We start from the raw sequence: 55,496 nt of genomic DNA, 5'->3' as shown, positions 1-55,496 counted from the left end.
GCTAATTGAAATGAAATAATTTCAGAGTAGTTTAAACTTAATCCTAAATCTATAATAAGCCCAATTATCCATTGCAGAAAGAAGGCACCTATAAATATCAATAGATTATAAGAAGTTAGAGCTTTACCTGCATTAGAAACAGAAAAAGCCATTCCAACAGCTGGTTGGATTAAGGACAAAAATACAGCTGAAACTATAAATAATGCCCAATGAATTGACTCTGTATTTGGACCTAGATAAATAATTACACCCAATACCAATAAACTTAATGGTGAACCATATTTCAATAATCTGATTGCATCATTAACGTTCTTTGAAAATTTTGGAACAAAATATCCCCATATTAAAAATGATAGCAGCATAAAAAAATAAATTAAAAATAACCCTTTTGCACTTTCCTCTGGTGTATACCCAGATACTTTTGTCATCCAAGGACCAGCCCATAGAGTTTGGATAGCAAATAACCCTCCAGTGCTAAAAAAGCCCATTGGAATAACACTTCTGAAGAATTGATTTTGCCAAACAATACTCAATTTTGCATCATCCTTTTTCTGATTACCTTTTGAAGTCCACTGAGGGATAAAAATAATTATCAAAATTATACAAACCAAAGTTATGAAAGCTAAAAGAAAAAATATATTTCTCCAACCAATTATAGGTAAGAAAAATTGAACTGGTAAACTTGATGACAACATACCAATTGCACCGACCATTAACATCCATGAGTTTGCACGTTGTTGGGTTTCATCTTGATACCAAATCCGATAAGCTGTCAAAGGCCCCATTAAACAAGCTCCAACACCAACTCCTATAATTATTCTAGATACTAAAAGAGTTAAAAAATTCTGAGCGAGAGCAAATATTAATAAACCAACAATGGTTAATGATAAAAAGTATGAAACAATTTTTCTTGGACCTCTCATGTCTAGCATATAGCCTAAAGGAATTTGTACACTTGCAAATCCTAGAAAATATCCGCCACCTAATAATCCAAGCTCTCCTGCAGAAAGATTAAATTCATTTACTAATTCAGGTGAAATTGTTGCAGTTATTGCTCTTAAGAGAGTAGAAATAAAATATCCTAAAGCAAAAACTAAAAAAATTATAATAGCTTTTGATTTAGCTAGAACAGGTTTATTCATTAAAATTTAGTTAACTTTATTAACGCAATTACCAGTTCTAAAAAATTCTTCTATATTGTCTATCGCTAAATTTCCCATTGCAATTCTAGTATCTTTTGTAGCGCTTCCTAAATGAGGCAAAACAAAAACACTCGGGATTTTTAAATAACCAGGATTTAAATTTGGTTCATTTTTATATACATCTAATCCTGCTGCATAAATTTTTCTTCTATTCAATGCATCAATCAAAGCTTCATCATCAACTATATCACCTCGAGCAACATTTGTTATCACAGCACCTTTAGGGAAATACTCTACTGTCTCTTTATTTATTAAATTTTCTGTTTCTTTTGTAGCTGGACAACAGATAGATAAAACATCTGACACTGAAAAAAGACTTTTTATGCTGTCATGATAAATTGCACCCTGCTCTTTATCTTCACTTAATTTTGAACGATTATGATAATGAATAACCATGCCTAAAGATTTAGCGATATTTGCAATTTTTTGACCGATACGACCCATGCCTAAAATTCCTAATCTTGTTCCTGTTAACTGTTTTCCAATTAAATAATCTGCAGACCATTTCCATCCACCCTCACGAGCAGATTCAATTCCTTCTGACGCTCTTCGACAAGCTCCTAATATAAGTAATATTCCTATCTCAGCTGTAGCATCTGATAAAACTTCTGGAGTATTAGTTACAGCAATACCTCTTTTTTTAGCAGCATCTAAATCAATATTTCCAAAACCAACTGCAAAATTTGAAATTATTTTAATACTATCTGGAAGTTTATTTATTGTATCAGCATCTAATTTTTCAGTTAAAGATGATAAAATTCCATCACATCCTTCGCTCATTTCAATAATTTTTGATTGTGAATAAAGTTCATCGTTTGAATTAAATTTAGCTTCAAATAATTTTGATGCTTTATCTTCACTCTCTCGGATTAGTCTTCTAGTAATTAAAATTTTTTTCATAAAACCCCTATTTTAAAATTTCAGGTTTGGGACCGCCTGTGTACCAATCTAAAACTTCAATTGTATGTAAAATTGGGACTTTAGTACCATGAGAAATTTGGGTAATACAACCAATATTTCCTGTTGAAATAAAATCAGGATTTAAACTTTCTATGTTATTTACCTTATTTTCTAATAGTTGTTTTGCAATTTTTGATTGTAAAATATTGTAAGTTCCTGCTGATCCACAACAAATGTGCCCTTGTGGAATTTCCATTATTTCATTATCAGTTTTTTCAAGTAATGAAATTGGTTGTGAATGAACTTTTTGACCATGCTGCATTGAACATGCAGAGTGATAAGCAACTTTATATTTCTTTCCTTTAGATTTTATATTTAGTTTTAAACTTTCAAAAATATACTCAGAAATATCTCTTGTAAGATCTGATATGACTTTTGCTTTTTTACTTAACTCTTTGTCATCTCTAAAAATAAAACCATAATCCTTCATGGTAGTACCACAACCTGATGTATTAGATAAAATTGCGTCTAAATTTCCCTTTTGATGCTCCTCATACCAAGTATTTATATTATTTTTAAAATCTTGGTGAGCATCCTCTTCTTTTCCTAGATGGTGATTTAAAGATCCACAGCAACGAATTTTTTTTGGAACTACAACTTCAACCCCATGTCTATTTAATAATCTGATTGTTGCTTCATTTATTTGAGGTGAAATTTCTTTTTGTACACATCCAGTTAATAAAGCAACTCTTGCTATTCTTTTCTTGTCTGAAACTTTGTAAATCTCTTTAATAGGTAAAGTTTTTTTTGGAAAAGTTGTTGGCATTAATTCAATCATGTCTTTAATCTTTGTAGGCATTAAGAATTTGAATGGCATTGCCAATTTAACAAAAAAACTTGAAAGTCTAAATACTTTAACATTTGGTAAAGTGATTGATAAAAAATATCTAATTAGTTTATCAAAAAAAGATCTTTCATAATTTTTTTCAATATATTTTTTTCCATGATCTATGATGTGCATGTAATTTACACCTGCAGGACAAGTAGTCATACAGCTATAACATGAAAGACAACGATCAATGTGCTTAACAACTTTTTCAGTTGGTTTTCTGTTATTTTCCAACATGTCTTTAATAAGATAAATTCTACCTCTTGGTCCATCCAATTCATCACCTAACAGCTGATGTGTGGGACAAGTAGCATTACACATTCCACAGTGAACACACTTTTTAAATACTTTTTCTGTAGCAAAATTATCAGAATCTTTAAGTTGCTGTTCAGTAAATTTTGTCTGCATTAAATTCCTCTATACATTTTTCCAGGGTTTAAAATTCTTTTTGGATCAAAACTTTTCTTAATTTTTTCTGAAATCATCAAACGTATATCATCGACTGTAAAAATTGATTCTCCATAATCATAATCTGCTGAAGTTTTTATTACAGTTAAATAACCACCTGACTCCAGAGCTATTTTTTTTAGCTCTTTTATTTTTTCTTCTTTTTGTTCATCAACTTCTATCCAAAATAATGATCCACACCAATCTACAAAATATTTATATTTATTGTCTAAAAATTTTAATAAATTTGATCCTTTTGCTGGAGGAATAACCATTCTGATTAAATTATTTTTGGTATTCTCAAAAATTTCTAAATTATTAATTTTTTTCCAAAATGGTTCTGATTGATAAACATCTAAAGTAGAAGTTTCAAATTTATTAAGTTCAAGCTCTTTACTTAAATTTTTAATTTTTTCCTTAATTGAAATTTTATCTCCCTCTACTCTAAAAGCTAGAAAAGAAGTATTTGATTTTAAATCATTAAATTTAAATACAGAATTTTTTTTCTTTAAAAAATCATCATCCTTTGATTTATTGGGAACATACACGGCTCCTGATATTTCACTGCTTGAACTTGATAATTTAATAAATAAATCAAAAATCTCTTCAAATTTATCAATATAAATTGCGATTGTATTTGAAGAATCTTTTTTTGGTAAAACCTTTAAAGTGATTTCTGTTAAAGCTACTAATGTACCAAAAGATCCAGCTATAAGTTTTGACAAATCATAACCTGTAACATTTTTAACTACTGTACCACCTGATTTAATAATATCCCCTTTGCCATTTACTCCTTTAAAACCCAACACATGATCTCTAACACTTCCAACTTTAAACCTTCTTGAGCCTGCATAATTACAAGATAAATAACCTGCAACTGTTCCTTTGTTAGATACACCATTTTTTATATAACCAAAATCAATAGGCTCAAAAGCTAATTCCTGATTATTTTCATCAAGTATTTTTTCAACTTCTTCAATTGGTGTGCAAGCCTTTACTTTAATATACAGTTCTTCAGGTCTGTAATCTATTATGCCTGTAAGCTTCGAAAGTGACATTGTATTTGCTGATTGAGCTTTATTTCCTATGAAGCTTTTAGAATTATTTCCTATTATTTCTGTAGGAGAGTCTTTTTTGTAAAGTTCTCTAATTAATTCTGAAACTTCGCTCTCATTTTTTGGATAATAGATATTATTAGAATCTTGGAAGATCTGGGAATTTATCTTTGCTTTTATGGACATGAACCCTTCCTTCCTCCGCGCACTTTCTGAGAATAGGATATACTTTTCCAGGATTTAACAAGTTTTTTTCGTCTAATGATTTTTTAATATCTAACTGTTGTTGAATATCATTATCATTAAACATCTCACACATAAGTTCTCTTTTTTCAATACCAACTCCATGCTCTCCTGTGATTACTCCTCCAAGTCTTACGCAAGTTTTTAATATTTCTGATCCAAACTCTTCAGTTTTTATTAACTGCTCTTTATCATTTCCATCAAACATAATTAGTGGATGTAAATTTCCATCACCCGCATGAAAGCAATTTGCCACTGGTAAATTATATTTTTCTGAAAGTTTTTTTATTTCAAGTAAAGCTTCTGCAAGTTTACCTCTAGGTATTGAGCCATCCATACAGTAATAATCTGGGGCCATCGCACCACATGCTGGAAAAGCAGCTTTTCTTCCAGCCCAAAAAGATAGTCTTTCTTTTTCATTTTTGCTTAATTTTAAACTTGAACAATTATTTTTTTTACAAATTGTCTCAACTTTTTTAATCAACTCATTTACTTCTGACTCTGTTCCATCAAGTTCAACAATTAATAATAATTCGGCATCTCTTGGATAACCAGCTTTGCTAAAATTATCTGTTGCTTCAATAAGAGCTTTGTCCATAATTTCCATTCCAGCAGGAACTATTCCGCTTGAAATTATTTCAGACGCTGCATCTCCTCCTTCTTTAATTGATGGAAAACCAATTAAAGCTGCTTTAACAACTTCTGGTTTTTTCAGAATCTTAACAGTTACTTCAGTAACAACGCCTAATAATCCTTCTGAACCACAAATTAATCCCATGAGGTCATATCCTTCTTGATCAAAAGATTTTCCTCCAATTTTACAAATGGTTCCATCCATCATTACCATTTCTACACCTAAAATATTGTTTGTAGTGGTTCCATATTTTAAAGAATGAACACCTCCTGAATTTTCAGCCACATTACCACCTATTGAGCATGCTAATTGACTAGATGGATCTGGAGCATAATAAAAACCCTTATGTTCTACAGCATGAGTAATTCCTAAATTAGTAACACCAGGTTGAGTGATCACACATTTATTCTCATAATCAATTTCTAAAATTTTATTAAATTTTCCTAAACCTAAAAGGATGGCATCTTGCAAAGGTAATGCTCCACCAGATAAACCTGTACCAGCTCCCCTTGGAACTACTTTGATATTTTCTTCATTGCAATATTTAAGAATTTCGCTAACTTCTTTAGTGTTTTCAGGCAAGACCACAGCTAAAGGCGTTTGGGTATAAACTGAAAGAGCATCAGTTTCATAAGGTCTCAATTCATCAGCTTCGCTTAAAACATTTTCTGGGTTAGTTAAACTTGATAGTTTTTTTACTATTTGAGATTTATTAGATACAATAGACCTATCAATTTTTGGCAAAGCTATTTCAGACATAGCTTAACCTAGCATTTTTTTGATATTTTCCAATGCGTTAGAAATGTTATCCTGAGATGCAGCAAAGCTAAATCTTACGTAATCTTTGCATGTTTTTCCAAATGCTGTGCCTGGGACAATAGCAACACCCGCTTCATGCATAGCTCTTTTACAAAACTCTGAACCATCCATTCCAGTCCCTATGACTTTTGGAAATGCATAAAATGCTCCTCCTGGCAAACTACATTCTACTCCGGGTAGACTATTCAGTCCTTCATGAATTAATTTTCTTCTTTGAGTAAATTTTTCCATCATCAAATCAATTGAATCGTCTGGTCCATCAAGTGCTGCTATTCCTGCAAATTGAGCCGCAGCATTAACACAGGAAACACTATTGATTAGTAATTTATTAATATGTTCTATTAAATTTTCAGGCCAAAAACTCCAACCTAATCTCCAACCTGTCATTGAGTAAGCTTTACTCCAACCTTCTAAAACAATTAGTCTTTCTCTTAACTCTGGATAATTAAAGAATGTTGGCATTTCTTTATTATCAAATATTTGTCTACTGTAAATTTCATCACTCAAAATAGTTACATGAGGATGTTTTTTTAAACCCTCTGCTAATTTATCAATTTCAGATTTCTCAACAAAACTTCCAGTTGGATTATTAGGATTAATTAAAATTAACAATCTAGTTTTTTCAGTTATTAAAGATAGAATTTTATCCGCACTAAATTTTAAATCTTTATCTTCTGTTAAATCATAAGGTACAGCAGTAGAACCTGTATAATTAATCATAGACTCATAAATAGGAAAAGCTGGTGTAGGATGAATAATTTCTGCTCCTGGCTCCCCAAAACACTGTATAGCATAATGCATTGTAGGTTTACCACCTGGCATTATGATAATTCTCTCTGGATCTACTTCAGCGTTATATCTTTTCTTGATCCATCTAGTAACCGCTTGTCTGCACTCTAAAATTCCGTTTGAAAGAACATAGCCATGGTGACCATCATCTAGAGCTTTCTTTGCAGCTTCAACTACATGTTTAGGTGTTTTAAAATCTGGCTGACCCAACCCAAGATGTATCATTGGGTTTCCTTGTGCTTCTAATTTTTTAGCTTCTGCTAAAACTGAAAAAGCACTTTCTGTTCCAAGTCTATCAAGTGACGCTGCTAGTTTCATAATAAAGTTGGAAAATATACATAAATTAAGTTAATTGTCTATTAAGATAAAATTTGAATTTCCTTAATTTATCTTAATTTCTGTAGATTATTTTTGATTCATCAAGATCTTTTACAGATTTACAGCCCATCAAAATCATATTTCTTCTAATTTCTTTTTGCATGTTCTCTAGTAATCTTTCAACACCTTGTTGTCCTCCAGCGCCCAAACTAAAAAGAAATGCTTTTCCAAAACTGCAAGCTGTTGCACCGGCTGCAAGAGCTTTTAAAACATGTGTTCCTCTTCTTACTCCACCATCAAGAATAATTTCTAATTTATCTCCTACTGCATCTGAAATTGCTTTAACTTGATCAAAAGGTGATCTCGATCCATCTAATTGTCTTCCACCATGATTAGATATCATTATCGCGGTACAACCTATATCAATTGCTCTCTTTGCATCTTCAACGGACATTACTCCTTTTAGTGCCATTGGTTTATTCCATTTTTTAATACAGTATTCTGCATCTTTCCAATTCATCGCTGGATCATATTGCTCATTAATATAATCCATTACTGATTTGGCAATGTTTGTTCCTTTATCAGTTTTGTTTTTGATATTTGCTAATTCAAATTTTTTATTAGTAAAATATTTAAAAACCCAACCAGGTCTCATAGCAAAACTTAGTAAACTATCTAAAGTAAATTTAGGTGGGGTAGTAAATCCTGTTCTATGATCTCTTTCTCTGTTACCAGCAACTAAAGTATCAACAGTAATACACATACCGTCAAAATTTGCTCTGCTGCATCTATCAATTAAATCATCGGTAATTGATTTATCCTTATGGATATAAAGTTGAAATAGTTTTGGACCACTAGAAACATTCGCAACTTCTTCTATAGAAAATGATGCCATTGTAGACATGCTATAAATCGTATTAAATTTTTCTGCTGCTCTAGCGGAAGCTTTATCGCCTTCTGGATCATACAAGCTTTGCATTGCTGTAGGAGATAAAAATAAAGGCATATCAATTTTTCTCCCAAAAACTGTTGTGGATAAATCTGGCTCTCCAACGCTGTTTAAAATATTAGGAACTAAATCACAGTCATTAAACGAATCTGTATTTCTATTTAAAGTTATCTCATCATCAGCACCTCCATCAATATAATGAAATATGGGTGCTGGAAGTTTCTTCTTGGCTAATTTTCTAAAATCATCAAAATTATAGCAATCATTCAAATTCATATAAGATGTATTAGAAACTTTTAAAGAAATTAAACATATAACTATTTGCCCCAGGATTTTTACTTCCTAAACTTGCATTGGATAAGTGGTTATATGAAAAACCAAATTGACTACTTTCAGACATATCTAGAGATATTTGAAGTTCTGTTTTAAATTCTAAGACATGACCAAGATCTTTTCCATCTCCCTCATGATACAACCCAGGAGCAAAACTTGGATTGAAATTTAAAGACCCTATTTTATATTGTGCTTCAACTCCTGTATAAACATAAGCTGCACTGTCAGCTGTGATAAGAGCGCCGGTTACAGGTGACAAATTTCCTAAAAAGGTGTCTCTATTTAGATTTTCATTTTGATGCTGAAAACCTATTAATTCTGATTTTTTTCCATCATCACTAAAATCAAACATTCCTGTGTAAACATTAAACTCAGTATTTAAATCTCTCTGTTTGATTTCTTCTGCATTTAGTGAAATTGTTAATGCTAGAAATGTAATTAAAATCAGAATTTTTTTAAAATGCATTTTGGATTAATTTTTAAATTTTAATTTTTTTAGGATTATTGCACCTCCAAGTAAAAATATCAATATTGGCAATAACCAAAGAATATAAGTATTTTTATTTAAACCAGGATCATACAAAATCCATTCTCCATATTTATCTTTAAAAAAATCATAAATTTGATTTTCAGATAATCCTTCCTCAAGTTTTTTATCAACTAAAATTTTCATACTATTTGCAAAATCAGAATCTGAATCGTACACAGATTGACCCTGGCAAATTAGACATCTTAAATTTTTCGTAATCTTATTTCTTTCGAGCTGGTCATCAGCAAATGATAAATTTGGAATTAATAATAAAATAACTAAAATAATTTTTAAAATTCTCATTTTATAATCGAGTTAATTTCATTAATTAATTGTTCATTTAATGGCCCAATATATTTTGCAACTATTTTATTTTTATGAATTAAAAAAGTTTCTGGCACACCATATGCCCCCCACTCTATTGAAATTGTACCATCTTCATCCAATAATATTGTTTCGTATGGATTTCCCAATTTTGTTAGAAAATTTTGAGCATTATTAAAATTATCTTTATAATTTAATCCAACTAAAGTTATTTTATGGTTTTCACTTAATTTCATTAAATGAGAATGTTCTTGTCTACAGGGTACACACCAAGAGGCCCATATATTTAATAAATAAAATTTATTTGAATTAAATATTTCTGATGAGTTAACATTTTCTTTGCTATTAAACTTAACACCAGAAAAAATTGGAATATCTTTTTTTATTTCTGACTTAGGGGTATAGATATTTGTTTCCTGTAAACCTTTGTAAAATATAAAAAAAATAATTATAAAACTTATTATTATTATTGAAGGTATTAATTTATCTTTCATATTCTCTTTCTAAACAAACTTAATATTCCACCCATACTTAATAATAACACTGACAACCATATCCAAAGCATAAAAGGTTTGTCTTGATATCTAACATTAAAATATTCCTGATTTTGCACTAAGTTTATGACAATAAATTTATCTTTCATTAAAGAAGTTTTAATATCAGCTTCACTGGTTACTATATTTGGCTGATTATAAATTCTTAACTCTGGAGACATTTTATTAGTTTTTCCATCTGAGGAAATTATTTTAAAATTTGCTACTACTGAGTTGTAATTTTTTTCACTTCTCTGGTTTACATTTTCAAGTAAAATTTTAAATTTTGAATTTTCATAACTCTGACCAATTTTAAGATTGGTAATTACTTCGCTAGAAAGTAAATTATTAAATAAAATACTTAAAATTAATAAACTAAATCCAAAGTGAGCAATAGTTTGAGAAATGTTTTTATATTTTTTTGTAAAAAAATCCCTCACAGTAATAAAAAACAAATAAAATGCACTTGAGATTAAAATAGTGTTTACAAGTAAATTTTTATCAAAATTCTTAACAATCAAATAAGATATTAAAATCGATACAAATAATAAAAATATAAGAATTTTTTTACTATCTAAGTTAGATTTAATCCATTTCAATTGAGGTCCAATCGCCATAGCGATTAAAAATGGAATTAAAAAAGGGATAATTAGTTTATGATAAAACGGTGGACCGACCGATATTTTTTCAGAAGAAATTACATCTAAAAAAATTGGATACACTGTACCTATTAAAACCACAGATAAAAAATACATCATGAACCAATTATTCAATATAATTGCACTTTCTTTACTTAACCAAAAAAGATTTATTGAATTCTTTTGATCCTCTTTATGAAAAAAGAAAAAAATAAACAAAGAAATAAAAATTAGAACAAACAAAAATATTAATATAAATAAACCTCTTTCAGGATCGTTGGCGAAAGTATGAACTGAATTAAGGATACCTGATCTAACTAAGAAAGTTCCACACATACTGAGTGTAAATGTAGCTATAGATAAAATTATAACCCAAGAAGTTAAAATCGATTTTTTCTCCAAAACTAATATACAATGTAATAATGTGGTTAGTGCTAACCAAGGCATAAGAGATACATTTTCCACTGGATCCCAAAACCAAAATCCTCCCCATCCAAGTTCATAATAAGCCCAAATAGAACCTAGTAAAATTCCCAATGTCAAAAATATCCAAGAAACTAAAGTCCATTTTTTTATATGAGTTGCCCAGCTTCCTGAAACGATTTTTAAAGTTGTGGCTGCTAGTGCGGAGGAAAATATTATTGATGAACCAACATAGCCTAAATATAAAATAGGTGGATGAATTGCTAATGCTGGATCTTGCAATATTGGATTTAAACCTAAACCTTCTTCAGGAATTGGGAATAAGTAATTAAATGGATTAGAAGTTTTTAGTAAAAAAACAAAAAAACCAATAATTATAATCTGCTGAAATATTGTTGTTAGAGTTTTGTATTTTATTGATTGATTATTTGTTCTTAATAAAAAAATAAAAATAAATAACGTTAAAACCAACAACCACAATAACAAACTACCTTCATGATTTCCCCATGTTCCCGTAATTTTGTAAAATAAAGGTTTAGTAGTATGAGAATTATTAAATACAGTTTCATTACTAAAATCTGAAACTACAAAAGATAAAACTAAACCAAAAAAACTAATAACAACAAAAAATAATTGTAAAAATGATAATGATAATATTTTAGTATCCAAAATTTCTGAATTTCTAAAATTTTGAACTGAAAAATAAATCAAAATTGAACCACTAATTAATCCTAAAATTAGTGCGTAATATCCAACAACGCTATAAATCAATTAATTTTCCTCCAATGCAGCTTTAACCTCTGGTGGCATATAATTTTCATCATGCTTCGCTAAAATCTTTGTTGCTGAAAAGAAATTTCTGTCTTTCAAAACACCTTCGGCTACAACTCCCTTTCCTTCTTCAAATAAATTTGGGACAGCGCCTGAATAAGTAACATTAATCTCATTTTTAAAATCTGTAATAATAAAATTCACTTCATTAGAATTCATACTAATAGAATTTTTTTTAACCATTCCACCTACTCTGATTTTATTATTTGTCAGCTCAGTTAATGACTTAATCTCTGAAGGAGATTGAAAATAAACTACGTTTTCTTCTAAAGATTTTAGAACTAAAAAAACAGTTAATATTAAAATTAATAAAATAGTCGAAACAAATAGAAATCTTAACTTAACTTTTCGACCATACATCGATCAAAAATTAGTTGTTTGTTGCGTCAGCTAAAATTTCTTTATTTATTCTTTGTGATTTTGCAGAATTAGCTTGTTCAGTGTTAAGTGATCCAAATTTAGCAACAAATTTATTTTGTTCTTTAATAAATTGAACTTTTGTTACTAAATATAAACTTAGGAAACTTAATAAAGTAAAACCAAATGCAGATAACACATATACTGCATATCCATTCATAAATAATAAGTCGTTAATCATAGTCTATCTAAACCTTTATTTTTAATTTTTATCAGTTCTGTATTATATTTCATTAAGAAAATTAACAACGAAAATAGAGCAAATGCCGCAGTCATTATCAATAATGGATAAAGCATTGATGAATGAATTGAGCTTTTAGACAAGATATTTATTGAGGCAGGTTGATGAAGTGTATTCCACCAATCAACCGAGTACTTAATTATTGGCACATTAATAATTCCAAGAATAGTGATAAAAGTTGAAATTTTAAAAACTTTTTCTTCATTTTCATAAATTCTCCACGAGATTAAGTATAGAGCATAAAATAGAGCTAAAATTAACATCGAAGTAATTCTCGCATCCCAGGCCCACCATGTACCCCAAGTAGGTTTCCCCCAAATAGAACCTGTTACCAAAGCAATTATGTTAAAAACAAAACCTGAAGGTGCTAAACTTTTGGATATTAAAAAAAAATTTTTGTTTTTAAAAATAAATCCTGAAATTGACAAAACAGTTATCGAAGAAAAAATTCCAAGAGAAATCCATGCAGCAGGAACATGAACATACATAATTCTAACAGCATCACTCTGCTTGTAATCTTCTGGAGACAATATGAGTGCCTCAACTAATCCAACAGATAGAACAACAACAAATAAAAATAAAACATATTTTGGCGCCTTCGAAGTAATTTGAAAAATTTTATTTGGCTCTAAAAGTTTAAACATAACTCTAATTTAGGGATTTATTTTGAAAATACTATTGTGAAAAATTATCTGATCAAGAATGAAGAGGGGGAGATAATAAAGAAAGATTAACTTTTAACACTCTTGATCAGAATATAACTATTTTATAAAAAATTAGTGTGGCCTAGATTGGAAATAAATGTGTTTGAATAATGATAGCTAATTAGAAAGCTTGAAATAACTTGAGCCTTTTTTACCTGAAAAAATTTCTTCAATTAACGGATGTTTTATAGGCTCGTCTGAGTCGTCCATCAAAAGATTTTGCTCTGAAACATAAGCTTCGTAAGTGATTTCATCATTTTCGGCAAGTAGATGATAAAAAGGCTGATCTTTTCTTGGTCTAACGTTTTTTGGAATAGACTGATACCATTCCTCTGAATTGTTAAACTCGAAATCTACATCATAAATAACACCCCTAAATTCGAAGTGCTTATGTTTAACAATATCTCCAATTGAGAATTTAGCTTTTTGGATTGCCATGATAGTTAGTATGGGTATTTAAAAATAAAAATCAATGTAAAAAATATTAATGTTTTGTGATGTGGCAAATATGTTAATATCTTTTAAGTGAATAAATCTTTTTTAAAATTTGTTACTGATTTTGGACCACTAGCAATATTTTTTTTCTATTATTACAACAGTGGAAAAAATTTATCAGTAGCAATTCCTCCCTTAATAGTTGCAACTATCATTGCATTAGCTGTTGTTTGGTTTTTTGAAAAAAAAATACCACCAATGCCTTTGTTAAGTGGAATTTTAATAACTTTTTTTGGAGGTCTCACTATCTACTTTAATGATCCAATATTTATTTATGTAAAACCAACAATTATAAATATTATGTTTGCTTTAGCTTTATATTTTGGAAAATACTTTACGAAAGAACCAGTGCTTAAAAAAGTTATGGGTAAATCAATACCTTTGTCAGATATCGGATGGGAAATTTTAAATCGGAGATGGATGTTTTTTTTCTTCGGTCTTGCATTATTAAATGAATTTGTTTGGAGAACACAAACTGAAGAATTTTGGGTTAATTTTAAAGTATGGGGAATGCTTCCAATAACAATAGTGTTTACAGGATTCCAGGTACCTTTAATAAATAAACATAAAATAGATGCATAATAACTTAAGATTAGTAGTAAACAATCCACATAATAAAATAGAGGAAAAGCAATTTTTTGAAAAAGATGAGCTTAAAATTATTTTAGATCTTTATGCAAAGATGGTTTCAGAAGGCTCTTGGAAAGATTATGGTCTCAACATATCAAGCAAACAAGTTAGTTTTAGTGTATTTAGGAATGCAGCAGAAAATGCACTCTATAAAATTTGTAAAAATTTTAAGCCGAAAAATAAAAATTTAAAATACTTAATCACAGATACAAGCGGTAAGATTTTAAAAAATTCTTACGAACTTAAGTCTTTACTTAAAAATACTAATTGGAAGAAACTTCAAAAATAAATTATCGTCTTTGACCAAAAAGTCTTAACAACATTATAAATAGATTAATAAAGTCTAGGTATAATGTTAAAGCACCCATTACTGCTTTTTTTCCAACGATTTCACCAGAGTCACTTGCAACATACATGTTTTTAATTTTTTGAGTATCATAAGCTGTTAAACCTACGAAAATTAAAACACCTAATATTGAAATTACAAAGTACATCATTGAAGACTTCAAGAAAATATTAACGATTGATGCAATAATTATACCAATCAATCCCATCATTAAAAATGATCCAAACTTAGTTAAATCTCTTTTTGTTGTATAACCATAAATACTCATCGCTCCAAAAGTTGCTGATGTTATGAAAAACACTCTAGTAACACTCAAGCCAGTATAAACTAATAAGATTGAAGATAAAGATAGTCCCATTAAAGCTGCAAACACCCAAAATGTTGTTTGAGCTTTTGAAGCGCTCATCTTATTAATTCCAAAACTCATGTAAAAAACGATACCTAAAGGAGCCAACATTACTAACCATTTAAGTCCTGACAAATAAATTGCATTCCCCATTTGTGTTAATCCAACAATTGCTCCTGATTGATCAGTCACGACTGACATCTTAAATGTCATTAATGCAATGATCCCTGTTAACAACACACCTGTTGCCATATAGTTGTAAACTTTTAACATGTAGGCTCTTAAGCCTTCATCCATTACAGCTGCAGTTTGTTGCGCTGCTTTTGCTCTGTTTAATATTCCGTTTTTATCAAATTCCATAATATGCTACATATAATGGTCTTTTAATAATTATTCAAGACACCTTAAAAGATTAATAAAAAGTTAACATAAAACATTAATGAATTACAAAAAATTGGGAAATACCGATCTTGATGTAAGTACAATTTGTCTCGGTACAATGACTTGGGGAGAACAAAATACTCAAGATGAAGCATTTGAACAAATGGACTTTGCTTTAGGCAATGGAGTAAATTTTTGGGACACAGCTGAATTGTATGCAGTTCCTCCTCGTAAAGAAACTTATGGGGACACTGAAGAAATAATTGGTAATTGGTTTGAAAAAACAAAAAAAAGAAATGAAGTTATTTTAGCTACGAAAGTTGCAGGTCCAGCAAGAGATTATTTAAGGAATGGAGAAAATAGTTTTACAGGTCCAAACTTAGAGTCGGCTTTGAACAATAGTCTCAAAAGACTTAAAACAGATTATATTGATTTATATCAACTGCATTGGCCAGAAAGAAATGTAAATAATTTTGGAAGACTTGGTTATGTTCATAAAGAAAATGAATGGAATAAATTTGAAGATGTTCTTGGGGAATTAGATAAATATATTAAAGCTGGAAAAATAAGATACGTTGGTCTTTCAAACGAAACTCCTTGGGGAGTGTTAAATTATTTGCAGCTATCAAAAGATAAAAATTTACCAAGAATGATGTCTATTCAAAATCCATACAGCTTACTAAATAGATCTTATGAAGTAGGATTAGCCGAAGTTTCTATTAGAGAAAAAATTGGATGCCTTGCATATTCACCTCTAGCAAGTGGATATTTAACTGGAAAATATAGAAATAAAAATTTTCCAAAAGGATCAAGAATGGAAAGAGACTTTGATTTTTGGACAAGATATAGGAAACCTAACACAGAGGCTGCTGTAGAACTTTACTTTAAAATCTGTGAGAAACACAATTTAAATATGACTCAAATGTCTATTAAATTCTGCGAAATTCAAGAATTTATGACAAGTGTAATTATAGGTGCAACTACAATGGAGCAGTTGAAATCAGATATAGAAAGTGTAAATGTAAATTTATCTAATGACGTCATTGAAGAAATCAATCAAGTTCAAACAATTTATCCAAACCCATGTCCTTAATTAAAAAAATAATAATTTTATCAGCTCTATTTATCTTAGGTTCAAATCATCTATTTGCTCAGGAAGTAAAGAAAATTGGTAAATATAAAGATTGGGAGGCAATGGTAGCATATGAACCTGATGGCAAAGTATGTTTTGCACAATCAGTGCCTGTACTTCAAGCACCAAAATCAAACAAAAGAGATGCAAAATTATTTGTAACTTTTAGACCAGAAGAAAGTATTTCAAATGAAGTAAGTGTTACTCCTGGATATGAATTTAATAACAAGAATTCTGTTATTGCGGTATCTGGAAAGAACAAATTTAAGTTTGATATAATGCAACAAGGGTTTGCATGGATTGCTGATAACAAAATTGAAGTAAAAATGATTAGTAGAATGAAGAAGGGATCAAGGATAATGATTACTGGATACAATCAAAATGGATCTCAAACAATTGATCATTATTCTTTGCTTGGATTTACCAAAGCTTACAACGTATCAAAAAAAGCTTGTACATAATTAAATGAAATCAAAAAATAAAATTGTACTTGCCTACTCAGGCGGTTTAGATACATCCATAATTTTAAAATGGCTTCAAGAAAATTATAACGCTGAAGTAATTTGTTATACTGCTGATGTTGGTCAAGAAATTGATAGAAAAAAAATTTTTAAGAATGCAAAAAAATTTGGTGTAAGAAATATTATTATCCAAGATTTAAAAGATACTTTTGTAAAAGATTACGTTTATCCAATGATTAGAGGACATGCAATTTATGAAGGCGTGTATCTTTTGGGGACTTCTATTGCTAGGCCACTGATTGCAAAAGACCAAATAAGAGTTGCTAAAAAATTTAAGGCTAACGCAGTTTCACATGGTGCTACAGGAAAAGGAAACGACCAAGTAAGATTTGAATTAGGCTATCATTACTTTGGACCAAAAATAAAAATTATTGCTCCATGGAGAATTTGGAAATTAAGATCAAGAACTGATTTAATTAACTATGCAAAAAAACATGGGATACCAATACCAAAAGATAAAAAAGGTGCTCCACCTTTTTCAGTAGATGACAATTTATTTCATACATCAACTGAAGGGAAAGTATTAGAAAATCCAAAAAATTCTGCGCCAGAATTTATTTTCCAAAGAACAGTTTCTCCAGAGAGAGCTCCAAACAAGCCTTCATTTATTACCATCAATTTTAAAAATGGTGATCCGTTTGCAATTAATGGAAAAAAAATGTCTCCTTCTAAGCTATTAGAAAAGCTGAACAATGTCGCTGGAAAAAATGGAATAGGAAGAGTCGATTTAGTTGAAAATAGATTTATTGGAATAAAGTCTCGAGGTGTATACGAAACACCAGGTGGAACTTTATTAATTCATGCACATAGAGCAATCGAATCCGTAACATTAGATAAAGAAACAATGCATAAAAAAGATCAGATTATGCCAAGATATGCTGAACTTATTTATAATGGTTATTGGTATTCAAAAGAGAGATTCAAACTTCAAAAAATTGTAGATCTTAAAAGAAACAAAGTTAATGGCTCAGTAAAACTTAAACTTTATAAAGGAAATGTAATAATAGAGTCTCGAATTACAAATAGTTCAGCCTACTCTATGAAAAAAGTTTCCTTTGAAGAAAATAAAACATTTAACAAATCTAATGTTGAAAGATTTATTAATTTTCATAAGGAAAAACTTCGTTCATAAATAAATGGAAATAAATATATTCGCAGACACTATTTGTGGATGGTGTTACATAGGTCATAAAAATTTAAATAAAGCGATTAAAAAATTTCCAAACATTAAATTTGAAATTAAACATATACCTTTTCAATTAAACCCCGATATGCCTCTAGAGGGAATAGCTCGTGATAAATATCTTGAGATAAAATTTGGTGGGAAAAAATTTGCAGAACCTATGTATGAAAATATGAAATTAAAAGCAAAAGAGTCTGGAATGAATTTTAATTTAGATAAAATAAAAAAAACTCCTAATACAGTTCTATCTCATTTGCTAATAATTTTGAGTGAAAAATTTAATATACAAAACCAGATAAAAGAAAAAATTTATCAATCATATTTTATTGATGGTCTCGACATAGGAGATATTTATGTTTTAACCAATATTGCAAAACAACATGATATTTCTGAAGAGATCTTTAAAAATTTTATCAATGATAAAAACATTGAGGATGTAAATTCAAAAATATTAATTGCTACAAAAAAAAATATAAGTGGTGTTCCGTTTTATGAGATAGGAAATGATTTTATATCAGGTGCTCAAAGTGTAACACAATTGGAAAATGCAATAAATTCAAACTTAAAATAAAAATAAGTCAATTTTTCCTTTGTTATAACTTTTTAAAACTATATGTTAAATACATGGACTCATTAAAAAACTGGATGAAAGATGCTGCAAATATTTTATTTGACGACAGTAAAAACGACCTTCGAGCTCTTCCAAAAACTGTAAGATTACAAATTCTTTTAGTTCTAAGTTTTATATGGACTACAGTCTTTAGTTTATATGTATTTTCATATACGACTTTTGCTTTTGGTTGGGCTGGTCTTTATGTGGCTCACATTGGATTAATATTTGCAGTCTACATGACGTTTAAACAATTCCACAAAGCAGAGGAAAGATCCAGCAGTGTATTTGAAACAAAGAATTTTGACCCATTTAAAATTATGGTAATTGTTTTTGTAATAGTATTTATATTTGTTTTCTCAAAAGGTATTGAAGTATTAACAAGTCCAAATCCAAGTTCTTATTCAATTCCATATGATGGACCGTCAAAATCAGTATTTGAAAAATGGTTACCATTCAGTAAAGATAAATAATGGACAAGATAGCAAAAAACTTACAACTAGCTTTGATGGTTATTATCTTAATCAGCACAGTTATTGCAGTTGGAATTGAGATGAAAAATATGTTCTTAAATCAATCTGTAACATTAGCTGATCTACTATTAATGTTTCTTTATCTAGAGGTCCTGGCGATGGTTAGAGTTTTTTGGAACCAACAATCAATTAGTATTACCCTTCCACTGCTTATTGCGATTACTGCTCTTGCACGATTTATTATTTTACAAGGAAAAGAAATGGATCCTACTGCACTTGTTTATGAAGCGGTCGCGATTTTATTAATTGCTGGAGCAATTGTTGTCTTAAGATTGAGACATAGTGATAAATTGGGTCTCAAGAAAAAAAAATCAAAATAATTTAAAATGATGTTTGAAGCTTCAAGGGCTAAGGCCTTAAATCAATTAAATAATTTTATCGATAACGGTCTTGCAGAATACTCTAAATTAAGAAATTTTGATTTTGGTCCTGAAAAAAGAAATAACATATCTTGCTTATCTCCATACATAACACATGGAATTATTAACGAAAAAGAGGTCATCCAGAAAGCTCTAAGCAAATTTTCTTTTTCAAAAAATGAAAAATTTATTCAAGAAGTTTTATGGAGAACTTATTGGAAAGGTTGGTTAGAGCTAAGACCAAATGTTTGGACAGATTATCTTATTGAATTAAATCAAATAAAAAATGAATTTCAAAATAATAAAAATTACCTCTCAGCAATAGATGGAAAAACAGATATTGAATGCTTCAATGAGTGGGTTAAAGAACTAAAAGAAAACAATTATTTGCATAATCACACAAGAATGTGGTTTGCTAGCATTTGGATTTTTACCTTAGAACTACCTTGGCAACTAGGTGCAGAATTTTTCATGCAAAATCTTTATGATGGAGATGCTGCATCAAATACTCTAGGATGGAGATGGGTTGCGGGTATCCAAACTCAAGGCAAACACTATCTTGCTAGTGAATGGAATATTAAAAAATTCACGAACAATAGATTCCAAAAAATAAAATTAAATGAAAATGCGACTCCTAAGATCTCAGAAAAATCTTATCAAATAATAAAACAAGATTTTACTAATCCACAAAATATTGAAGAAAAAAATCTTTTAATTTTTGATAATAATCTCTCATTTGAAATCACTGACTTTAAAGAAAAAAACTTTAAGAAAATTTACTTAGTTTCTAACAAGAATGAAAATAGATCTATTAAACTCAGTGAAAAATTAATGAAATTTAAATCTCAGTTAATAGAAGACCAAGGACAAAGATTAAAAAATCAATCTATTGATTTTCAGTTAATTGATATAAGTGAAGTAACAAACATTGAAAATTGTTATGGTTTGTATCCAACAATTGGTGAAAATTTAGACTTCTTGAACTCAAATAATTTAAAGGTAGATTATTTATACAGAAGCCTTGATCAGTTAGCTTGGCAATATTGTAATAAAGGATTTTTTAATTTTAAAAATTATATTCCCAAAATTGTTTCAACCTTGAGCTAAAACCATCGAACCATACCTATAATTCCAGCGGTAGCATAAAAAAATTGCAGTAAGAGAATTCCTTTGTGTCCACCTCTGTAAGCCCAAATTCCGATTAAAATAGCTGACAAAAGTAATAAGCAAAAACCAAAAAATTCTATACCTATGTTTAAAGCCACAAATAAAGAATATAATATTGCTGTAATAACCCCTGCCCATTCAAAAATTTTATTATTCATAATTTTTATATATCTCTTCACGTTCACTTTTATTCATACCCTTTGTTTTTTCTAAAAATTCATTTCTTAACTCTCTTGTTTTAAAAATGTAAAAACAAACTGTATCTTTGCTGTGATAGATTGCTTTAAGTTCATCATCTATATCGTTTAGCTCATTAGGTATTTCTGTCTTTATGCAAATCATAGAAGTTTTTTAAAGTTATTATAAAGTATTGTAGAATAATTGTTCATGTCATTCATATTATCTTTTGCTGATTGATCAAATTTTTCTAAAGCATTATTACCAAGCTGATCCTCTAAAGCTTTCTTGTATTCAGGAACGCATCCCCATTCATTGACTGTTGTATCTTTTATTTCTATATGAAATTGAATTCCGTAAGCGTGGTTTTGATATTTAAATATTTGATATTTAGTAATCGGTGAAGAAGCCAATAAAGTTATATCATTGTTTTTTTCAATTCCTTGGACCTCATAAGAATGCCATTGTAAACTTTTTATCTTATCAGGAAATTGTGAAAACAAATTATCGTTTTCTTTTTCTTTAGAAAAATCAATATCCATAATACCAATTTCTGCAGGATTTGATTTAACAACTTTACCACCCACTACCTCTCCTAATAGTTGGCAACCCAAACAAAAACCTAAATAAGGTTTTTTCAAATCTACAACAAATTCTTTAATTTTTTTCTTTTCTTCAATTAACCATGGATATTCTTTTTCCATATAGGTATCCATTGGTCCTCCCATACAAAACATTCCATCAAATTTACTAAGATCCTCTGGTATTTTTTCACCTTCGTCTAACTCTATTGTGGTTAAATTAAATCCATCCGATAGCATTAAATCTTTAATGTAGCCTGGATCCTCTATTTTAATATGTTGTAGTACAATTATATTCACTATGGCTAATTTAGCTTAGAACACTTCTTGGAACAATATTTTACTCTATCCCAATTAAGTTTCCATTTTTTTCGCCACTTAAATGGTCTTTTACATACAGGACATATTTTTGTGGGTAAGTTTTGTTTTTTCAATTTAATATTCTTTAAAATTTTTATTCCAAAGATCTAAAGCTTCGTCCCAAGTTGGAATATGATCGCTTTCATAACCATATGTAGAGCCTGTTGCAATTGCTCTAAAGTTTCGCATGGCTTTTGAGTGCTCAGTTCCATTTAAATATTTAACCATTAGTTCTCTATCTTTCCAAGCTGTTAAAGTATGTTGGTATCCATTAAATGGCTTCGTTTCACAAAATATATTTCCTTCAGCTTTTTGTGCTGCCCTAAAAGATGGAATTGCCAACAACCAAAATCTTAATTTTGAAAAAAAATTTTTCGGCTTTAACCCAGTAATAGCAATATACATAAAGTTTAGTTTGTATTTTGTTTAATAAATTTATCAGCCTCTGATAAAATCATTTTTTTTCTCTCATCTTTCATTTTATCAAAAATTCTAACCATCATTGATAGTCTTGGATTTTTTAAAAAGAATTTTCTGTTCCGATCTATGAATCTCCAATAAAGACCATCCATGGTGTTACACCAATCACCTTTCTTAAAGTCCATCATTTTCATAAAATATGCAGATCCACATATATATGGTTTAGTCGCGAAAATCCCTCCGTCACTAAACAATCCCATTCCATATACATTGGGAACCATTACCCAATCTGATGAGTCTACAAACATCTCCATAAACCACTTATAAACAATTGTTGGCTTTATCTCACAGAGGTTCATAATATTGGATAAGATCATTAATCTTTCAATGTGATGTGACCAAGCATGATTAACTGCATTTTTAATCGCATAATCTAAAGGTGGAAGACCAGTAGTACCCTCATACCATGAACTTTTCATTTTTCTATTCTGTTTAAAAAAATTTCCTGTTTCCATTTCATGCGAGTAGGACTGGTAAATTCCACGCATAAATTCTCTCCATCCAATTACCTGACGCACATAACCCTCTAAGGAATTTATTCTAATTTTATTTTTTTTATGAAAATCTAAAATTTTTTGGATTACAAGTTCAGGTGTTATTATGCCTAAATTTATATAAGGACTTAAAGCGCTATGAAAAAGAATATTATCTTTTTGATCAACAGCATCCTCATAATCACCAAATAGATTAGATTTTTCTTTTATAAAAAAGTTTAAAAGTTTAACTACATCGTCATATTCAGTAGCAAACCAAAAATTCTCTGTACTTCCTGGATGATTTTTAAATTCCTTCTCAATAATAGGCTTCAATTTTTTTGTATGACTAGTTTCATTAATTTTGGGAAATTTAGGAATTGATATATTTTTTGGTAATTTATTTCTGTTGTCTTCATCAAAACTCCATTTACCTCCGATTGGATTACCATCTGAACCCATCAATATTCCAGATTTTTTTCTAACATCCTTATAGAAAGTTGCCATAAATGGTTTCTTTGATTTTGATAAATAATTTTTAAAATCTTCTCTAGAATTTAAAAACATTGGTGTCTGAATTACATTCCAATTAATTTTTTCTTTTTTTAAAAATTGAGAAATTTTTTTTTCAAAAAATTTATCCTCTACTTCGAAACTAGAAATTTCTTTTATTTTTTTTTGAGTAATAATTTTTTTTAACTTTTTTAAATAATCATCATGAAACTCTTTGTCTTCAATTTTGACATAGTATAATTTAAATTTATTTTTATTTAACTCGTCAGCATAAGATCGCATTGATGATAAAAATAATAAAATTTTCTGTTTATGATGCTTTTCATAGGTGCATAAACCCTTATCTTCAGCCATAAAAAATAGATGGTCTTTTTTGAAGCGGTCAATGTATTTTGTTGGAAATAATTGATTGCCAAGTATAAAAAATAACTTCATATTTAAATATAACTAATAAAAATTTTTATGTCAGAAAAATATCTTATTTTTGGTGCAACTGGCTCGATTGGATCTAGTTTGGCAGAACAATTAAAAAATTCAGGAAATGATATTCATTTAGTTGCGAGAAATGAAAGTGAACTTGCTCCAATTGTAGAAAAGCTTGGGTGCTCACATACTGTTGCGGATGTTTTGGAGGATGGATTTATAGAAAAAGTTAAATCAGATATTTCTGAAATCAAAGGATTGGCTTACTGCGTAGGATCTATAGACTTAAAGCCACTTAGAATGATTAATGAGCAAGATTTTCAAAAGTGCATGAAACTTAATCTTTATTCTGCTGTAGAGGCTATCAAGGGATATCAAGAAAGTTTAAAAAAAAATAAAGGATCAATTGTAATGTTTTCAACTGTTGCTGCACAAAGAGGTTTCACCAATCATGCAATTATCGCATCATCCAAGGCAGCTGTTGAAGGTCTGACTGTTTCTTTAGCCGCAGAATTTGCTCCAAACATAAGAGTAAATTGTGTTGCACCAAGCTTAACAAAATCTAAAATTGCTGAACCAATGTTAAAAAATGCTGCTTTAGCAGAAGGTATTGCAAAAGCTCATCCATTAAAAAGATTAGGGGAAGGAAAAGATTCAGCATCACTTGCTAAATTTTTACTTACAGAAGATAGTTCTTGGATCACTGGTCAAGTTATAGCTGTAGATGGTGGTAGATCTAAGCTTTCATAAAGTGAAAAAATTTATTTATATATTTTTTTTTATTTTAATTTCCTCTACTGCAAATTCTAAAAATTATAATTTTGAAAAATTAGGGTCTTTTAGTGAGCCATGGGGTTCAAGTTTCATTAATAGTGAAGAATTAATTGTTACAGAAAAAGGTGGCAAAATTAAAATAATAAACATTGTTTCAAAAAATATTTCTGAAGTTAAACATAATTTAAACTATTTTGTTCATGGTCAGGGTGGTCTTTTAGATATTATTTATAAAGATAAAAAATTATGGATTTCATATTCAGAAAATAGAGGAGGCTGGAAAACCAGCACCTCAATTGCAAAAGCAGATTTAAATAAGAATTCTTTAAATTTTAAAAATATATTTCAAGCAAATCCACCTATTGAATCTGGCTATCATTTTGGATCAAGACTTGCTATCAAGGGAAATTACTTGTTTGCTTCTGCGGGAGAAAGAGGCATGAATATGATTGCTCAAGATCCAACTCAACATCCAGGAAGCATTATTAGAATAAATTTAGATGGAAGTATTCCAAAAGATAACCCTAAATTTGAGGGTAAGGCAGATTGGCTTCCAGAGATATACCAGATAGGAGTTAGAAATCCTCAGGGTTTAACTTTTTCAGAATTTGATGAAAAAATTTATATGAGCAATCATGGAGCAAGAGGTGGTGATTGGTTTGGAGAGGCCAAAAAAGGAGAAAATTATGGTTGGAAAATTTTAGGCTGGGGAGGAACAAATTATTCTGGAACTAAAATTGGTCCAAAATGGAAACCAGGATTTACAAAAGCTATTCAATATTGGGTTCCATCCATTGCCGCAAGTGCTATTACAATTTATAAAGGTAAAGAGTTTGAGGAATGGAATGGTCACGCATTAATTACTTCTCTTAAAGATAAATCTTTAAGAAAATTAATATTTTCAAACACATCTGAAATCCAAGAGGAAATTATTTTTAAGGATAAAATTGGGAGAATTAGAGACATACAAGTTCACCCAGTTGATGGGAAAATTTACTTTTTAGCTGGAGATGATTTGTGGCTTATGGAAAAAAAAAATTAATAAAATGAAAGAGAAACCTTATCACCACTTATCAGATGGAACTTTTCGAAATCCTGAGGGTTCACCTGTTGTAATATCTAGATCAGGTAAATTTTCTTATAGAACTTTCAGTAAATTAAGAAAAAATATTAGTCTTAATTTTCCAAAAGAGCATGTTGTCGAAAAAGAAAAAGTTAAATCTGATTTAGAAAGATACAAAAATGATGATTACATTGCCTGGATTGGGCACGCTACTTATTTAATTAAATTAGGTAATACAACAATTATTACTGATCCTGTTTTTTCAAAAAATGCAGGTCCATTAATATTTGGACCAAAAAGATTTACTAAACCTGCACTAGATCTGAACGAAATTCCAAAAACAGATTTATTTTTATTAACTCACAATCATTATGATCATCAAGATATGTCAACTATCAGAAATTTTCCATACAAGGATGCAAAAGTATTGGTTCCACTTAACCTTGGAAAATATTTTAAGAATTACAAAGATGTAAATGAAATGGATTGGTATGATCATAAAAATATTAATAGTGATTTAAAAATAACCTTACTACCAGCAGTTCATTGGTCAAAAAGAAGCCTAACAGACACAAATAAAACTTTGTGGGGGAATTTTTTAATTGAATATAAAAAAAGAAAAATTTTATTTGCTTGTGATACTGGTTATGGAAACATCTATAAAGAACTTGGGGAAAAATATGGTCCGATAGATCTTACTATGATCAACATTGGAGCATATAATTTTAAACCAATGTTTGACAAAACTATTTACCACACAACTCCAGAAGAAGCTTTAAATGTAGCAAAAGATCTTAAAAGCAAAAAAGTATTAGGAATGCATTGGGGCACTTTTGTTTTATCTTTAGAGCCAATTATGGAACCACCAATTCGATTTAAAAATAATGCAGAAAATTATGGATTTAAAAGAGAAGATGCAATTACATTTAATATTGGTGAGGTAAAGTCCTTAAACAAATTATTTTAACTATAATATAGTTATTCTATGCATAATTCTATTGCCTTTAAAAGGGGTAGCTTGGTGGAGCATGGATCTATTGTCCCAAATAGCTAACTGATCTTTTTCCCATTCTAATGAGTATTGAAATTTTTTTTTAACTTGGTGCTTAAATAATTTTTTTTTAACTTTTTCAGAATTTTTTAAATTTGGAGAAAATCCTACAAGATGTCCAGGACTACAATAAATTGTATTTTTAGATTTTATCTTTTTTATAATTTTGTGAATGGATTTTAATTCTTCAATCTTTCTACCCTTCTCTTTTACTCTTTCTCTTGTAGTAACTGAAATTGGTCCCTCTGAAGAGTACCTTCCCTTCACTTTGAGTAATTTATTTTTAATTAATTTAGGCAAATAATCATAAGCTAAGTATTGAGAGGAAAATTCAGTGTTTGCTCTACCCTTCTTAGGAACCAGTTTAGAATAAAGCATTGTAAATCTAGGTGGTTTTTTTGTGTAAATTGAGTCTGTGTGAAACTGTTCTCCAAAACTAGGTCCCTTATCTGTTGCTTTCCTTTGAACGACAGTGATTTGTTTATATTTCTTACTTAATCCTTTTAGTCTTGGATATTTTGCTAATTTACCAAAATGTTTAGCAAACTCTATATAATCTGAAGAACTTAATTTTTGTCTTCTAAAAAAAATCATACCGTAAAGCTCGAGTGCTTTAAAAAAAAATTTAAAATCTTTTTTAGAAATTTTTTTAACGTTACCCGTAATTTCAGCCCCAATATTTTTTTTATTGGGAATAATCTTAAACATATCTAAGTTTAGCTATTCAGTAATTTACTTTTAGCTTTTTCAAACTCTTCTTGGGTAAGAGCTCCATTTTTGTACAACTCATTTAATTTTGAAATTTCAGAACTTAAATCGTTACTATTTGAAGGTCTAATTACTGTTTCTGAGTCTATTTCTGTTTCCTCAGATTTAATAGGTCGATTATCAACTTTAGCCTTAAAACCTTTCATGATTGCGGAACCACCTAGGTAAAAAACAAATCCTAGAATTGGAACTGCTAAAGCAAAAAAAATAATTTTTTCCATTAATTAATCCTCATCCTCATCTCTCCAACCTTTTTCATACATCAAATATCCAGCTAAGATAACAGAAAAAACTCCAGCAATCATTCCAAAATCAAAACCAACTTGTTTATTATATAAATACCAACCCAATTGAGTGGCTCCAATTGGAACTGCAGTTAATAAAATCATTATTATTGCAATTCTGTATTCATATTTTGGTTTTTTCATCAAAACGAGCTTATCAAATACAACGGTAATTAAATCAGTTTAAATATCCTTGAGACAATTAAACTTATATAAAAAGTCTTTATTTTTGTGATCTTTTAAAACACTCAATTGTGTTTTTTAATAAACAAGCGATAGTCATTGGCCCTACACCACCTGGAACTGGGGTTAAAGCTTTTGCATTTTTTGACACATCTTCAAAATCAACATCTCCAACAATACCTTTGTCAGTTTTATTGATACCAACATCAATTACTATTGCATCTTTCTTTACCCAATCTCCTTTTACAAGCTCAGGTATTCCAACTGCTGCAACAATTATATCAGCTTCTAAACATTCAGCTTTTAGATCTTTAGTTTTTGAATGAGTAATTGTTACGGTACAATTTTCTTTCAAAAGTAATTGTGTCATTGGTTTTCCATTTAAATTTGATCTACCAACTACTACTGCTTTTTTTCCATTCAAATTTGGTTCAATTTTTTTAATTAACAAATAACAGCCTAAAGGCGTACAAGGAACTGAGCTTTCATAACCTGATGAAAGATTTCCTACATTCATTGGATGAAAACCATCTACATCTTTAGAAGGATCAATAGCCTCAATAACTTTTTGCTTATCTATATGTTTTGGTAATGGTAATTGAACTAAAATTCCTGAAACTGTTTCATCTTTATTTAATTCTTCAATTTTTTCTAAAACAGTTTTTTCTTCAACACTATCTGGATATTTAATTACTTCCGATTTTAATCCTACTTCGTTTGCTGATTTTTCTTTATTACGAACATAAATTTGGCTTGGAGTAAGATCTCCAATTAATATAACCGTTAAACCGGGGACTTTGTTATATTTGGATTTAAGTCCTGATACTTCTTGTTTTAATTCTTCTCTTAATTCAGCTGCAGCTTTTTTTCCGTCAATTAAAATCATTTTACTTTCTAAAATATAATTGGTGCGATGTAGAGCTTCATACACATTTCAATAAACCAAATCAATAAAAGAAGAATGATTGGTGAAATATCTAGTGATCCTAAATTGGGCAAAAAACGTCTAATTTTATTAAGTATTGGCTCAGTCAATTTGTAAGTAAGCTCTAAAATTGAGTAAACAAATCTATTTTGAGTATTTAAAACATTAAATGCTATTAACCAGCTTATAACTACATTTGCTATTACAACATAAGAATACAGTTTCAAAATCTGTAAAACTAAATAAAAAATTGCTATCATTTTTTCTCAACATAAATTGACTGACTTGGAAAAGCAAAAGAGGCATTATTTTTTTCTACAATCTGCTTAATTTCAATTGCTAATCTCTCTTTAACTTCTAGAGAATTACTCCAACTATTTGAATTCGTAAAACATCTCACCAATAAATCTATTGAACTATCAGAAAACTTCTCAATTCTAACCGCAACTCCAATTGATTGATTAAAGTCTTCACTGTTGTTTATATAACTTTCAATTTCCTCTCTTATTTTTTTTAATTGATCGATCGTGGAGTCGTACTGCAATGTAATGATCCATCTAATTCTCCAATTAGATGTTTCGCTAACATTAACCACAGCATTTTCTGCAAATTGAAAATTAGGAATAATCGCTAGAGATTTATCAAACTTTCTTATTGTTGTTGATCTAAAACCAATTTTTTCAACTGTGCCTTCAATAATCCCATCTACTGCAATCCAATCTCCAATTTTAAATCTTTTTTCAACTAATACTAAAATTCCAGAAATTAAATTTTTAAATAAATCTTGTGCTCCAAGCGCAACAGCAACCCCAAACAAACCAAGACCAGCAATAATTGGTCCTATCTTAATACCCCATAGTTCTAGTACTGCAGCTAATCCTAAAATAAATATTAAAATCTTAAGTGATTTAATTATCCAACCAATAAGTTCTCTAGTTAAAAGTTTATCTAGTCCACTTAAAATATATGAAATGGGTTCTATAATTTGATGAATAACCCAAAAAATTAATATCGTAATTAACGTTCTATTAATTGTATCAACTACTTCTCTTCCTTCTGTTGAAAAGGTCATGTAGTAACTCGCAATAAAGAAACCTAATACAATTGGTAGAAATCTAGCTGGACCAATTAATGACTGAACAAAAGTGTCATCTAATTTATTTGTTGTTCTTTTTGAGATAATTTCTAATTTTTTTATAATTAATTTACTGATTAACCCTCTGAAGACTAAAAAAAGTAAGAATATACCTATTCCAATTAAAATTTGAAAAATATCAACACCAAGTATTCCTTTTTTCCAAACAGATAAAAATATTTCAGAAAAATTATTTATTAATTCCATACCTAAATTTTATATAACAAAAACTCTTCTTCTCCAGGATTAAAAAGAAATATCTTTTTCCATTTGATTTCATTCAATATTGACGAGGTTTTTTCACCTATACACATCAAGTTTGTATTCATCCAAAGGTTTTCTGTTTGATAGATTTTTATAAAATTTAAGAAACTAGAGGCACTATTTTGAGAATAAACATAAACAATGTCTGGTGTATTCTGCTTTAATTCGTTAACAAAATTTTCATCAAATTTTTCCGTATGATTTACTTTATAATTGATAATACGTTTAACAGCATACCCTTCTTTTAATAATTGTTGGTCTAAATCAGTTGTTATGATCTCACCACTCACATAAAGAAGTGGAGTTTCTTTTAATTCATAATTTTGCAAAATTAATTCTTTAAGGTTTGAAACATTTCCTTCTGCAGCAATTGTATTTTGAAATCCCAAACTTCTAGCTTTTTTTTCTGTAGCACTACCAACACAAAAACAAATTAATTTTTTATTTAAATTTTCTACATTTAAATTTTTTACAGCATTAGAACTTGTAAAAATTAAACCACCATAATCACCAGAGTTAATTTCTTCATGTTGAACTTTTTCAATATTTATTAATGGTAGGTGAGATACTTTGTGATCTAAAGATTGAAACTTAACTATCATTTCTGAACAATCTTCTATAGGTCTGGTTAACAAAATATGCATTTTACTTTTTATATGAATTATTTGATTTAATTTTTAAAGTGTTACCAACTTCTGTTCCAATTTCTTTAAACATATCAATATTTCCAGATTTTTTTTCATAAAATATTTCGGAACCGTCTAATGAGAATAGTTCAGCTTCAACTGTAATTTTATCCCCTTCTATAATTGAATGAGCACCTATTGCAGTTTCACAGTCACCTTCCAATACCTTTAAAATGTTTCTCTCTATGTGAGCTCTCATATAAGTATCTTTGTGATTTATTTTTTCCAAAACTTTTATAATTTCATCATCATCATCTCTACACTGTAAAGCAATAATACCTTGGCCTGCACTTGGAATAATTTGATCAGTCGAAAAAATTTCAGAAATTTCATTATCTAAATTTAAATATTTTATACCTGCATAAGATAAAACTATTGCATCATAAATACCTTCTTTTAGCTTTTTAATTCTGGTATCTACATTTCCTCTTATTAATTTACATTTTACATCTGATCTTATTTTTTTAATTTGAAATTCCCTTCGATAAGATGAGGTTCCTACTATTGCATTTTGTTTTAATTCCTTAATATTTTTCTTATCATTTGTTATTAAAATTTCTCTTGGATCTGTCCTTTGTAAAAATGACTTTGTTCTAAGTCCCTCAGTTTCAATGGCTGGCATATCTTTTAATGCATGCACGGCTATATCAATTTTTTTTTCTTTCAGTTCTTTTTCAATCGTACTAGAAAATAAACCCTTACCACCGACCTCTGATAATCTCCGATCCTGAATTTGATCACCTTTTGTAGTTATTGTTTGAATAACAATCTGATCATCTGGGAAGTCTAAAGTTTCAATAATTTTATCTCTAGCTTTTTGCGCATAAAGCAAAGCTAATTTACTTCCTCTTGAGCCTATTATAATTTTTCTATTCATTAAAAATTTATTTCTTACTTGTATTGAGATTGTACAATTATTAAAAACTATTTGAATGAGTAAAAAACCCTTAATTCTTGGAATAGAGACTAGCTGTGATGAAACTGCAGCATCTATAATAACTGAAAATGACAAAGGAATTCCAACAGTTTTATCCAATATTGTTTCTAGTCAGGTTGATGTTCACAGAGAATTTGGGGGGATAGTTCCCGAACTAGCCGCAAGATCACATATAGAAAAAATAGACTGGATTGTTGAAAAAGCAATCTCAGATAGTGGAAAAAAAATTGAAGAAATTGATGCTGTTGCTGCAACTGCTGGGCCAGGTTTAATTGTTTGTTTGTCAGTTGGTTTAAGTTTTGGAAAAGCTTTTGCAAGCGCAATCAATAAACCTTTTATAGCAGTTAACCATCTCGAGGGTCATGCATTAAGTCCTAAGTTAAATTCCCATTTAAATTATCCCTATCTATTATTATTAATTTCAGGAGGTCACTCACAATATTTAAGTGTTCAAGGTCTTGGAAAATATAAAAGATTAGGAACAACTATTGATGACGCATTAGGTGAAGCATTTGATAAAACAGCTAAACTTTTGGGAATTGAATTTCCTGGTGGACCACAAATCGAAGTTTTGGCAAAAAAAGGAGATCCTGAGAAATATGATTTACCCAAACCAATTTTTAATAAAGGTGGATGCAATTTATCTTTTGCAGGATTAAAAACTGCAATTTTAAAAATTGCAAAATCTATAAAAACAGAACAAGAAAAATTTGATTTAGCAGCTTCTTTTCAAAAAACTGTTGAAGAAATTCTTAATAAAAAAACAAAGATAGCATTTGAAGAATTTGAAAAAGAAAATAAATTAAAAGAAAAAGTTTTTGTAGTTGCAGGAGGAGTTGCTGCTAACAAAAAAATTAGATCTATGTTAATTAATTTATGTGAAGCTAATAACTATAAAAGTATATTTCCACCAATAGAACTTTGTGGAGATAATGCTGCAATGATTGCAATGGTAGGTCTAGAAAAATACAAATTAAATGAATTTAATACTTTGGATTATCCAGCTAAACCAAGATGGCCTTTAGATGAAAAAGCTGCATTTTTAAAAGGTGCTGGAGTACAACTGTAATGAATTATTGGTTATTAAAATCTGAACCAGATGTTTGGTCAATTGATCAGCAAATTAAGGCTGGCAAAAAAGGTGCGTCTTGGGACGGTGTTAGAAACTATCAAGCAGCAAATAATTTAAAAAGTATGAAGAAGGATGATTTATGTTTTTTTTATCACTCTAATATTGGTAAAGAAGTGGTTGGAATAGTAAAAGTAATTAAAGAACACTATCTAGATAAAACTGATAAAACTGGAAGATTTGTTGCAGTAACAGTCCAATTTAAAAGTAAGTTCTCCAAACCAGTGACCCTTGAAAATATCAAAAAAAATAAGGATTTAAGCAATTTAGCGCTTATTAAACAAAGTAGACTTTCGGTAATGCCAATTGATGATAAAAGCTGGAAAATTATAAATAACATGAGTAAAATTTAAAAAAAAAATAATCCATGCCAAAAAAAAAGAAAAAAGCAAAATCTAAAAAGAAAACTAAAGTAAGAAAGAAAACTGCAGTTAAGAAAAAAACTAAAGTTAAAAGAAAAAAATCAAAAAAAATTTTAAAACAAAATGAAAAACCTACTCCTGAATTAGTTATAAAAACTAAACCTGAGTGGATCAAAAGCAGTTTAGCTAATAAAAGTAAATACGAACAAAAATATTCTCAATCTATAAAAAATAACGACGAATTTTGGAAAAAAGAAGGAAAAAGAATTACTTGGATTAAACCTTATAAAAAAATTAAAGATGTTAAATACAGTTCTAAAGAAGTAAACATTAAATGGTTTGAAGATGGAACACTAAATGCATCTGCAAACTGTATAGATAGACATCTAAAAGATAAAAAAGATAAAACAGCAATAATTTGGGTTGGTGATAATCCAAAAGATAGTCAAAGAATTACTTACAAACAGCTTCATCAAAAAGTTTCAAAAGCAGCAAATGGTTTAAAAAAATTAGGTATTAAAAAGGGAGATAGGGTTACAATTTATCTTACAATGATACCAGAACTTGCTATTTTAATGTTAGCATGCGTTAGAATTGGTGCAGTCCACTCAATTATTTTTGGAGGTTTTTCAGCAGACTCTATTTCTGGAAGAGTGAATGACTGTGAGTCTGAATATATAATTACAGCAGATGAAGGTGTTAGGGGAGGAAAAACTATTCCATTAAAAGAAACAACTGATGAAGCATTAGAGAGCTGTCCTAATGTAAAAAAATGTATCGTTGTTAAACGTACAGGAAATTCAATTAGTTGGAATTATGATAGAGATGTTTGGTATCATGATTTAATTAAAGATGTTCCTTCTCAGTGTGAGCCAGAGGAAATGAACGCAGAAGATCCTTTATTTATTTTATACACATCAGGTTCAACTGGAAAACCAAAGGGAGTTTTACATACAACAGGTGGATACATGGTGTATGCATCAATGACTCATCAATATATTTTTAATTACAAACCAAAAGATATTTATTGGTGTACTGCTGATATTGGTTGGGTAACAGGTCACAGTTATATTATCTATGGTCCTCTTTCGAACGGTGCAACAACTATAATGTTTGAGGGAATACCAAACTATCCTGATAGTTCTAGATGGTGGCAAATAGTAGATAAATACAAAGTAAATACTTTTTATACTGCACCCACTGCAATCAGAGCTCTAATGAGAGAAGGTGATAAGCCTGTAAAAAAAACGTCTAGAAAATCTTTAAAGTTACTTGGAACTGTTGGTGAACCAATAAATCCAGAAGCTTGGATGTGGTATTACAAAACAGTAGGAAATTCTAAGTGCCCAATTGTAGATACATGGTGGCAGACAGAAACAGGAGGGATATTAATTGCCCCTCAAACAGGTGCTATTCCTTTAAAACCTGGCTCTGCAACAAAACCATTTTATGGAATTAAGCCTATGTTGGTTGATAAATCAGGCAAAGAGATAAAAGGACCTGGAGAAGGAAGACTTTGCATAGCTCAATCATGGCCTGGACAAATGAGAACAGTATATGGGGATCATCAAAGATTTATTGATACTTACTTTTCTCAGTTTGAAGGCAAATATTTTACTGGTGACGGATGTCGAAGAGACAAAGATGGATATTATTGGATTACAGGTCGAGTAGATGATGTAATTATTGTATCAGGACACAACTTAGGTACAGCTGAAATTGAAAGTGCATTTGTAGCTCATCCGAAAGTAGCAGAGGCAGCAGTAGTGGGTTACCCACATGATATTAAAGGTAATGGATTGTATTGTTATGTAACGTTAAATGCTGGTGAAAGGGAAACTGGAGAACTCGAAAGAGATCTAAAACTTTGGGTAAGAAAACAAATTGGTCCACTTGCTACACCTGACTTAATTCATTTCACTCCGGGACTTCCAAAAACAAGATCTGGAAAAATTATGAGAAGAATTTTAAGAAAAATTGCTGCAAATGAACATGGTCAATTAGGAGACACAACTACCTTGGCTGATCCTAGCGTTGTTGATAGTTTGGTTGAAAACAGAAAAAATATTTAAAACTGTATTCTATCTATAAATTCTTTTTTAATAACATCCCATTTTAAAATAACAGAATTTAAAACTATTTTTCGATCAAGTGTTTTTAGCTCATCAGCTATTGGTGCCCATTTATACATTGATAAAGCACTTGGGTTGAAAGGACGATCATTATGATACTTTTCCCAATCAATATTAATTAGTCTTTCATCAAATTCTTTTTTTGCAACTTCGATGACATTTAAAGGCATGTTGTTCGTTGTCTCATCATCTAAAATTTTTAAAAAAATTTCCTTAGCTTTATCTAGTTCATTAAAACTAGAATTAACCTTTAAATAAGAAAAAGTAAAAAACGTTAAATCTTGGAGAGCAACAGAATATATATTCCATTTAGCTTCATTTACAGACTTCATAAATTCATCATTATCGAAATGAAGAACATATCTTGTCCCCATTCTAGTTTTTAAATAACTATAAAGTGTAACTTGAGATACCCATGCAGATTTTGTTTGTATAAACTCTTCTAACTCATCTAAAGTTTTAATTTTTGTTTTAGGAATAAAAGCTTTGAACAAAGAAAAAAAATAAACTTTGAAATCACTCAAAGATAAATCTTTCCAACTTAATTTTTTTTTACTCATAAAAAGTTAATTTTATTGAAAATAAATGAAAAAATTAACCTAATACGGCTAATTTTACACTTTTATTCTCTTTCATAATGGTTAAGGTTTTATCAGTTATAACTAAAAAAGAGAGGTATACATGGCGAAAAACGCTCAACACTGGGAAAAGACCAGGGGCTTGTTGTTTGTAACACTTGCAATCTGGGCTGTATTCTCAATGGGTATATTCCTTTTCGGAGCTGAAATGAACGAAGTTACTGGACCTTTTGGATATCCATTAACTTATTGGTTCACGTGTCAAGGTTCTCTTGCCATATTTGTAATCCTGATTTTCTGGTTTGCAGGTAGACAAGAAAAAATTGATGAAGAGTTCGGCTTTAGTGAAAAAGGAGACGACTAATGATTAAGGGTAATTTTATAGATAACTTGCCTAAAGTTTATGGAATCTACACGGGTGGATTTATAGGTTTCATAATCTTAATGGCGATTGGTGAGCAGATGGGTATGTCTGCAAAAGCAATAGGTATTTGCTTTGTAGGTTTTACCATTTTCATCTACGCAGCAATTGGTTGGCTATCTCGAACAGCCCAAGCAAGTAACTATTACGTAGCTGGAAGAACGGTTCCAACTGTATTCAACGGAATGGCAACAGCAGCTGACTGGATGTCTGGTGCTTCATTCGTTGCGATGGCAGGTGGTATTTACTTCAAAGGTTATGGATATATGGCTTTGCTTGTAGGTTGGACAGGTGGTTATGTGTTAGTTGCAACTTTATTAGCACCATACTTAAGAAAATTTGGATGTTACACAGTTCCAGATTTCGTAGGTACTAGATACGGTGGTAATACTGCAAGATTGATGGCAGTTATCGTTTTAACTGTTGCATCATTCACGTATGTGACTGCACAAATTAACGCTACAGGTACTATTGCAGCTGTTGCTTTAGATATCCCATTCCAATACGCAGTATATGTTGGACTAGTTAGTATTTTACTATGTTCAATGCTTGGTGGTATGAGAGGGGTAACTTGGACACAGGTTGCACAATACATTGTGCTAATTATAGCTTACCTACTTCCAGTATTCTGGATCAGTAATAATATTGGTGCGGGTTTCTTCCCACACTTCATGTTAGCTGATGAAGTTGCTAGAATTGGTGAGTTAGAACAACAGTATGGTTTTGTTAAAAACTCTGCTGCTGATTTAGCTACAGTACCTAAAGGGTTAGCTGGTATTACTAAAGCTCACTCTGAAGTAAACGCAACACCTTGGGCTTTCATCTCATTAGCATTAGCAATGATGATGGGAACAGCTTCATTACCACACGTAATGATGAGGTTCTTTACTACTCCAAGTGTAAAAGCAGCTAGAAAATCAGTAGGTTGGTCAGTATTCTTTATTTTCCTACTATATTCTTCTGCACCGATGTTAGCGACACTATCTAAACTTGCTTTGATTGATCCAAACTTACCGACAGGTATTATTGGTAAATCAATTGCAGAAGTTCAAGCAATCGATTGGTATCAAAACTGGAACCAAGCAAATCTGATGTTTGTAAGCGACTTTAACGGAAATGGAACTGTTGAATTAAACGAGTTCTTCATGGGTGGTAAAGCCGTTGTATTAGCAACGCCAGAAATTGCTGGATTACCATATGTAATCTCAGGTCTAGTTGCTGCTGGAGGTTTGGCAGCTGCGATGTCAACTGCAGATGGTTTGATTCTTGCAATTGCAAATGCAATCTCGCATGACGTTTACTACAAAATGGTAGACCCTAAAGCTGAGACTGCTAAGAGACTAGTTGTTGCAAGGGTATTACTTGTAGTAATTGGTTTTGCAGGAGCAACTATTGCAGCAATGGAGATCCAAGGTATCTTAGGTTCAGTAATCTGGGCTTTTGACTTTGCGATGTCTGGATTGTTCTGGCCACTTGTACTTGGTGTATGGTGGAAGAGAGCTAACAAAGAAGGTGCTATAGCTGGTATGGTCTTAGGATTAGTTTCTGGTTTCGCGTATCTAGTTTGGGTACGAAGTGGTGGAAGCGGATTCTTAGGAATTACTCAGTTAACATTTGGTATCTTCGGATCTACTGTTAGCTTAGTAGCTATGGTTGTTGTAAGTTTAATGACTTCAGCACCGAGCGCTGCAACACAAAAAATGGTTGATGATTCTAGGGTACCTGCGGGTGCATCTGTAATCGGCGGCCAAAAATAAATAATCTTTTTAAGGGGCGATTAATTTCGCCCCTTTTATTTCTTTTTAAGATCAAATATAAATTCCTTAATGTCTGCTAACTTTCACCCTTTAGTTTATGTAATTGACTATATTCTTGGAATTATAATGTGGACTTTAGTTGGAAGAGTAGCAATGAATATCTTTCAAAGAGAGGACTCAAATTTTTTCTTCATGAAAGCTTTTGTAAAATTTACCAATCCCTTATTAAGAATTTTTAAACCTGTTACTCCTTCTTTCATAATTCAACCATTGGTACCTCTTTACGTGGCTTGGTTCTTTTTTATGATTAGATTTTATTTGATGCCTTGGATCTTGGGATATTCAGTTATGGGAATGTTATCCTTCCCCCTTGAAAGTGAAATTTCTAGGCAGATTTATCAATTTTTTAATTCAATTAAATTTTAAAAATTGATACTAGTAAGTCTAGATATCAATGAAAAATATACAAATATCTCCATCAATTTTATCAGCTGATTTTAGCCAATTAGGTACTGAAATAAAAAGGCTTGAGGAAGGTGGAGCTGACATGATTCATGTAGATGTTATGGATGGACACTTTGTTCCAAACTTAACAATCGGTCCTCCAGTAATTAAAGCTCTCAGAAAACATTGTTCATTAAAATTCGATGTTCATTTAATGATTTCTCCAGTGCATAAATATATAGAAGCTTATGCTGATGCAGGAGCAGATATAATTACCGTACATCCTGAAGCAACTGATAATTTAGAAGAGACAATAAATAAAATAAAAGATCTAAAGAAAAAGGTAGGAGTATCTCTCAATCCTGAAACAAGTATAGATTTAATTAAAAATCTTTTAGATAAAATTGATTTAGTTTTAATAATGAGTGTAAATCCTGGGTTTGGTGGACAAAAATTCATGCCAGAAGTTTTAGAAAAAATTAAACAATTAAAGAATATTAGAGAAATAGAAAAACTTAACTTTGATATTGAAATAGACGGTGGGATAAATTTTGATAATTGTAAAATAGCAATTGAAGCTGGTGCTAATATTCTTGTATCTGGTACAACGGTTTTTAAAAGCAATGATGGAGATATTAAAAAGAATATTAATTTATTAAAAACAAAATAAGTTAATGCAATCTCAAAATTCCTTAAATCTTTCTAATGGAATATTTTTTAAGTTAAAATCTTCATTTAAAAAATTATATAAAAGTTCAAATTTTTATGAAAAACGAATTTCAAAAACTTTTGACAACAATTTTGAATATAAACCAAGCCCTCATCTTTTATCTTCAATTATAAAGTATCAGAAAAAAAAATATAAAATTGAAGATTTTGTAACTGAAACTATCTGGACAAACAATATTTCTTCTAAAGACTTTAAAAAACTAAACAATTTTTTTTGGTTTTTTAGTTTGGATTTAAAATCATCTAAAGAAACCACGCAATCAATTATTCTCAATTGGATTAATAAAAATGAAAAATTTGATGAAAATATTTGGGAATTCAATATTACTGCAAAAAGAATTATTGCTTGGCTTTCTAATCATCAGTTAACTTATGAAGATAGTAATGAAGAATATAGATTGTATTTTAATCATATGCTTCAAAAACAAACTAACCATTTATTAAATGAGATCAAAAATTTAGATGAAACAGAAGAAAAACTGATTGGCTGTGCTGCAATAATTTTAACAGGTTTAGCGTATAAAGATGAGAAAAATTATTTAGACAGTGGTTTAAATATATTAAAAAATTTAATCAAACACTCTCTTAATAAACAAGGTTTTCCCAAATCAAGAAATATTCAAAATTTAGTTTTTTATCTCAAATATCTCATCATTATTAGAGAGTGGTTTAAAGAATCACAAAATCCAATTCCAGAATATATTGATGAAACTATATATTATTTAGGATCCAGTTATGCTTTTGTATGGCAAAATATAAAGCAAGATATCTTTTTTAATGGAAATTATTCATCTAATCATAATGAATTTGACCAATATTTAAAACGATTTGGATATACTTTTAAAAATCAAATAAATGAGTTAGCTGGATATACAATATTGCAAAATAAAAAATTTATCCTAGCAGCTGACATTGGATCAAATCCTGAAAAAATATATACCAAAAATTATCAGGCAGGCGCTTTATCTTTTGAAATTTTTTCTAAAGATAAAAAATTAATTTCAAATTCTGGATATTATCCAGATCCAAAAAACAGGCTGAATAAATTTTCCAAAAGCACCGCTTTACAAAGTACACTTTCAATTGAAGATTATTCTTCATGCGATTTTATTAAAGCTGGTGATAATTTTTTGATACAAAAAGATTTAAAAATTGAAAATAAAAATATAGTTTTTGAGAAGAATTATTGGAAAATTTCAGCTAGTCATAATGGTTACTTCAAAAAGTTTAAATTAGATCATCATAGAGAAATAGAATTCTATCCTGAACAATTTAAATTTATTGGTCATGATAAAATAGTAAGAAAAGATCCTGATAAGCAAATTAAATTTGATATTAGATTTCATCTTCATCCCGACTCTAAAGTTATGAAAACACAAAATAATAAGTTTATATTAATACAATTAGAAGATGAAGGTTGGCAATTTAGTTGTGATAACTATGATATAAATATTGATAATGGTTTATATTTCGGTAATAAAAATTCGTATCAAGAAAACCAAAATATATTTATCTCTGGCATGAGTAATGAAAATGAACAAATAATTAAATGGGAAATAAGTAAAATATAATGAAAAAAATAAAGACAGCTCTTATTTCTGTATCAGATAAAAATAATTTAAAACCAGTTTTAGAAACTTTAAAAAAATATCAAATCAAAATTATTAGTTCTGGTGGAACTTATAAAGAAATAAAAAAATTAAAATTTAATTGTTTAGAAGTATCTGATTTTACAGATTCTCCTGAAATTTTAGAGGGAAGAGTTAAAACCCTACATCCAAAAGTACACGCAGGAATCTTAAATAAAAGAAACAATAAAAAACATTTAAATGACTTAAAGAAAAATAATTTTGAAAATATTGATCTAGTAATTGTAAATTTTTATCCCTTTGAAAAAACTTTAGAAACTACAAATAATCACAAAAAAATAATTGAAAATATAGATGTGGGAGGTCCCACTATGGTTAGGTCTGCTGCTAAAAATTATAATGATGTAACAGTGATTACTTCTGCAGATCAATATCAAGAATTAATAAATGAAATAAATAAAAATAATGGAGCTACATCATTAAATTTCAGAGAAAAACTATCAAGAATAGCCTTTACTGAAACTGCTTACTATGACTCTGTAATTTCAAGTTATTTTAATAAAAAGGCTAATATACACTTGCCAAATAAAAAAGTTTTTTCTGCAAATTTAATTGAAAAACTTAGGTATGGAGAAAATCCACATCAATTTAGTGGATATTATTCGAAAAATTTAAAAAATAATTTAAAACAACTTCAAGGAAAACAACTAAGCTACAATAATTACAACGATATTTTTGCTGCATTAACTATTTCAAAATCTTTACCAAAAAACAAAGGTACTGTAATTGTAAAACATACAAACCCTTGTGGTGTATCAATAAATTCAAATCCTATAGATAGCTATAAATCTGCATTAGCATGTGATCCCATAAGTGCTTTTGGAGGAATTGTTTCTTGTAATTTTAAAATAAGGAAAAATCTTGCAGTTGAACTAAATAAACTTTTTTTAGAAGTAATTATTGCTAATGGTTTTGATAATGAATCTCTAAAGATATTTAAAACTAAAAAAAATTTACGTGTAATTGATGCAACAAATTATTCAATTAGTGAAATTACAAAATTCAATTCATCAAATGAAGCAATATTAGTTCAATCTGAAGACTTAAAAATATTCAAAAATAAAGATTTTAAAATTGTGTCTAAAAGAAAACCAAGTCCTAAGCTGCTTAGAAATTTAATTTTTGCATTCAATGTTTGTAGATATGTCAAGTCAAATGCAATTGTTCTTGCAAAAGATGAATCAATTGTTGGTATTGGATCGGGCCAATCAAGCAGATTAGATAGCTGTGAGATAGCAATTAATAAAATGAGAAAATTTAATCTGTTTGGAAATAATTTAGTTGCAGCGTCAGACGCTTTCTTCCCTTTTGTAGACGGAATTGAAAAATTAGTTCAATCAGGAGTTCAAGCTGTTATTCAACCTTCAGGATCTATTAGAGACAAAGAAATAATTAAATTTGCTAATGAAACAGGTACTATTCTAGTCTTTTCTAAGACAAGACATTTCAGACATTAGTAACTCTATCTATCTTAGCGGCTAAAATAAAATCATTTTCTGAAATACCTTTAATTGCATGAGTAGTAATTTTAATCTCTGCATAACCCCAACCAAAACTTATATCTGGATGATGTCCTTCCTCTTCAGAAATTTTTCCAACCTCGTTAATGAAGTTTTGACTTTTTATAAAATTTTCAAATTTAAATTTTTTATGTAAAAAAAATATTTTATTTTCATCTTCTTTAATTTCCCAACCATCAACTTTCTTTTGATATTTATGAATTTCAGAAATGTCGAATGGGATCACACCACCTTCACAAGGTAAACATTTTTTTTTTAAAAGATCTTCACTCATAAAATTTGGAGCGGGCAAAGGGGGTCGAACCCTCGACCTTCTCGTTGGCAACGAGACGCTCTACCACTGAGCTATGCCCGCAACTTAAATTATTATTGAAAATAGAAGGTTTTTGATTTTTTAGCAAGAGACTATTTTAATTAAATTATTACCTAACTGTGTTCTACAGCGAAACAGAATTGGACAAGTTAAATGCTCAGAAAATATTTGGTAGATTTAAATTATAAAAAATTAATTAATAATTTAATTCATTTAAATATTTTTCAAAAGCTATTTGTATCTTTTTTCTATATTCTTCATTCAGAATTTTTTTCCAGTCATTCTTGGGACCTAAATTGAAAAAAGGTATTTTCTTATCTCTGTTGTCTCTATTGGTAATAGCTTCAGAAAATCCGTATTTTGCCTCATTTTTTTTAAGTGCATCGAAAGTGGTAGATCGTAAGGTTTTTTTAATCTTATCTTTATCAAGATTTTTTTTATTATGTGTAATTTTGTTTATAAATCTTAAAACATCAGAAAATGTTACATAAGTAGAATTTAATAAATCCTCATACTTTATAATTTTAACTGGGATTTTTTTCTGAACTTTCCAAGATTTATAATTTGTGCTCCAAGAACTTATAAATTGAAAATCACTATACCCATCTTTTTCAAATTCTAAAACATTGTATATAAATTTTTTCTCTTGAGCCATCCATTCAAAAGCTTGCTTGTCATCTAATTGATAATGATTTTTAACGGATGTAATAACATTTCTTGGATCTCTCACAACATAAACACAACCTAAAGAATTTTGTGAATTTGTGAAATCAAAATTGTTGACTTTTCCAAAAACATTATGTGTTTTAAAAAATTTAACTTTTGATGCAGAGTTTATCTTTTCTTGTGCTTTAATCCAATATTTACAAGTGTCACCTGGAATGTTTTTGTCATGATTAAATTCTTTGAAATAGTTACTTGTAGGAAATTGATCAATATTTTTTAATAAACTCTGATTAAAAACACCATCTTTAGAAAAAAAATATGTACTTATTAAAGCTCTTAGCCAAGTATTTCCACTCTTAGGATAAGATGCAATCCATATAATCATATAATTATAAATATAGAACAATAATTTAATTTTTGTTAATAATAATATATGAAAAATCTTCCTTCTAAATTACCTATATTCCCATTAAGTAATTTTATAATATTTCCAAAAACTGCTGTTCCACTAAATATTTTTGAGCCAAGATATATTGATATGGTTGATGATAGTATGAAATCAAACAAGTTAATTGGAATGATACAGCCCAAAAACTCAAATAATCAAAATGAGCTTCCCGATTTACATCAAGTTGGGTGCGTTGGAAAAATTACTAGTTTTAGAGAAACAGATGATGGCAGATATTTAATAGAATTAAAGGGTGTATCAAGATTTAAATTCATTAAAGAAATAGATACTTTGACCAAGTATAGAATTTTGGAAGTAAACTATGATGACTATATTGAAGATTTAGAAAATAAAAAAGAAGATCTTAAGTTTTCAGATTTAGAGCTAATTTTTAAAGATTTAAAATCATTGTTTGAAAAAAAAGGTTTTATCATTAATTGGAAAGCATTAGAAAAACAAAGTTTAGACGAGACAATAAATGCCTTAGCTATGGCGTCACCTTTTTCCTTAGAAGAAAAACAAGTTTTGTTGGAAGCACAAAATCTAGATATTAGAAAAAATAAAATTGCAGAGATATTAAAAACATACACTCATGATATCTATGAAAATAACACTATTCAATAATCAATAATTCAAACCAGTATCTGCTAATTTTTTTAGTATGTTATTTATAGAATTTTTTCTTCCAATATATTTTAAAGAATTTACAAGAAAATTATTCTCAATCTTACTTTCGTAATTAAAAAATTCATAAATAAAGTCAATTCCGTTGGAAAAAATAAAATTTCTATGTTTTACATTTTTTTGGAATTCTTCATTAACAGAACTATTTATTGGTAATCCAAGATCTATTTTGTTTTGGATTATCTCTAACAATATTTTTATATCTCTAATAGTCATATTAAAACCTTGTCCAGCTAAAGGGTGTATTTTGTGAGTTAATTCACCAAAAGCTAATATATTATTATGATAATAATTTCTTAAATTTGCAGACAATAATTCGAATGAAGATATTTTTTTAATTTTTTTTATTTTATATTTTGGATTATGTAAGTTAATAAGTTCAATTAAATTTTCTTCTTGTATTTTAGCAGTATTTTTTATTGAATAAACAATAGAGGTTTCTTTATTAGAAATAGGTAGAAACGCTAAAGGTCCAATCCTTGTAAAAACTTGTCTAGCGATTTTATTATCGATTTTTTCATGTTCTACTATTAAAGTATAAGCTAAACTTTTGTATCTTTTGATAATTTTTTTACTAAAAAATTTTTTTGTAATTAGGTTTGAAAAATTTAAATTAATTAAAAGATTATATTTGTTTTGAATATTTTCTAAATTTATTTGATTTTGTATTTTAACTAATTTATTTTTTTTGAGACTTTTTTCTAAGATATTATAAAGATCAAAACTTCTAACCATTGAAAAAAGTTCTTGATTTTTATTTTGAAACTCCAATAATTTTTCTTTATTTAGTTTATCTGAGAGAATTTCAATTTTATTTAATTTCCAGATTATTTTATCAACATTAACTATATTATTATTAAAATACTCAACATTACTTTTTGTAATACCTATAGTCCTAGATTGATCTATTAGTTGTTTTTTTTTATCTCTTAAAATATCTACATGTATATTCTGATTAACTAAAGCTTTAGCTAAAGCTAAACTAGTTAGTCCACTACCTATTAAACAAATCCTCATATTATTTTTAATTTTAACAACAAAAATTAGATGATACAAAGTGGTATAATTGATTTGTATAAATGGACATTAAAAAAACAGTTAATTTATTACTTAATTTTACTTTAAAGCGATTAGCAGAAATATCTGGTATAGTAATTTTCTCTGCTGGTATTCTTTTATTTATTGCACTTTTCTCATATTCACCTGAAGACCCTAACTTTATTTTTCCTAAAGATACTAAAATTAAAAATTTATTAGGTTTTCAAGGAAGTTTTATTTCTGATCTTTTTTTTCAATCTTTTGGATTCATTGCTTATCTTATTTCTTTCACATACATAATTACTGGTATCAATATATTTCGATTAAAGGAGTTTTTTTTAATAATTGAAAATACTTTTATAGCAATATTATATATTATAATTGGAACGTTATTTTTAAACCATTTTTATTCTGATGCTTTTACACTTTATATAAATGGTAATGGAGGTTTTGTAGGAGGCTATTTTGGACAAACTTTTTTAAACTCAATTATTCTTATAAATGAAAAATTGATTTATTATATTTTAATTATACTATTAATTACTTTATTTCTATTAAGTGTAAATTTTCATCCTATTAAATTTTATAATTTTTTAACTAAAATTTTTAAATTTTTTAATAAAAAAGAAAATAAATCTTACACTGATAAAAGTGAACTTATAAGTGAATATATTCCTCAAGAGGAAATCAAAAACTTAATACAAGAAGACTTGCCATTTATTAAAGCAGAAAATAAATCAAATTCTAAAAATAAATTTCAATTACCAAAAATTGAATTGTTAAAAGTTCCAACTAAGAAAGAAAGAGAAAATTCAAATAAAAATGAAACAAATGATCCTAAATTTTTAGAAAAAATTCTAATGGACTTTGGAGTTAAGGGAGAAATTCAAAAAGTAAGTCATGGCCCAGTTGTAACACTCAATGAATTTGAGCCAGCTGCTGGAGTAAAAGTTTCTAAAATTATAAATTTATCAGATGACATTGCTAGAAATACTAGTTCTGAATCTGCCAGAATTTCAACTATACCAGGTAGCAATACAGTAGGTATTGAGTTACCAAATAATTCAAGAGAAAACGTTTATCTTAGTGAAATTTTAAATAACGCAGATTTTAAAAAGAAGGAAACAAAATTGCCTATAGCCCTTGGTAAAAATATTTCTGGAAAACCTATTGTAGGAGATCTATCTTCAATGCCTCATTTACTAATTGCTGGTACAACAGGTTCAGGAAAATCTGTTTGTATTAATACAATTATCTTATCACTTCTTTATCGTCACACACCTGAGAGATGTAAGTTTATACTGATTGATCCTAAAATGCTTGAGCTCTCAACATATGAAGGTATTCCTCATTTATTATGCCCTGTTATAACTGAAGCTAAAAAGGCTGCATCTGTGCTTGGTTGGGTCGTAAAAGAAATGGAAAGTAGATACAGATTAATGACGAAAGAGGGAGTTAGAAATATTGATGGTTATAATACAAAACACAAACTTCCAATGCCATACATAGTAGTTGTAGTTGATGAAATGTCAGATTTAATGTTAGTTGCTGGGAAAGAAATAGAAAATTATATTCAAAAATTATCACAAATGGCCAGAGCAGCAGGCATTCATATCATTATGGCTACTCAGAGACCTAGCGTCGATGTCATTACGGGCACAATTAAAGCTAATTTTCCAACAAGAATATCTTTTCAGGTAACATCAAAAATAGATAGTAGGACAATTCTTGGAGAACAAGGGGCGGAACAGCTTTTAGGAAAAGGAGATATGCTTTATATGTCTTCTGCTAACAGAATAGTAAGAATTCACGCTCCGTTTGTTTCAGATAATGAAATAGAAAAAATAAATAATTTTTTAAGATCACAGGCAGAACCTGATTATATTGATGAAATTTTAAATTTTGCAGACGAAAAAGAGTTGGGATTAAATACAGATCAAGGAGATAAGGATGAGTTATATAAACAAGCCGTTGAGATAATTAGATCGGAGGGAAAAGCTTCTACATCATTTTTACAAAGAAAACTTCAAATTGGATATAACAGAGCAGCGAGAATAATTGACATGATGGAAGCTGATGGAATTGTGAGTAAAGCAAATCATGTTGGTAAAAGAGACGTTCTTTAAATGTTAAAGATTATTATTCTAATTTTTCTCATTGGCTTATCTAATCAAGTATACGCAAACAATAAAAATCAAATAATTAATAAATTAGAAAATATATCAAATTTAAATTTTGATTTTGAGCAAAACATTAATGGTAAAATCGAATTAGGTAATTGTACAATTCAGTATCCAAAAAAAATATTCTGTGAATATGATAAAAAAAATAAAGTTATGGTTTCTAATGGAAAATCTTTAGTTATAAAATCAAATTTAAGTTATTATAGATATGCCCTAAATAAAACACCCTTAAATTTTATTTTGGATAAAAATTTTTTATTAAAAAAAATTTCAGAATTAAATGAGGAAATAATTAATAATTCTCTGATAAAATTTACAATAAAAGAGAATAATCAGTTGATAGATATTTTTTTTGATATTAGGAATTATGAATTAGTTGGTTGGCAAACAAAAGATATCTATCAAAATACTGCGGTAACACTACTTTATTCAATAAAATTAAACCAAGTAGTTGATGAAAAAATATTTAAAACTCCACTTCAAAATTAAATTTTGACAATCTCAGATTTGAAAATTTTCATACCTCTTGATAAGTAATTATTAAGTGCATTCTTATGATCTAATGAGCATGTATGAAGCCAAACCCTCTCTACATTTTCATGAAATGACTTTTTAATAGCATCAGACAATAAAAATGATCCTAATTTTTTATTTTGATATTCTTCCAATATTCCAAAGTATGCTATTTCTACTTCTTTCTTTTCAAAATGAATAATTAATTCAAAAAAACCAACTAGATCTTTGTTATTCTTTAGTACAAAAGTTTTAACATTTTTGCTGGATACATATTTAATCCATTGTTCTTCTGACCACATCAATCTATCAATCCATTTATGATTTTTGCCTATATTTTTATAAAAAAATTTATTTAACTGGAAATCAGTTGGTTCAATTAATTTAACAATATAATCGTCTGAAGGTTTTTCGCTCTCTTGTAAATCTTTAAGGGAGTTTATTTCAAGATAGCTTCTTTTAATTTCTTCTGTCACTCAACCATTTTTCCAACACGTTCACCACCAAATAAATGAAAATGCAAATGAGGGACCTCTTGACCGCCATGTTCACTAATATTAGCTAGTGCCCTATACCCTTGGCCTACTTCTGTTGAAACACCGAGCTTTTTAGCAACTATGTTTATACCCTTCAAAAGACCTACCATCTCTTCTGATGATGCATTCACACTAAAATCATCAAGATCTATATATTTTCCTTTGGGAATTACCAAAGCATGAACTTTTTTTTGTGGGTTGATATCATGAAATGACAAAACAAAATCATCCTCATAAATTTTATTACAAGGTATCTCTCCACGTAAAATTTTAGCAAAAATATTATTCTCGTCGTAGCTCATTTTTTCCTTTTTTCTAATTCTTCCATTACTTCTTCAATTTTCACATCATTAGCTTCTAAATACATTAATAAATGATAAAATACGTCAGCTGCTTCGTGTATTTTGTTTGTATTTTCTTCTATAGCTTCAATTAATTCATCAATTTCTTCCAAGACCTTAGCTTTACTTAGAGATTTGTCAGTAAGTAATTTATTTGTATAAGAGCCTTCAACTGGATTGGTTTTTCTTTCTCTTGCAAGTTTAATTAGATTTTCTAAAGTATTAAGCATATTAAATTCTAACAGGTATTCCTTTTGAATCCAGATATTCCTTAGCTTCTTTTACGGAGTGTTTGCCATAATGAAATATTGATGCTGCTAAGACTGCACTGGCATTTCCCAATTTAATTCCATCAACTAAATGATCTAAATTTCCAACTCCACCTGAAGCAATAACCGGAATATTTACTTTAGAAGATATTTTAGACATAAGCTCAATATCATAACCAACTTGAGTACCATCTCGATCCATAGAGGTAACTAGCAGCTCTCCTGCTCCACTATCTTCCATTTTTTTTGCAAATTCTATTGCATCAATGCCAGTATTATTTCTTCCGCCATGAGTAAAAATTTCCCATTTATCTCCATTTTTTTTAGCATCAATCGCTACCACAATGCATTGAGACCCAAATTTTTTAGAACTTTCTACTACTACTTCTGGATTTTGAACTGCTGCAGTATTAATAGAAACTTTATCTGCTCCACAATTAAGTAATTTATTTATATCATCAACACTTCTAACACCTCCACCAACTGTTAATGGAACAAAGCATTTTTTTGAAGTTTTCTCTACTACATCATAAATAGTATCTCTATTTTCATTTGACGCGGTGATATCTAAGAAACAAATTTCATCTGCTCCTCCGTCTGAATAAATTTTAGCTTGTTCAACTGGATCACCTGCATCCTGCAGATCAACAAAGTTAATTCCTTTTACAACACGGCCATTTTTAACATCTAAACAAGGTATTATTCTATTTTTAAGCATTTACTTCCCTAGCTAATTCATCCAATTTTATGTCGCCATCATAAATAGCTTTTCCAACTATAATACCTTCGATATTTTTATTATTTAATTCCTTAGCTTTTTTAATGTCATCAATTGATGAAACTCCACCAGATATAATTACTGGACAATTTGATGTATCAGCAACCTTAACTGTTTCTTCAAAATTAGGACTTTGTTTCATTCCATCTCTATTAATATCGGTGTAAATTAATCTACTTGCGCCATATTCATTCACTTCCTTTAAGTAATCTAAAGTCAATTGATTTGAATTTTCTTTCCACCCAGAAACAGATAAATAACCATCTTTAGCATCTAATCCTAAAGCAATTTTATTTGGAAAATTTTTACAAGCTTCTTTTAAAAAGATTTTATCTTTAATAGCAGCACTTCCTAAAATAACTTTTTCTACACCAGCATCAGTATATTTCTGAATACTTTCAAAATTTCTTACTCCTCCACCAATTTCAATTTTAAGATCAAATTTGGACACTATTTCTTCAATAATATCTAAATTTACTGTTTCACCAGTTAAAGCTCCATCTAGATCAACTATGTGTAAATTTTTAAAACCATGATCTTTGTATTTGGCTGCTTGTTCAACTGGAGACATTTCGTATTCAGTTTTATTATTAAAATCTCCTTTTACTAACCTCACACACTTTTTGTCTTTAATATCTATTGCTGGAAATATCTTCATTATAAATTTATAAAATTATCAATTATTTTGAGCCCAATTTTATCACTTTTTTCAGGGTGGAACTGAGTTCCAAAAATATTTTCTTTTTCAACTGAACAAACGATATTCGAAGAATAATCTGTTATTGCCGAAATTACTTTTTTATCTTCTGGAACAAACTCATAACTATGAACAAAATACATGTGAGATTTATTTTCAATATTTTTAAATATTTTGCTATTTTTCATTATATTAATTTCGTTCCAGCCGATATGTGGAAGTTTATATTTTCCATTTTGATTATCTATCTTTGATACCTTGCCTGAAATCCAGCCAAGTCCTTTTGTTTCTGTTTCTTCATAACCTATGTCTGCAAACATTTGTAAACCAACACAAATTCCTAGAAGTGGTTTTTTATTACTTATTGCAAATTCGTTTAATGCATCTACCAAACCATTAATATCATTAAGTGCATCAACACAACTCTTAAACGAACCCTGTCCAGGCAAAACTACTTTATCGGAAGATTTAATCTTGTTTAAATCTGAAGTTACTTCGATATTTACTTTATCTCTCGCAACCTCCTTAAAAGAGTTTATTACCGAGCTTATATTACCCGAATTATAATCAACAATTGTGACGTTCATTAAACTTATAATGAGCCTTTAGTGGATGGAATACTTTTTTTGCTTCTAGGGTCCATCTCTAGTGCCTCTCTTAATGATCTTGCTAATGCTTTATAGCAAGATTCAATGATGTGGTGACTGTTATCACCATAAATATTTTCGACATGCATTGTAATACCTGCGGCTTGTGAAAATGCCTGGAACCATTCTTTAAACAGTTCTGTATCCATCTCACCAAGTTTCTCAACCTTTAGTTTTACTTTCCAAATTAAATATGGCCTGTTTGAAACATCTATTGCAACTCTAGTTAACGTTTCATCCATTGGAATAACTCTGTGTGCATATCTTTTGATGCCTACAAATTTTTTTGCAGCTTTTTTTAAAGCTTCGCCAATTGCAATTCCTGTATCTTCTGTCGTGTGGTGAAGATCAATATGAGTGTCTCCTTTTGCTTTTACTTTCAGGTCGATTAGAGAATGCTTTGATAGTTGCTCAAGCATGTGATCTAAAAAACCTATTCCTGTATCAATCTGATATTTACCTTTACCATCGATGTTTAATTCAACATTGATACTAGTTTCTTTTGTTTTTCGAGAAACTTTTCCTTTTCTAGCCATATAATGTAAATGGTATACATACTTAATCCAACTATATCAATATTAGTGTAAAGACTTGAAGTATCAAAAATAGTTACCATTTATTAGATATGACAACAATTGTACTAGTTAGAAAAAATGATGAAGTTGTGGTTGCTGGTGACGGACAAGTAAGTATGGGAAATACTGTTGTCAAAAGTACAGCATCAAAAGTCAGAAAAATTGAAAAAAGAGATGTGGTCGCTGGATTTGCAGGATCAACTGCTGATGCACTAACTTTATTTGAAAGATTAGAAGGAAAATTAGAAAAACATGCGGGTAACTTATCAAGAGCTGCGGTTGAATTAGCTAAAGATTGGCGAACAGATAAATATTTAAGAAGGTTAGAAGCATTAATGGCTGTAGGTGATAAAAATAATAGTTACATAATTTCTGGAACTGGAGATGTGCTAGAACCTGAAGGTGATGTAATAGGAATAGGTTCTGGTGGAAATTATGCCTTAGCAGCAGGAAAAGTTTTAATGGAAGGTGATTTATCTGCAGAGGAAGTTGCAAAAAAGGCAATTAAAGTTGCAGCTGATATTTGTGTGTTTACAAATGAAAATGTTAAAATTGAAAAAATATAATGGATAATTCAAACGTTACACCTTTACACCCAAAAGAAAAAACTCAAAAAGAAGAATCTTCTTTAGTAAGTGCTCTTTCTCCAAGAGAAATCGTTTCAGAATTAGATCGTTTTGTAGTTGGACAAAACAAAGCCAAAAAAGCTGTTGCTGTTGCATTAAGAAATAGATGGAGAAGACAGGCTTTAAAAGGAGAAATGAAAAATGAGGTTTTGCCAAAAAATATTCTAATGATTGGTCCAACAGGAGTTGGAAAAACAGAAATTTCCAGAAGGCTTTCAAAATTAGCAGAAGCTCCTTTTGTTAAAGTTGAAGCAACAAGATTTACAGAGGTCGGATACGTTGGGAGAGACGTTGAACAAATTGTTAGAGACTTAATTGAGATTGCAATTGCGATGGAAAAAGTAAAAAAAAGAAAAGAAGTTTTTGCGCAAGCCCAAAAAGCAGCTGAGGAAAAAGTACTAGATGCTTTGGTGGGAAAAAAAGCAAGCCTTGCAACGCGAGAAAGTTTTAGAAAAAGACTAAGAAATGGTGATTTAGATGACAATGAAATAGAAATCGCTGTAAGTGATACAGGCTCAAACGGTGCGTCTTTTGAGATCCCAGGTATGCCAGGTGCTAATGTTGGAATGATAAACATTGGTGAAATGATTGGTAAATCTATGGGTAACAAAGAAAAAAAGAAAAAAATGACAGTAAAAGAGTCTCATGAAATTTTAATTAATGATGAATCGGACAAACTAATTGAGCAAGATAAAATTGTTAAAGCTGCCAAACTATCAACTGAAAACAATGGAATAGTTTTCCTAGATGAAATAGATAAAATTTCTGCAAGAACCGATAGAGTCGGAGGTGATGTATCAAGAGAAGGTGTTCAAAGAGACTTGCTACCTTTAATAGAAGGAACAACAGTTAATACAAAACATGGTCCAATTAAAACAGATCACATTTTATTTATTGCTTCTGGTGCATTTCAACTTGCAAAACCATCTGATTTACTTCCAGAATTACAAGGAAGATTACCAATAAGAGTAGAACTAGAAGCTTTAACTAGTGATGATTTTAAAAGAATACTCAGAGAGCCGGACTTTAGTTTAATCAAACAATATATAGCTTTGTTAAAAACCGAAAATGTTGATCTTGAATTCTCAGATGATGGGATAGATGCAATCGCAAATATAGCCTCTGAAGTAAATACAACAGTAGAAAATATTGGTGCAAGAAGGTTACACACAATAATTGAAAAAATATTAGATGATATAAGTTTTACAGCAACTGATCGAGCTGGAGAAAAAATTGTAATTGATAAGGAATATATTAATAAAAATCTTGATAACTTAGTTAAAGATACTGATCTTTCAAAATTTATTCTTTAACATTCAAATTATAAGTATTCTAATTCTTTCATTTCATTATAAAAATTAGTTTCTATTTTCTCTTTATTTTTCTCGTCTAAATATCTTCTCCAATCATTCTTGGGTCCTAGATTAAAAAAAATTTTTCTTTTACCAGTTTTGTCATCAATTAAAGCTTCTTGAAATGTTTCTTTTTCTTCTTTAGTTTTCATGTTGTCAAAATCTGTTGTTTTTATTGCTTTATTAAGCTTAATCATGTCAATTTCTGATTTAAAACCTAATGTTTCAAAAAATTTAAAAATTTTAAGAATGACACTTTTCTTTTTAGTTATTAAATCCTCATACTTGATCAATAAATATTTTTTTGGTTTTTGAAGATTTTTCCAAGAATTATAATTAGAGCTCCAAGATCCTAAAAAAACTTTACAATTTTTAAATGTTTTTTCCATAAATCTACTTTCATCTAAAATTGTTTCAGTAGCTTCATCGATATTTAAACTATAATGATTAGCAAAAGAAGTGACAACATTTCTTGGATCTCGAACAATATAAATTGCACCTAGTGTATTTTTTAAATCTGTAAAGTTACAGTCATGTATTTTGCATAATGAACTATGAGTTTTAAAAAATTTTAACTTTCCTTTTTCTTCATTTATTAAATTTTGAGCATTTATAAAATTCTTAAAAACCTCTTTGTCATTTTCGATATCAATTCCAAGGGGTAAAAAATGATGAGTTTGCGGAAATTGAGATATTTTATTTAAATTTTCAAATTGTAAAACTCCATCTTGAGAATAAAAATATGTTGATAATATCGATCTCAACAATGTGTTCCCACTCTTTGGGTAAGAAGCTAGCCAAATAATCATTTTTTTTTATTTTTTTTTAAATATATGTAAAACGCTCCGCTACCTCCATCCTCTAATTTAGCATCCTGAATATCATTAATCATTTCGTTCAATTTTTTGTTATTTGAAATAAATTCTGGAACAGAATATTTTAAAATACTCAAATCTTTAGAGACATAAGGATTTTTTTCATTATTAGAATGAATACCTTTTCCTGTAACAACAATTAACTTGTTAACTTGTTCAGCAAAACATTTGTTAATAAATTTTTCTATAGTCCTATTAGCTTCTTCTAAAGTGTATCCATGTAGGTCAATTGATCG

General features: G+C 29.2%; 69 protein-coding genes and 1 tRNA gene (2 of these 70 running past the window's edge). 26 read left to right on the top strand and 44 right to left on the bottom strand.

Annotated features, from left to right (window positions below; translation table 11 throughout):
• From ACTTBE_RS06095 to hspQ, 15 genes are all read right to left on the bottom strand, one after another.
• A protein-coding gene (locus tag ACTTBE_RS06095; RefSeq protein ID WP_440677603.1) for an MFS transporter crosses the window boundary here: on the bottom strand, window positions 1-1,142 show its 5' portion. 64 nt of this gene lie to the left of the window's left edge; only the first 1,142 of its 1,206 coding nucleotides appear in the window; it begins with the start codon at window positions 1,140-1,142; the stop codon falls past the left edge of the window.
• A 6-nt stretch (window positions 1,143-1,148) separates the two neighbouring features.
• Window positions 1,149-2,102, bottom strand: coding sequence for a 2-hydroxyacid dehydrogenase (locus ACTTBE_RS06090; RefSeq protein ID WP_075505843.1), 954 nt, complete (start codon window positions 2,100-2,102; stop codon window positions 1,149-1,151).
• Window positions 2,103-2,109: 7 nt separating this feature from the next.
• Window positions 2,110-3,399 carry a glycolate oxidase subunit GlcF gene (gene glcF / locus ACTTBE_RS06085; protein WP_440677602.1) on the bottom strand — a complete coding sequence of 430 codons (1,290 nt, stop codon included), beginning with the start codon at window positions 3,397-3,399 and terminating at the stop codon, window positions 2,110-2,112.
• Entirely contained in the window at window positions 3,399-4,679 is a 1,281-nt protein-coding gene (locus tag ACTTBE_RS06080) for an FAD-binding protein (RefSeq protein WP_440677601.1), read from the bottom strand. Before ACTTBE_RS06080 ends, glcF begins: the two co-directional genes overlap by 1 nt.
• Complete coding sequence (locus ACTTBE_RS06075) at window positions 4,633-6,129, bottom strand: FAD-linked oxidase C-terminal domain-containing protein (RefSeq protein ID WP_440677600.1); 1,497 nt, start codon at window positions 6,127-6,129, stop codon at window positions 4,633-4,635. Before ACTTBE_RS06075 ends, ACTTBE_RS06080 begins: the two co-directional genes overlap by 47 nt.
• Window positions 6,130-6,132: 3 nt before the next feature.
• Window positions 6,133-7,296, bottom strand: a complete 1,164-nt coding sequence (locus tag ACTTBE_RS06070) for a pyridoxal phosphate-dependent aminotransferase (protein WP_440677599.1) — start codon at window positions 7,294-7,296, stop codon at window positions 6,133-6,135.
• A gap of 73 nt (window positions 7,297-7,369) precedes the next feature.
• On the bottom strand, window positions 7,370-8,521 hold the full coding sequence (locus ACTTBE_RS06065) for an alpha-hydroxy acid oxidase (protein WP_440653181.1): 1,152 nt from the start codon (window positions 8,519-8,521) through the stop codon (window positions 7,370-7,372).
• A 10-nt stretch (window positions 8,522-8,531) separates the two neighbouring features.
• A complete protein-coding gene (locus tag ACTTBE_RS06060) occupies window positions 8,532-9,044 on the bottom strand; it encodes an acyloxyacyl hydrolase (protein ID WP_440677598.1) in 513 nt (170 codons plus the stop codon).
• A gap of 6 nt (window positions 9,045-9,050) precedes the next feature.
• Window positions 9,051-9,410 (bottom strand): cytochrome c-type biogenesis protein, encoded by a 360-nt coding sequence (locus ACTTBE_RS06055; protein ID WP_440677597.1) that lies wholly within the window; start codon window positions 9,408-9,410, stop codon window positions 9,051-9,053.
• Window positions 9,407-9,925 carry a DsbE family thiol:disulfide interchange protein gene (locus ACTTBE_RS06050; protein ID WP_440677596.1) on the bottom strand — a complete coding sequence of 173 codons (519 nt, stop codon included), beginning with the start codon at window positions 9,923-9,925 and terminating at the stop codon, window positions 9,407-9,409. Before ACTTBE_RS06050 ends, ACTTBE_RS06055 begins: the two co-directional genes overlap by 4 nt.
• Entirely contained in the window at window positions 9,922-11,796 is a 1,875-nt protein-coding gene (locus ACTTBE_RS06045) for a heme lyase CcmF/NrfE family subunit (RefSeq protein ID WP_440677595.1), read from the bottom strand. Before ACTTBE_RS06045 ends, ACTTBE_RS06050 begins: the two co-directional genes overlap by 4 nt.
• Window positions 11,797-12,216, bottom strand: a complete 420-nt coding sequence (gene ccmE, locus ACTTBE_RS06040; protein WP_262589939.1) for a cytochrome c maturation protein CcmE — start codon at window positions 12,214-12,216, stop codon at window positions 11,797-11,799.
• A gap of 10 nt (window positions 12,217-12,226) precedes the next feature.
• On the bottom strand, window positions 12,227-12,454 hold the full coding sequence (locus ACTTBE_RS06035; RefSeq protein WP_440677594.1) for a heme exporter protein CcmD: 228 nt from the start codon (window positions 12,452-12,454) through the stop codon (window positions 12,227-12,229).
• A complete protein-coding gene (gene ccmC / locus ACTTBE_RS06030) occupies window positions 12,451-13,158 on the bottom strand; it encodes a heme ABC transporter permease CcmC (RefSeq protein ID WP_428078967.1) in 708 nt (235 codons plus the stop codon). The genes ACTTBE_RS06035 and ccmC overlap by 4 nt, the downstream gene beginning before the upstream one ends.
• A 177-nt stretch (window positions 13,159-13,335) precedes the next feature.
• Window positions 13,336-13,656 (bottom strand): heat shock protein HspQ, encoded by a 321-nt coding sequence (gene hspQ, locus ACTTBE_RS06025; protein ID WP_262589942.1) that lies wholly within the window; start codon window positions 13,654-13,656, stop codon window positions 13,336-13,338.
• A gap of 87 nt (window positions 13,657-13,743) precedes the next feature.
• Here hspQ and ACTTBE_RS06020 point away from each other — a divergent pair, with 87 nt between their 5' ends.
• Together ACTTBE_RS06020 and ACTTBE_RS06015 are read left to right on the top strand one after the other, a co-directional pair.
• Complete coding sequence (locus ACTTBE_RS06020; protein WP_440619109.1) at window positions 13,744-14,295, top strand: septation protein A; 552 nt, start codon at window positions 13,744-13,746, stop codon at window positions 14,293-14,295.
• A complete protein-coding gene (locus ACTTBE_RS06015) occupies window positions 14,288-14,632 on the top strand; it encodes a DUF2794 domain-containing protein (protein WP_440677593.1) in 345 nt (114 codons plus the stop codon). Before ACTTBE_RS06020 ends, ACTTBE_RS06015 begins: the two co-directional genes overlap by 8 nt.
• A gap of 1 nt (window position 14,633) precedes the next feature.
• Here ACTTBE_RS06015 and ACTTBE_RS06010 read toward each other — a convergent pair whose 3' ends face one another.
• A complete protein-coding gene (locus ACTTBE_RS06010) occupies window positions 14,634-15,395 on the bottom strand; it encodes a Bax inhibitor-1/YccA family protein (protein WP_440613651.1) in 762 nt (253 codons plus the stop codon).
• 79 nt (window positions 15,396-15,474) lie between these two features.
• Between ACTTBE_RS06010 and ACTTBE_RS06005 the strand changes: the two genes are divergently transcribed.
• From ACTTBE_RS06005 to ACTTBE_RS05975, 7 genes are read left to right on the top strand one after another with little or no spacing between them, the layout of a single operon-like run.
• A complete protein-coding gene (locus tag ACTTBE_RS06005) occupies window positions 15,475-16,509 on the top strand; it encodes an aldo/keto reductase (RefSeq protein WP_440677592.1) in 1,035 nt (344 codons plus the stop codon).
• The gene (locus ACTTBE_RS06000) at window positions 16,500-17,009 is read left to right on the top strand and encodes an invasion associated locus B family protein (protein WP_440677591.1); all 510 of its coding nucleotides are present in this window, start codon (window positions 16,500-16,502) and stop codon (window positions 17,007-17,009) included. The genes ACTTBE_RS06005 and ACTTBE_RS06000 overlap by 10 nt, the downstream gene beginning before the upstream one ends.
• A gap of 4 nt (window positions 17,010-17,013) precedes the next feature.
• Window positions 17,014-18,201, top strand: a complete 1,188-nt coding sequence (locus ACTTBE_RS05995) for an argininosuccinate synthase (protein WP_440677590.1) — start codon at window positions 17,014-17,016, stop codon at window positions 18,199-18,201.
• A gap of 4 nt (window positions 18,202-18,205) precedes the next feature.
• Window positions 18,206-18,823, top strand: a complete 618-nt coding sequence (locus ACTTBE_RS05990) for a DsbA family oxidoreductase (protein ID WP_440677589.1) — start codon at window positions 18,206-18,208, stop codon at window positions 18,821-18,823.
• A 53-nt stretch (window positions 18,824-18,876) separates the two neighbouring features.
• Window positions 18,877-19,335 carry a hypothetical protein gene (locus ACTTBE_RS05985; RefSeq protein ID WP_440633129.1) on the top strand — a complete coding sequence of 153 codons (459 nt, stop codon included), beginning with the start codon at window positions 18,877-18,879 and terminating at the stop codon, window positions 19,333-19,335.
• Complete coding sequence (locus ACTTBE_RS05980; RefSeq protein ID WP_075504930.1) at window positions 19,335-19,715, top strand: phosphate-starvation-inducible PsiE family protein; 381 nt, start codon at window positions 19,335-19,337, stop codon at window positions 19,713-19,715. The genes ACTTBE_RS05985 and ACTTBE_RS05980 overlap by 1 nt, the downstream gene beginning before the upstream one ends.
• 6 nt (window positions 19,716-19,721) lie before the next feature.
• Entirely contained in the window at window positions 19,722-20,861 is a 1,140-nt protein-coding gene (locus tag ACTTBE_RS05975; RefSeq protein WP_440677588.1) for an FAD-binding domain-containing protein, read from the top strand.
• Here ACTTBE_RS05975 and ACTTBE_RS05970 read toward each other — a convergent pair.
• Genes ACTTBE_RS05970 through ACTTBE_RS05945 form a run of 6 tightly spaced genes read right to left on the bottom strand, consistent with a single transcriptional unit; the run spans window position 20,858 to window position 23,940 of the window.
• A complete protein-coding gene (locus ACTTBE_RS05970; RefSeq protein ID WP_023854586.1) occupies window positions 20,858-21,079 on the bottom strand; it encodes a hypothetical protein in 222 nt (73 codons plus the stop codon). The genes ACTTBE_RS05975 and ACTTBE_RS05970 overlap by 4 nt on opposite strands.
• The gene (locus tag ACTTBE_RS05965) at window positions 21,072-21,263 is read right to left on the bottom strand and encodes a hypothetical protein (RefSeq protein ID WP_262589953.1); all 192 of its coding nucleotides are present in this window, start codon (window positions 21,261-21,263) and stop codon (window positions 21,072-21,074) included. Before ACTTBE_RS05965 ends, ACTTBE_RS05970 begins: the two co-directional genes overlap by 8 nt.
• A complete protein-coding gene (locus ACTTBE_RS05960; protein WP_440677587.1) occupies window positions 21,260-21,979 on the bottom strand; it encodes a type 1 glutamine amidotransferase in 720 nt (239 codons plus the stop codon). The genes ACTTBE_RS05965 and ACTTBE_RS05960 overlap by 4 nt, the downstream gene beginning before the upstream one ends.
• Window positions 21,980-21,984: 5 nt before the next feature.
• Complete coding sequence (locus tag ACTTBE_RS05955) at window positions 21,985-22,113, bottom strand: DUF2256 domain-containing protein (RefSeq protein WP_440648764.1); 129 nt, start codon at window positions 22,111-22,113, stop codon at window positions 21,985-21,987.
• A gap of 1 nt (window position 22,114) precedes the next feature.
• Window positions 22,115-22,444 (bottom strand): hypothetical protein, encoded by a 330-nt coding sequence (locus tag ACTTBE_RS05950; RefSeq protein WP_440677586.1) that lies wholly within the window; start codon window positions 22,442-22,444, stop codon window positions 22,115-22,117.
• A gap of 5 nt (window positions 22,445-22,449) precedes the next feature.
• Window positions 22,450-23,940, bottom strand: coding sequence for a cryptochrome/photolyase family protein (locus ACTTBE_RS05945; protein WP_440677585.1), 1,491 nt, complete (start codon window positions 23,938-23,940; stop codon window positions 22,450-22,452).
• 27 nt (window positions 23,941-23,967) lie between these two features.
• On the opposite strand from ACTTBE_RS05945, the gene ACTTBE_RS05940 reads away from it, so the two are divergent.
• The 3 genes from ACTTBE_RS05940 to ACTTBE_RS05930 are packed head-to-tail and all read left to right on the top strand — an operon-like array spanning window position 23,968 to window position 26,732.
• A complete protein-coding gene (locus tag ACTTBE_RS05940; protein WP_440677584.1) occupies window positions 23,968-24,678 on the top strand; it encodes an SDR family NAD(P)-dependent oxidoreductase in 711 nt (236 codons plus the stop codon).
• On the top strand, window positions 24,653-25,744 hold the full coding sequence (locus ACTTBE_RS05935; RefSeq protein ID WP_440677583.1) for a PQQ-dependent sugar dehydrogenase: 1,092 nt from the start codon (window positions 24,653-24,655) through the stop codon (window positions 25,742-25,744). The genes ACTTBE_RS05940 and ACTTBE_RS05935 overlap by 26 nt, the downstream gene beginning before the upstream one ends.
• 4 nt (window positions 25,745-25,748) lie before the next feature.
• On the top strand, window positions 25,749-26,732 hold the full coding sequence (locus ACTTBE_RS05930; RefSeq protein WP_440677582.1) for an MBL fold metallo-hydrolase: 984 nt from the start codon (window positions 25,749-25,751) through the stop codon (window positions 26,730-26,732).
• Here the strand turns inward: ACTTBE_RS05930 and ACTTBE_RS05925 are convergent, their stop codons facing one another.
• The 8 genes from ACTTBE_RS05925 to hemC form a co-directional block, all read right to left on the bottom strand.
• Window positions 26,733-27,524: a TauD/TfdA dioxygenase family protein gene (locus ACTTBE_RS05925; RefSeq protein ID WP_440677581.1), complete on the bottom strand. Its 792-nt coding sequence runs from the start codon at window positions 27,522-27,524 to the stop codon at window positions 26,733-26,735. It lies immediately after the preceding gene.
• An 8-nt stretch (window positions 27,525-27,532) separates the two neighbouring features.
• Entirely contained in the window at window positions 27,533-27,805 is a 273-nt protein-coding gene (locus tag ACTTBE_RS05920; RefSeq protein WP_440677580.1) for an SHOCT domain-containing protein, read from the bottom strand.
• Window positions 27,806-27,808: 3 nt separating this feature from the next.
• Entirely contained in the window at window positions 27,809-28,012 is a 204-nt protein-coding gene (locus tag ACTTBE_RS05915) for a hypothetical protein (protein ID WP_262589965.1), read from the bottom strand.
• 79 nt (window positions 28,013-28,091) lie between these two features.
• Complete coding sequence (gene folD, locus ACTTBE_RS05910) at window positions 28,092-28,937, bottom strand: bifunctional methylenetetrahydrofolate dehydrogenase/methenyltetrahydrofolate cyclohydrolase FolD (RefSeq protein WP_440677579.1); 846 nt, start codon at window positions 28,935-28,937, stop codon at window positions 28,092-28,094.
• 8 nt (window positions 28,938-28,945) lie between these two features.
• The gene (locus ACTTBE_RS05905) at window positions 28,946-29,236 is read right to left on the bottom strand and encodes a YggT family protein (RefSeq protein WP_262589968.1); all 291 of its coding nucleotides are present in this window, start codon (window positions 29,234-29,236) and stop codon (window positions 28,946-28,948) included.
• Complete coding sequence (locus ACTTBE_RS05900; RefSeq protein WP_440677578.1) at window positions 29,233-30,318, bottom strand: mechanosensitive ion channel family protein; 1,086 nt, start codon at window positions 30,316-30,318, stop codon at window positions 29,233-29,235. The genes ACTTBE_RS05905 and ACTTBE_RS05900 overlap by 4 nt, the downstream gene beginning before the upstream one ends.
• Window positions 30,319-30,320: 2 nt before the next feature.
• Entirely contained in the window at window positions 30,321-31,019 is a 699-nt protein-coding gene (locus ACTTBE_RS05895) for a uroporphyrinogen-III synthase (RefSeq protein ID WP_440677577.1), read from the bottom strand.
• A 1-nt stretch (window position 31,020) separates the two neighbouring features.
• Window positions 31,021-31,938, bottom strand: a complete 918-nt coding sequence (gene hemC / locus ACTTBE_RS05890) for a hydroxymethylbilane synthase (protein WP_440677576.1) — start codon at window positions 31,936-31,938, stop codon at window positions 31,021-31,023.
• A gap of 55 nt (window positions 31,939-31,993) precedes the next feature.
• Here hemC and tsaD point away from each other — a divergent pair, with 55 nt between their 5' ends.
• From tsaD to acs, 3 genes are read left to right on the top strand one after another with little or no spacing between them, the layout of a single operon-like run.
• The gene (gene tsaD / locus ACTTBE_RS05885) at window positions 31,994-33,067 is read left to right on the top strand and encodes a tRNA (adenosine(37)-N6)-threonylcarbamoyltransferase complex transferase subunit TsaD (RefSeq protein ID WP_440677575.1); all 1,074 of its coding nucleotides are present in this window, start codon (window positions 31,994-31,996) and stop codon (window positions 33,065-33,067) included.
• Entirely contained in the window at window positions 33,067-33,480 is a 414-nt protein-coding gene (locus tag ACTTBE_RS05880) for an EVE domain-containing protein (RefSeq protein WP_440677574.1), read from the top strand. The genes tsaD and ACTTBE_RS05880 overlap by 1 nt, the downstream gene beginning before the upstream one ends.
• A 14-nt stretch (window positions 33,481-33,494) precedes the next feature.
• Entirely contained in the window at window positions 33,495-35,561 is a 2,067-nt protein-coding gene (gene acs, locus ACTTBE_RS05875; protein ID WP_440677573.1) for an acetate--CoA ligase, read from the top strand.
• On the opposite strand, the gene ACTTBE_RS05870 is transcribed toward acs, so the two are convergent.
• Window positions 35,558-36,181: an esterase gene (locus tag ACTTBE_RS05870; RefSeq protein WP_440677572.1), complete on the bottom strand. Its 624-nt coding sequence runs from the start codon at window positions 36,179-36,181 to the stop codon at window positions 35,558-35,560. The two genes, acs and ACTTBE_RS05870, sit on opposite strands and share 4 nt — an antisense overlap.
• A 121-nt stretch (window positions 36,182-36,302) precedes the next feature.
• On the opposite strand from ACTTBE_RS05870, the gene ACTTBE_RS05865 reads away from it, so the two are divergent.
• From ACTTBE_RS05865 to purH, 6 genes are all read left to right on the top strand, one after another.
• Complete coding sequence (locus ACTTBE_RS05865; protein WP_440613626.1) at window positions 36,303-36,563, top strand: DUF4212 domain-containing protein; 261 nt, start codon at window positions 36,303-36,305, stop codon at window positions 36,561-36,563.
• The gene (locus ACTTBE_RS05860) at window positions 36,563-38,377 is read left to right on the top strand and encodes a sodium:solute symporter family protein (protein WP_440619142.1); all 1,815 of its coding nucleotides are present in this window, start codon (window positions 36,563-36,565) and stop codon (window positions 38,375-38,377) included. The genes ACTTBE_RS05865 and ACTTBE_RS05860 overlap by 1 nt, the downstream gene beginning before the upstream one ends.
• Window positions 38,378-38,446: 69 nt before the next feature.
• Window positions 38,447-38,803 carry a hypothetical protein gene (locus tag ACTTBE_RS05855; protein ID WP_440677571.1) on the top strand — a complete coding sequence of 119 codons (357 nt, stop codon included), beginning with the start codon at window positions 38,447-38,449 and terminating at the stop codon, window positions 38,801-38,803.
• Window positions 38,804-38,831: 28 nt separating this feature from the next.
• Complete coding sequence (gene rpe, locus ACTTBE_RS05850) at window positions 38,832-39,491, top strand: ribulose-phosphate 3-epimerase (RefSeq protein ID WP_440650809.1); 660 nt, start codon at window positions 38,832-38,834, stop codon at window positions 39,489-39,491.
• 4 nt (window positions 39,492-39,495) lie between these two features.
• Window positions 39,496-41,121, top strand: coding sequence for a heparinase II/III domain-containing protein (locus ACTTBE_RS05845; protein WP_440677570.1), 1,626 nt, complete (start codon window positions 39,496-39,498; stop codon window positions 41,119-41,121).
• On the top strand, window positions 41,121-42,656 hold the full coding sequence (purH, locus tag ACTTBE_RS05840) for a bifunctional phosphoribosylaminoimidazolecarboxamide formyltransferase/IMP cyclohydrolase (RefSeq protein WP_440677569.1): 1,536 nt from the start codon (window positions 41,121-41,123) through the stop codon (window positions 42,654-42,656). Before ACTTBE_RS05845 ends, purH begins: the two co-directional genes overlap by 1 nt.
• Here the strand turns inward: purH and ACTTBE_RS05835 are convergent.
• From ACTTBE_RS05835 to ACTTBE_RS05825, 3 genes are all read right to left on the bottom strand, one after another.
• Window positions 42,646-42,993, bottom strand: a complete 348-nt coding sequence (locus tag ACTTBE_RS05835) for a 4a-hydroxytetrahydrobiopterin dehydratase (RefSeq protein ID WP_440677568.1) — start codon at window positions 42,991-42,993, stop codon at window positions 42,646-42,648. The genes purH and ACTTBE_RS05835 overlap by 11 nt on opposite strands.
• A 6-nt stretch (window positions 42,994-42,999) precedes the next feature.
• Window positions 43,000-43,074: transfer RNA gene (locus ACTTBE_RS05830), tRNA-Gly, on the bottom strand.
• 154 nt (window positions 43,075-43,228) lie between these two features.
• The gene (locus tag ACTTBE_RS05825) at window positions 43,229-44,083 is read right to left on the bottom strand and encodes a sulfotransferase domain-containing protein (protein ID WP_440677567.1); all 855 of its coding nucleotides are present in this window, start codon (window positions 44,081-44,083) and stop codon (window positions 43,229-43,231) included.
• Window positions 44,084-44,131: 48 nt separating this feature from the next.
• Between ACTTBE_RS05825 and ACTTBE_RS05820 the strand changes: the two genes are divergently transcribed.
• A complete protein-coding gene (locus ACTTBE_RS05820; RefSeq protein WP_440677566.1) occupies window positions 44,132-44,770 on the top strand; it encodes an LON peptidase substrate-binding domain-containing protein in 639 nt (212 codons plus the stop codon).
• On the opposite strand, the gene ACTTBE_RS05815 is transcribed toward ACTTBE_RS05820, so the two are convergent.
• Entirely contained in the window at window positions 44,771-45,847 is a 1,077-nt protein-coding gene (locus tag ACTTBE_RS05815; RefSeq protein WP_440677565.1) for a ubiquinone biosynthesis protein UbiB, read from the bottom strand.
• A 62-nt stretch (window positions 45,848-45,909) separates the two neighbouring features.
• Between ACTTBE_RS05815 and ACTTBE_RS05810 the strand changes: the two genes are divergently transcribed.
• Complete coding sequence (locus tag ACTTBE_RS05810; protein ID WP_440677564.1) at window positions 45,910-47,994, top strand: DNA translocase FtsK; 2,085 nt, start codon at window positions 45,910-45,912, stop codon at window positions 47,992-47,994.
• The gene (locus tag ACTTBE_RS05805; RefSeq protein ID WP_440677563.1) at window positions 47,995-48,540 is read left to right on the top strand and encodes an outer-membrane lipoprotein carrier protein LolA; all 546 of its coding nucleotides are present in this window, start codon (window positions 47,995-47,997) and stop codon (window positions 48,538-48,540) included.
• On the opposite strand, the gene ACTTBE_RS05800 is transcribed toward ACTTBE_RS05805, so the two are convergent.
• The 7 genes from ACTTBE_RS05800 to hisB are packed head-to-tail and all read right to left on the bottom strand — an operon-like array spanning window position 48,537 to window position 52,368.
• Window positions 48,537-49,040, bottom strand: coding sequence for a GNAT family N-acetyltransferase (locus tag ACTTBE_RS05800; RefSeq protein ID WP_440677562.1), 504 nt, complete (start codon window positions 49,038-49,040; stop codon window positions 48,537-48,539). The two genes, ACTTBE_RS05805 and ACTTBE_RS05800, sit on opposite strands and share 4 nt — an antisense overlap.
• Window positions 49,037-49,402 carry a histidine triad nucleotide-binding protein gene (locus ACTTBE_RS05795; protein ID WP_440677561.1) on the bottom strand — a complete coding sequence of 122 codons (366 nt, stop codon included), beginning with the start codon at window positions 49,400-49,402 and terminating at the stop codon, window positions 49,037-49,039. Before ACTTBE_RS05795 ends, ACTTBE_RS05800 begins: the two co-directional genes overlap by 4 nt.
• On the bottom strand, window positions 49,399-49,671 hold the full coding sequence (gene hisE, locus ACTTBE_RS05790) for a phosphoribosyl-ATP diphosphatase (RefSeq protein ID WP_075506069.1): 273 nt from the start codon (window positions 49,669-49,671) through the stop codon (window positions 49,399-49,401). Before hisE ends, ACTTBE_RS05795 begins: the two co-directional genes overlap by 4 nt.
• Window position 49,672: 1 nt before the next feature.
• Complete coding sequence (gene hisF, locus ACTTBE_RS05785; protein ID WP_440677560.1) at window positions 49,673-50,428, bottom strand: imidazole glycerol phosphate synthase subunit HisF; 756 nt, start codon at window positions 50,426-50,428, stop codon at window positions 49,673-49,675.
• Window positions 50,421-51,146 carry a 1-(5-phosphoribosyl)-5-[(5-phosphoribosylamino)methylideneamino]imidazole-4-carboxamide isomerase gene (gene hisA / locus ACTTBE_RS05780; protein WP_440677559.1) on the bottom strand — a complete coding sequence of 242 codons (726 nt, stop codon included), beginning with the start codon at window positions 51,144-51,146 and terminating at the stop codon, window positions 50,421-50,423. Before hisA ends, hisF begins: the two co-directional genes overlap by 8 nt.
• Window positions 51,146-51,772, bottom strand: a complete 627-nt coding sequence (hisH, locus tag ACTTBE_RS05775; RefSeq protein WP_440677558.1) for an imidazole glycerol phosphate synthase subunit HisH — start codon at window positions 51,770-51,772, stop codon at window positions 51,146-51,148. The genes hisA and hisH overlap by 1 nt, the downstream gene beginning before the upstream one ends.
• Window positions 51,773-51,777: 5 nt before the next feature.
• Complete coding sequence (gene hisB, locus ACTTBE_RS05770) at window positions 51,778-52,368, bottom strand: imidazoleglycerol-phosphate dehydratase HisB (RefSeq protein ID WP_440633168.1); 591 nt, start codon at window positions 52,366-52,368, stop codon at window positions 51,778-51,780.
• Between the two features lie 89 nt (window positions 52,369-52,457).
• Here hisB and hslV point away from each other — a divergent pair, with 89 nt between their 5' ends.
• Window positions 52,458-52,973 (top strand): ATP-dependent protease subunit HslV, encoded by a 516-nt coding sequence (hslV, locus tag ACTTBE_RS05765; protein ID WP_440677557.1) that lies wholly within the window; start codon window positions 52,458-52,460, stop codon window positions 52,971-52,973.
• Window positions 52,973-54,346 (top strand): ATP-dependent protease ATPase subunit HslU, encoded by a 1,374-nt coding sequence (gene hslU / locus ACTTBE_RS05760; protein WP_440677556.1) that lies wholly within the window; start codon window positions 52,973-52,975, stop codon window positions 54,344-54,346. Before hslV ends, hslU begins: the two co-directional genes overlap by 1 nt.
• A gap of 8 nt (window positions 54,347-54,354) precedes the next feature.
• Here hslU and ACTTBE_RS05755 read toward each other — a convergent pair whose 3' ends face one another.
• Window positions 54,355-55,194: a sulfotransferase domain-containing protein gene (locus tag ACTTBE_RS05755; RefSeq protein ID WP_440677555.1), complete on the bottom strand. Its 840-nt coding sequence runs from the start codon at window positions 55,192-55,194 to the stop codon at window positions 54,355-54,357.
• Window positions 55,191-55,496, bottom strand: partial view of a Smr/MutS family protein gene (locus ACTTBE_RS05750; RefSeq protein WP_440677554.1) — the 3' portion only. It continues 114 nt past the right edge of the window; the window shows 306 of its 420 coding nt (coding positions 115-420); the start codon falls outside the window, past its right edge; it ends in the stop codon at window positions 55,191-55,193. Before ACTTBE_RS05750 ends, ACTTBE_RS05755 begins: the two co-directional genes overlap by 4 nt.

Source organism: Candidatus Pelagibacter sp. HIMB1587 (assembly GCF_052047775.1).
GTDB lineage: Bacteria > Pseudomonadota > Alphaproteobacteria > Pelagibacterales > Pelagibacteraceae > Pelagibacter.
Note: the sequence above shows the minus strand (reverse complement) of the source record. Positions and strands in the feature narration are given on the sequence as shown.

Bases quoted from the DNA above. Each gene is read 5' to 3' on its own strand.
- ACTTBE_RS06090 (WP_075505843.1), bottom strand. From the start codon at position 2,102: ATGAAAAAAATTTTAATTACTAGAAGACTAATCCGAGAGAGTGAAGAT.
- glcF (WP_440677602.1), bottom strand. From the start codon at position 3,399: ATGCAGACAAAATTTACTGAACAGCAACTTAAAGATTCTGATAATTTT.
- ACTTBE_RS06080 (WP_440677601.1), bottom strand. From the start codon at position 4,679: ATGTCCATAAAAGCAAAGATAAATTCCCAGATCTTCCAAGATTCTAAT.
- ACTTBE_RS06075 (WP_440677600.1), bottom strand. From the start codon at position 6,129: ATGTCTGAAATAGCTTTGCCAAAAATTGATAGGTCTATTGTATCTAAT.
- ACTTBE_RS06070 (WP_440677599.1), bottom strand. From the start codon at position 7,296: ATGAAACTAGCAGCGTCACTTGATAGACTTGGAACAGAAAGTGCTTTT.
- ACTTBE_RS06065 (WP_440653181.1), bottom strand. From the start codon at position 8,521: ATGAATTTGAATGATTGCTATAATTTTGATGATTTTAGAAAATTAGCC.
- ACTTBE_RS06060 (WP_440677598.1), bottom strand. From the start codon at position 9,044: ATGCATTTTAAAAAAATTCTGATTTTAATTACATTTCTAGCATTAACA.
- ACTTBE_RS06055 (WP_440677597.1), bottom strand. From the start codon at position 9,410: ATGAGAATTTTAAAAATTATTTTAGTTATTTTATTATTAATTCCAAAT.
- ACTTBE_RS06050 (WP_440677596.1), bottom strand. From the start codon at position 9,925: ATGAAAGATAAATTAATACCTTCAATAATAATAATAAGTTTTATAATT.
- ccmE (WP_262589939.1), bottom strand. From the start codon at position 12,216: ATGTATGGTCGAAAAGTTAAGTTAAGATTTCTATTTGTTTCGACTATT.
- ACTTBE_RS06035 (WP_440677594.1), bottom strand. From the start codon at position 12,454: ATGATTAACGACTTATTATTTATGAATGGATATGCAGTATATGTGTTA.
- ccmC (WP_428078967.1), bottom strand. From the start codon at position 13,158: ATGTTTAAACTTTTAGAGCCAAATAAAATTTTTCAAATTACTTCGAAG.
- hspQ (WP_262589942.1), bottom strand. From the start codon at position 13,656: ATGGCAATCCAAAAAGCTAAATTCTCAATTGGAGATATTGTTAAACAT.
- ACTTBE_RS06015 (WP_440677593.1), top strand. From the start codon at position 14,288: ATGCATAATAACTTAAGATTAGTAGTAAACAATCCACATAATAAAATA.
- ACTTBE_RS06010 (WP_440613651.1), bottom strand. From the start codon at position 15,395: ATGGAATTTGATAAAAACGGAATATTAAACAGAGCAAAAGCAGCGCAA.
- ACTTBE_RS06005 (WP_440677592.1), top strand. From the start codon at position 15,475: ATGAATTACAAAAAATTGGGAAATACCGATCTTGATGTAAGTACAATT.
- ACTTBE_RS06000 (WP_440677591.1), top strand. From the start codon at position 16,500: ATGTCCTTAATTAAAAAAATAATAATTTTATCAGCTCTATTTATCTTA.
- ACTTBE_RS05995 (WP_440677590.1), top strand. From the start codon at position 17,014: ATGAAATCAAAAAATAAAATTGTACTTGCCTACTCAGGCGGTTTAGAT.
- ACTTBE_RS05990 (WP_440677589.1), top strand. From the start codon at position 18,206: ATGGAAATAAATATATTCGCAGACACTATTTGTGGATGGTGTTACATA.
- ACTTBE_RS05985 (WP_440633129.1), top strand. From the start codon at position 18,877: ATGGACTCATTAAAAAACTGGATGAAAGATGCTGCAAATATTTTATTT.
- ACTTBE_RS05980 (WP_075504930.1), top strand. From the start codon at position 19,335: ATGGACAAGATAGCAAAAAACTTACAACTAGCTTTGATGGTTATTATC.
- ACTTBE_RS05975 (WP_440677588.1), top strand. From the start codon at position 19,722: ATGATGTTTGAAGCTTCAAGGGCTAAGGCCTTAAATCAATTAAATAAT.
- ACTTBE_RS05970 (WP_023854586.1), bottom strand. From the start codon at position 21,079: ATGAATAATAAAATTTTTGAATGGGCAGGGGTTATTACAGCAATATTA.
- ACTTBE_RS05965 (WP_262589953.1), bottom strand. From the start codon at position 21,263: ATGATTTGCATAAAGACAGAAATACCTAATGAGCTAAACGATATAGAT.
- ACTTBE_RS05950 (WP_440677586.1), bottom strand. From the start codon at position 22,444: ATGTATATTGCTATTACTGGGTTAAAGCCGAAAAATTTTTTTTCAAAA.
- ACTTBE_RS05945 (WP_440677585.1), bottom strand. From the start codon at position 23,940: ATGAAGTTATTTTTTATACTTGGCAATCAATTATTTCCAACAAAATAC.
- ACTTBE_RS05940 (WP_440677584.1), top strand. From the start codon at position 23,968: ATGTCAGAAAAATATCTTATTTTTGGTGCAACTGGCTCGATTGGATCT.
- ACTTBE_RS05935 (WP_440677583.1), top strand. From the start codon at position 24,653: ATGGTGGTAGATCTAAGCTTTCATAAAGTGAAAAAATTTATTTATATA.
- ACTTBE_RS05930 (WP_440677582.1), top strand. From the start codon at position 25,749: ATGAAAGAGAAACCTTATCACCACTTATCAGATGGAACTTTTCGAAAT.
- ACTTBE_RS05925 (WP_440677581.1), bottom strand. From the start codon at position 27,524: ATGTTTAAGATTATTCCCAATAAAAAAAATATTGGGGCTGAAATTACG.
- ACTTBE_RS05920 (WP_440677580.1), bottom strand. From the start codon at position 27,805: ATGGAAAAAATTATTTTTTTTGCTTTAGCAGTTCCAATTCTAGGATTT.
- ACTTBE_RS05915 (WP_262589965.1), bottom strand. From the start codon at position 28,012: ATGAAAAAACCAAAATATGAATACAGAATTGCAATAATAATGATTTTA.
- folD (WP_440677579.1), bottom strand. From the start codon at position 28,937: ATGATTTTAATTGACGGAAAAAAAGCTGCAGCTGAATTAAGAGAAGAA.
- ACTTBE_RS05905 (WP_262589968.1), bottom strand. From the start codon at position 29,236: ATGATAGCAATTTTTTATTTAGTTTTACAGATTTTGAAACTGTATTCT.
- ACTTBE_RS05900 (WP_440677578.1), bottom strand. From the start codon at position 30,318: ATGGAATTAATAAATAATTTTTCTGAAATATTTTTATCTGTTTGGAAA.
- ACTTBE_RS05895 (WP_440677577.1), bottom strand. From the start codon at position 31,019: ATGCATATTTTGTTAACCAGACCTATAGAAGATTGTTCAGAAATGATA.
- hemC (WP_440677576.1), bottom strand. From the start codon at position 31,938: ATGAATAGAAAAATTATAATAGGCTCAAGAGGAAGTAAATTAGCTTTG.
- tsaD (WP_440677575.1), top strand. From the start codon at position 31,994: ATGAGTAAAAAACCCTTAATTCTTGGAATAGAGACTAGCTGTGATGAA.
- ACTTBE_RS05880 (WP_440677574.1), top strand. From the start codon at position 33,067: ATGAATTATTGGTTATTAAAATCTGAACCAGATGTTTGGTCAATTGAT.
- acs (WP_440677573.1), top strand. From the start codon at position 33,495: ATGCCAAAAAAAAAGAAAAAAGCAAAATCTAAAAAGAAAACTAAAGTA.
- ACTTBE_RS05870 (WP_440677572.1), bottom strand. From the start codon at position 36,181: ATGAGTAAAAAAAAATTAAGTTGGAAAGATTTATCTTTGAGTGATTTC.
- ACTTBE_RS05865 (WP_440613626.1), top strand. From the start codon at position 36,303: ATGGCGAAAAACGCTCAACACTGGGAAAAGACCAGGGGCTTGTTGTTT.
- ACTTBE_RS05860 (WP_440619142.1), top strand. From the start codon at position 36,563: ATGATTAAGGGTAATTTTATAGATAACTTGCCTAAAGTTTATGGAATC.
- ACTTBE_RS05855 (WP_440677571.1), top strand. From the start codon at position 38,447: ATGTCTGCTAACTTTCACCCTTTAGTTTATGTAATTGACTATATTCTT.
- rpe (WP_440650809.1), top strand. From the start codon at position 38,832: ATGAAAAATATACAAATATCTCCATCAATTTTATCAGCTGATTTTAGC.
- ACTTBE_RS05845 (WP_440677570.1), top strand. From the start codon at position 39,496: ATGCAATCTCAAAATTCCTTAAATCTTTCTAATGGAATATTTTTTAAG.
- purH (WP_440677569.1), top strand. From the start codon at position 41,121: ATGAAAAAAATAAAGACAGCTCTTATTTCTGTATCAGATAAAAATAAT.
- ACTTBE_RS05835 (WP_440677568.1), bottom strand. From the start codon at position 42,993: ATGAGTGAAGATCTTTTAAAAAAAAAATGTTTACCTTGTGAAGGTGGT.
- ACTTBE_RS05825 (WP_440677567.1), bottom strand. From the start codon at position 44,083: ATGATTATATGGATTGCATCTTATCCTAAGAGTGGAAATACTTGGCTA.
- ACTTBE_RS05820 (WP_440677566.1), top strand. From the start codon at position 44,132: ATGAAAAATCTTCCTTCTAAATTACCTATATTCCCATTAAGTAATTTT.
- ACTTBE_RS05815 (WP_440677565.1), bottom strand. From the start codon at position 45,847: ATGAGGATTTGTTTAATAGGTAGTGGACTAACTAGTTTAGCTTTAGCT.
- ACTTBE_RS05810 (WP_440677564.1), top strand. From the start codon at position 45,910: ATGGACATTAAAAAAACAGTTAATTTATTACTTAATTTTACTTTAAAG.
- ACTTBE_RS05805 (WP_440677563.1), top strand. From the start codon at position 47,995: ATGTTAAAGATTATTATTCTAATTTTTCTCATTGGCTTATCTAATCAA.
- ACTTBE_RS05795 (WP_440677561.1), bottom strand. From the start codon at position 49,402: ATGAGCTACGACGAGAATAATATTTTTGCTAAAATTTTACGTGGAGAG.
- hisE (WP_075506069.1), bottom strand. From the start codon at position 49,671: ATGCTTAATACTTTAGAAAATCTAATTAAACTTGCAAGAGAAAGAAAA.
- hisF (WP_440677560.1), bottom strand. From the start codon at position 50,428: ATGCTTAAAAATAGAATAATACCTTGTTTAGATGTTAAAAATGGCCGT.
- hisA (WP_440677559.1), bottom strand. From the start codon at position 51,146: ATGAAGATATTTCCAGCAATAGATATTAAAGACAAAAAGTGTGTGAGG.
- hisH (WP_440677558.1), bottom strand. From the start codon at position 51,772: ATGAACGTCACAATTGTTGATTATAATTCGGGTAATATAAGCTCGGTA.
- hisB (WP_440633168.1), bottom strand. From the start codon at position 52,368: ATGGCTAGAAAAGGAAAAGTTTCTCGAAAAACAAAAGAAACTAGTATC.
- hslV (WP_440677557.1), top strand. From the start codon at position 52,458: ATGACAACAATTGTACTAGTTAGAAAAAATGATGAAGTTGTGGTTGCT.
- hslU (WP_440677556.1), top strand. From the start codon at position 52,973: ATGGATAATTCAAACGTTACACCTTTACACCCAAAAGAAAAAACTCAA.
- ACTTBE_RS05755 (WP_440677555.1), bottom strand. From the start codon at position 55,194: ATGATTATTTGGCTAGCTTCTTACCCAAAGAGTGGGAACACATTGTTG.